51 protein-coding genes, 10 tRNA genes and 1 pseudogene (2 of these 62 only partly in view) are annotated in these 57,671 nt (G+C 45.4%); 18 read left to right on the top strand and 44 right to left on the bottom strand.

Annotated features, from left to right (window positions below; all coding sequences use genetic code 11):
* The 5 genes from gluQRS to panC form a co-directional block, all read left to right on the top strand.
* Positions 1-55, top strand: partial view of a tRNA glutamyl-Q(34) synthetase GluQRS gene (gluQRS, locus tag ATG66_RS08325; RefSeq protein ID WP_098414857.1) — the 3' portion only. Its footprint begins 809 nt before the window's first position; 55 of the gene's 864 nt are visible here — the last part of the coding sequence; its start codon lies off the left edge, out of view; its stop codon occupies positions 53-55.
* Between the two features lie 101 nt (positions 56-156).
* Complete coding sequence (pcnB, locus tag ATG66_RS08320) at positions 157-1,524, top strand: polynucleotide adenylyltransferase PcnB (protein ID WP_179885624.1); 1,368 nt, start codon at positions 157-159, stop codon at positions 1,522-1,524.
* Positions 1,521-2,006, top strand: coding sequence for a 2-amino-4-hydroxy-6-hydroxymethyldihydropteridine diphosphokinase (folK, locus tag ATG66_RS08315; protein WP_098414856.1), 486 nt, complete (start codon positions 1,521-1,523; stop codon positions 2,004-2,006). Before pcnB ends, folK begins: the two co-directional genes overlap by 4 nt.
* 24 nt (positions 2,007-2,030) lie before the next feature.
* Positions 2,031-2,825, top strand: a complete 795-nt coding sequence (gene panB, locus ATG66_RS08310; RefSeq protein ID WP_098414855.1) for a 3-methyl-2-oxobutanoate hydroxymethyltransferase — start codon at positions 2,031-2,033, stop codon at positions 2,823-2,825.
* Positions 2,826-2,836: 11 nt separating this feature from the next.
* Positions 2,837-3,751, top strand: a complete 915-nt coding sequence (gene panC / locus ATG66_RS08305) for a pantoate--beta-alanine ligase (RefSeq protein ID WP_098414854.1) — start codon at positions 2,837-2,839, stop codon at positions 3,749-3,751.
* Between the two features lie 78 nt (positions 3,752-3,829).
* On the opposite strand, the gene ATG66_RS08300 is transcribed toward panC, so the two are convergent.
* The 3 genes from ATG66_RS08300 to ATG66_RS08290 form a co-directional block, all read right to left on the bottom strand.
* Complete coding sequence (locus tag ATG66_RS08300; protein ID WP_098414853.1) at positions 3,830-4,600, bottom strand: ABC transporter permease; 771 nt, start codon at positions 4,598-4,600, stop codon at positions 3,830-3,832.
* Complete coding sequence (locus ATG66_RS08295; protein ID WP_098414852.1) at positions 4,601-5,518, bottom strand: ABC transporter ATP-binding protein; 918 nt, start codon at positions 5,516-5,518, stop codon at positions 4,601-4,603.
* A 249-nt stretch (positions 5,519-5,767) separates the two neighbouring features.
* Positions 5,768-7,438, bottom strand: a complete 1,671-nt coding sequence (locus tag ATG66_RS08290; RefSeq protein ID WP_098414851.1) for a SulP family inorganic anion transporter — start codon at positions 7,436-7,438, stop codon at positions 5,768-5,770.
* 276 nt (positions 7,439-7,714) lie between these two features.
* On the opposite strand from ATG66_RS08290, the gene can reads away from it, so the two are divergent.
* Positions 7,715-8,383, top strand: coding sequence for a carbonate dehydratase (gene can / locus ATG66_RS08285; RefSeq protein WP_098414850.1), 669 nt, complete (start codon positions 7,715-7,717; stop codon positions 8,381-8,383).
* A gap of 76 nt (positions 8,384-8,459) precedes the next feature.
* On the opposite strand, the gene hpt is transcribed toward can, so the two are convergent.
* Entirely contained in the window at positions 8,460-8,990 is a 531-nt protein-coding gene (gene hpt / locus ATG66_RS08280; RefSeq protein ID WP_098414849.1) for a hypoxanthine phosphoribosyltransferase, read from the bottom strand.
* A gap of 319 nt (positions 8,991-9,309) precedes the next feature.
* Between hpt and ATG66_RS08275 the strand changes: the two genes are divergently transcribed.
* On the top strand, positions 9,310-9,924 hold the full coding sequence (locus tag ATG66_RS08275; protein ID WP_098414848.1) for a LuxR/HapR/OpaR family quorum-sensing transcriptional regulator: 615 nt from the start codon (positions 9,310-9,312) through the stop codon (positions 9,922-9,924).
* A 142-nt stretch (positions 9,925-10,066) separates the two neighbouring features.
* Here ATG66_RS08275 and lpdA read toward each other — a convergent pair whose 3' ends face one another.
* From lpdA to ampD, 5 genes are all read right to left on the bottom strand, one after another.
* Positions 10,067-11,494 carry a dihydrolipoyl dehydrogenase gene (gene lpdA, locus ATG66_RS08270; protein WP_098414847.1) on the bottom strand — a complete coding sequence of 476 codons (1,428 nt, stop codon included), beginning with the start codon at positions 11,492-11,494 and terminating at the stop codon, positions 10,067-10,069.
* Positions 11,495-11,760: 266 nt separating this feature from the next.
* On the bottom strand, positions 11,761-13,650 hold the full coding sequence (gene aceF / locus ATG66_RS08265; RefSeq protein WP_098414846.1) for a pyruvate dehydrogenase complex dihydrolipoyllysine-residue acetyltransferase: 1,890 nt from the start codon (positions 13,648-13,650) through the stop codon (positions 11,761-11,763).
* Positions 13,651-13,669: 19 nt separating this feature from the next.
* Positions 13,670-16,333: a pyruvate dehydrogenase (acetyl-transferring), homodimeric type gene (gene aceE, locus ATG66_RS08260; protein WP_098414845.1), complete on the bottom strand. Its 2,664-nt coding sequence runs from the start codon at positions 16,331-16,333 to the stop codon at positions 13,670-13,672.
* A 47-nt stretch (positions 16,334-16,380) separates the two neighbouring features.
* The gene (pdhR, locus tag ATG66_RS08255) at positions 16,381-17,148 is read right to left on the bottom strand and encodes a pyruvate dehydrogenase complex transcriptional repressor PdhR (RefSeq protein ID WP_098414844.1); all 768 of its coding nucleotides are present in this window, start codon (positions 17,146-17,148) and stop codon (positions 16,381-16,383) included.
* Between the two features lie 405 nt (positions 17,149-17,553).
* Complete coding sequence (gene ampD, locus ATG66_RS08250; protein ID WP_098415873.1) at positions 17,554-18,105, bottom strand: 1,6-anhydro-N-acetylmuramyl-L-alanine amidase AmpD; 552 nt, start codon at positions 18,103-18,105, stop codon at positions 17,554-17,556.
* A 348-nt stretch (positions 18,106-18,453) separates the two neighbouring features.
* Here ampD and nadC point away from each other — a divergent pair, with 348 nt between their 5' ends.
* The 8 genes from nadC to yacG all read left to right on the top strand — a co-directional run bounded on the left by nadC (position 18,454) and on the right by yacG (position 25,578).
* On the top strand, positions 18,454-19,341 hold the full coding sequence (gene nadC / locus ATG66_RS08245; protein ID WP_098414843.1) for a carboxylating nicotinate-nucleotide diphosphorylase: 888 nt from the start codon (positions 18,454-18,456) through the stop codon (positions 19,339-19,341).
* Positions 19,342-19,605: 264 nt separating this feature from the next.
* Positions 19,606-20,043: a pilin gene (locus ATG66_RS08240; RefSeq protein WP_098414842.1), complete on the top strand. Its 438-nt coding sequence runs from the start codon at positions 19,606-19,608 to the stop codon at positions 20,041-20,043.
* Between the two features lie 2 nt (positions 20,044-20,045).
* On the top strand, positions 20,046-21,731 hold the full coding sequence (gene pilB / locus ATG66_RS08235) for a type IV-A pilus assembly ATPase PilB (protein ID WP_098414841.1): 1,686 nt from the start codon (positions 20,046-20,048) through the stop codon (positions 21,729-21,731).
* A gap of 29 nt (positions 21,732-21,760) precedes the next feature.
* Entirely contained in the window at positions 21,761-22,984 is a 1,224-nt protein-coding gene (locus ATG66_RS08230) for a type II secretion system F family protein (protein WP_098414840.1), read from the top strand.
* Between the two features lie 66 nt (positions 22,985-23,050).
* Positions 23,051-23,920: a prepilin peptidase gene (locus tag ATG66_RS08225; protein WP_098414839.1), complete on the top strand. Its 870-nt coding sequence runs from the start codon at positions 23,051-23,053 to the stop codon at positions 23,918-23,920.
* The gene (gene coaE, locus ATG66_RS08220; protein ID WP_098414838.1) at positions 23,921-24,535 is read left to right on the top strand and encodes a dephospho-CoA kinase; all 615 of its coding nucleotides are present in this window, start codon (positions 23,921-23,923) and stop codon (positions 24,533-24,535) included.
* 27 nt (positions 24,536-24,562) lie between these two features.
* Complete coding sequence (gene zapD, locus ATG66_RS08215) at positions 24,563-25,303, top strand: cell division protein ZapD (protein WP_098414837.1); 741 nt, start codon at positions 24,563-24,565, stop codon at positions 25,301-25,303.
* Positions 25,304-25,383: 80 nt separating this feature from the next.
* Positions 25,384-25,578 carry a DNA gyrase inhibitor YacG gene (yacG, locus tag ATG66_RS08210; protein WP_098414836.1) on the top strand — a complete coding sequence of 65 codons (195 nt, stop codon included), beginning with the start codon at positions 25,384-25,386 and terminating at the stop codon, positions 25,576-25,578.
* Between the two features lie 221 nt (positions 25,579-25,799).
* Here the strand turns inward: yacG and rplS are convergent, their stop codons facing one another.
* The 5 genes from rplS to ffh form a co-directional block, all read right to left on the bottom strand.
* Complete coding sequence (gene rplS / locus ATG66_RS08205; protein ID WP_098414835.1) at positions 25,800-26,153, bottom strand: 50S ribosomal protein L19; 354 nt, start codon at positions 26,151-26,153, stop codon at positions 25,800-25,802.
* A gap of 40 nt (positions 26,154-26,193) precedes the next feature.
* On the bottom strand, positions 26,194-26,937 hold the full coding sequence (gene trmD, locus ATG66_RS08200; RefSeq protein WP_098414834.1) for a tRNA (guanosine(37)-N1)-methyltransferase TrmD: 744 nt from the start codon (positions 26,935-26,937) through the stop codon (positions 26,194-26,196).
* A gap of 28 nt (positions 26,938-26,965) precedes the next feature.
* Entirely contained in the window at positions 26,966-27,514 is a 549-nt protein-coding gene (gene rimM / locus ATG66_RS08195) for a ribosome maturation factor RimM (RefSeq protein ID WP_098414833.1), read from the bottom strand.
* Positions 27,515-27,543: 29 nt separating this feature from the next.
* A complete protein-coding gene (gene rpsP, locus ATG66_RS08190) occupies positions 27,544-27,792 on the bottom strand; it encodes a 30S ribosomal protein S16 (protein WP_098414832.1) in 249 nt (82 codons plus the stop codon).
* A gap of 209 nt (positions 27,793-28,001) precedes the next feature.
* Positions 28,002-29,375, bottom strand: a complete 1,374-nt coding sequence (gene ffh, locus ATG66_RS08185) for a signal recognition particle protein (RefSeq protein WP_098414831.1) — start codon at positions 29,373-29,375, stop codon at positions 28,002-28,004.
* A gap of 213 nt (positions 29,376-29,588) precedes the next feature.
* Between ffh and ATG66_RS08180 the strand changes: the two genes are divergently transcribed.
* Together ATG66_RS08180 and ATG66_RS08175 are read left to right on the top strand one after the other, a co-directional pair.
* Entirely contained in the window at positions 29,589-30,383 is a 795-nt protein-coding gene (locus ATG66_RS08180; protein WP_098414830.1) for a cytochrome C assembly family protein, read from the top strand.
* A gap of 121 nt (positions 30,384-30,504) precedes the next feature.
* A complete protein-coding gene (locus tag ATG66_RS08175; protein WP_098414829.1) occupies positions 30,505-31,776 on the top strand; it encodes an HlyC/CorC family transporter in 1,272 nt (423 codons plus the stop codon).
* 64 nt (positions 31,777-31,840) lie between these two features.
* Here ATG66_RS08175 and luxS read toward each other — a convergent pair whose 3' ends face one another.
* From luxS to pncC, 25 genes are all read right to left on the bottom strand, one after another.
* Complete coding sequence (gene luxS / locus ATG66_RS08170; RefSeq protein ID WP_098414828.1) at positions 31,841-32,359, bottom strand: S-ribosylhomocysteine lyase; 519 nt, start codon at positions 32,357-32,359, stop codon at positions 31,841-31,843.
* Positions 32,360-32,444: 85 nt separating this feature from the next.
* Positions 32,445-33,071: a transglycosylase SLT domain-containing protein gene (locus ATG66_RS08165; RefSeq protein WP_257145727.1), complete on the bottom strand. Its 627-nt coding sequence runs from the start codon at positions 33,069-33,071 to the stop codon at positions 32,445-32,447.
* A 3-nt stretch (positions 33,072-33,074) separates the two neighbouring features.
* On the bottom strand, positions 33,075-34,643 hold the full coding sequence (gene gshA, locus ATG66_RS08160; protein WP_098414827.1) for a glutamate--cysteine ligase: 1,569 nt from the start codon (positions 34,641-34,643) through the stop codon (positions 33,075-33,077).
* A gap of 209 nt (positions 34,644-34,852) precedes the next feature.
* Complete coding sequence (locus tag ATG66_RS08155) at positions 34,853-37,696, bottom strand: M16 family metallopeptidase (protein ID WP_098414826.1); 2,844 nt, start codon at positions 37,694-37,696, stop codon at positions 34,853-34,855.
* A gap of 9 nt (positions 37,697-37,705) precedes the next feature.
* Positions 37,706-38,167 (bottom strand): YqaA family protein, encoded by a 462-nt coding sequence (locus ATG66_RS08150; RefSeq protein WP_098414825.1) that lies wholly within the window; start codon positions 38,165-38,167, stop codon positions 37,706-37,708.
* Positions 38,161-39,111, bottom strand: coding sequence for an NADP-dependent oxidoreductase (locus ATG66_RS08145; protein WP_098414824.1), 951 nt, complete (start codon positions 39,109-39,111; stop codon positions 38,161-38,163). The genes ATG66_RS08150 and ATG66_RS08145 overlap by 7 nt, the downstream gene beginning before the upstream one ends.
* 142 nt (positions 39,112-39,253) lie before the next feature.
* Complete coding sequence (locus tag ATG66_RS08140; protein WP_098414823.1) at positions 39,254-40,384, bottom strand: sodium ion-translocating decarboxylase subunit beta; 1,131 nt, start codon at positions 40,382-40,384, stop codon at positions 39,254-39,256.
* A gap of 9 nt (positions 40,385-40,393) precedes the next feature.
* Positions 40,394-42,181, bottom strand: a complete 1,788-nt coding sequence (oadA, locus tag ATG66_RS08135) for a sodium-extruding oxaloacetate decarboxylase subunit alpha (RefSeq protein WP_098414822.1) — start codon at positions 42,179-42,181, stop codon at positions 40,394-40,396.
* Positions 42,182-42,213: 32 nt separating this feature from the next.
* Positions 42,214-42,471, bottom strand: coding sequence for an oxaloacetate decarboxylase subunit gamma (locus ATG66_RS08130; protein ID WP_098414821.1), 258 nt, complete (start codon positions 42,469-42,471; stop codon positions 42,214-42,216).
* Between the two features lie 528 nt (positions 42,472-42,999).
* Positions 43,000-43,076 (bottom strand) — tRNA-Arg (locus ATG66_RS08125).
* 53 nt (positions 43,077-43,129) lie between these two features.
* A tRNA-Arg gene (locus ATG66_RS08120) sits at positions 43,130-43,206 on the bottom strand.
* A gap of 53 nt (positions 43,207-43,259) precedes the next feature.
* A tRNA-Arg gene (locus tag ATG66_RS08115) sits at positions 43,260-43,336 on the bottom strand.
* 53 nt (positions 43,337-43,389) lie between these two features.
* A tRNA-Arg gene (locus tag ATG66_RS08110) sits at positions 43,390-43,466 on the bottom strand.
* A gap of 53 nt (positions 43,467-43,519) precedes the next feature.
* Positions 43,520-43,596: transfer RNA gene (locus tag ATG66_RS08105), tRNA-Arg, on the bottom strand.
* 53 nt (positions 43,597-43,649) lie between these two features.
* Positions 43,650-43,726, bottom strand: a tRNA-Arg gene (locus tag ATG66_RS08100).
* Between the two features lie 53 nt (positions 43,727-43,779).
* Positions 43,780-43,856 (bottom strand) — tRNA-Arg (locus ATG66_RS08095).
* Between the two features lie 69 nt (positions 43,857-43,925).
* Positions 43,926-44,018 (bottom strand) — tRNA-Ser (locus ATG66_RS08090).
* Between the two features lie 24 nt (positions 44,019-44,042).
* Positions 44,043-44,119: transfer RNA gene (locus tag ATG66_RS08085), tRNA-Arg, on the bottom strand.
* A gap of 29 nt (positions 44,120-44,148) precedes the next feature.
* Positions 44,149-44,241 (bottom strand) — tRNA-Ser (locus ATG66_RS08080).
* 401 nt (positions 44,242-44,642) lie between these two features.
* The gene (csrA, locus tag ATG66_RS08075) at positions 44,643-44,846 is read right to left on the bottom strand and encodes a carbon storage regulator CsrA (protein WP_098414820.1); all 204 of its coding nucleotides are present in this window, start codon (positions 44,844-44,846) and stop codon (positions 44,643-44,645) included.
* Between the two features lie 92 nt (positions 44,847-44,938).
* Positions 44,939-46,126, bottom strand: coding sequence for an aspartate kinase (locus ATG66_RS08070; RefSeq protein ID WP_098414819.1), 1,188 nt, complete (start codon positions 46,124-46,126; stop codon positions 44,939-44,941).
* A 208-nt stretch (positions 46,127-46,334) separates the two neighbouring features.
* Positions 46,335-48,917, bottom strand: a complete 2,583-nt coding sequence (gene alaS, locus ATG66_RS08065) for an alanine--tRNA ligase (RefSeq protein ID WP_098414818.1) — start codon at positions 48,915-48,917, stop codon at positions 46,335-46,337.
* A 141-nt stretch (positions 48,918-49,058) separates the two neighbouring features.
* A complete protein-coding gene (gene recX / locus ATG66_RS08060; RefSeq protein WP_098414817.1) occupies positions 49,059-49,526 on the bottom strand; it encodes a recombination regulator RecX in 468 nt (155 codons plus the stop codon).
* A gap of 121 nt (positions 49,527-49,647) precedes the next feature.
* Positions 49,648-50,691: a recombinase RecA gene (recA, locus tag ATG66_RS08055; protein WP_098414816.1), complete on the bottom strand. Its 1,044-nt coding sequence runs from the start codon at positions 50,689-50,691 to the stop codon at positions 49,648-49,650.
* Positions 50,692-50,890: 199 nt separating this feature from the next.
* The gene (gene pncC, locus ATG66_RS08050) at positions 50,891-51,373 is read right to left on the bottom strand and encodes a nicotinamide-nucleotide amidase (RefSeq protein ID WP_098414815.1); all 483 of its coding nucleotides are present in this window, start codon (positions 51,371-51,373) and stop codon (positions 50,891-50,893) included.
* Positions 51,374-51,457: 84 nt separating this feature from the next.
* Between pncC and mutS the strand changes: the two genes are divergently transcribed.
* Positions 51,458-54,019, top strand: a complete 2,562-nt coding sequence (gene mutS / locus ATG66_RS08045; protein ID WP_098414814.1) for a DNA mismatch repair protein MutS — start codon at positions 51,458-51,460, stop codon at positions 54,017-54,019.
* 113 nt (positions 54,020-54,132) lie between these two features.
* Here the strand turns inward: mutS and rpoS are convergent.
* The 5 genes and pseudogenes from rpoS to truD form a co-directional block, all read right to left on the bottom strand.
* Positions 54,133-55,127, bottom strand: a pseudogene (gene rpoS, locus ATG66_RS08040) (RNA polymerase sigma factor RpoS).
* A gap of 80 nt (positions 55,128-55,207) precedes the next feature.
* Positions 55,208-56,131 carry a peptidoglycan DD-metalloendopeptidase family protein gene (locus tag ATG66_RS08035; protein ID WP_098414813.1) on the bottom strand — a complete coding sequence of 308 codons (924 nt, stop codon included), beginning with the start codon at positions 56,129-56,131 and terminating at the stop codon, positions 55,208-55,210.
* A 13-nt stretch (positions 56,132-56,144) separates the two neighbouring features.
* Positions 56,145-56,771: a protein-L-isoaspartate(D-aspartate) O-methyltransferase gene (locus ATG66_RS08030; protein ID WP_098414812.1), complete on the bottom strand. Its 627-nt coding sequence runs from the start codon at positions 56,769-56,771 to the stop codon at positions 56,145-56,147.
* Positions 56,771-57,547, bottom strand: a complete 777-nt coding sequence (gene surE, locus ATG66_RS08025; RefSeq protein ID WP_098414811.1) for a 5'/3'-nucleotidase SurE — start codon at positions 57,545-57,547, stop codon at positions 56,771-56,773. Before surE ends, ATG66_RS08030 begins: the two co-directional genes overlap by 1 nt.
* Positions 57,547-57,671 carry the final stretch of a tRNA pseudouridine(13) synthase TruD gene (gene truD / locus ATG66_RS08020; protein WP_098414810.1) on the bottom strand. The gene runs 919 nt beyond the window's last position, so 125 of the gene's 1,044 nt are visible here — the last part of the coding sequence; the start codon falls outside the window, past its right edge; its stop codon occupies positions 57,547-57,549. Before truD ends, surE begins: the two co-directional genes overlap by 1 nt.

Raw genomic sequence — 57,671 nt, 5'->3', positions numbered from 1 at the left:
CTGCAAAAACTGGCGCTTGGAACAGCTTCCAGCAGAGAACGAGATCACACTGTGATTCTCAAATGGCACTGTGTAGGCTATCATTAGCCGCAAAATCAGCCTTAGGGCACAGATACTCAACCAAAGCAAGATTGGATTAAACCCAGTTATTGCCAGATGCACATGAATACAAACGACTATACTCCAAGCGAACCTGCCACTATTCCAGAGCTCGCTCTCAATGTAATAACTCGTGAAGAGCACAACATTTCGCGTAAACAGATCAGTGATAATGCACTGAAGGTACTGTACCGCCTAAATGGTGCTGGTTTCGACGCTTTTCTTGTGGGTGGCGGGGTTCGAGACTTGTTGCTTGGACAGAAACCAAAAGACTTTGACATTGCGACTAACGCAACACCGGAACAAATCAAACAGCTATTTAGAAACTGCCGTTTGATTGGTCGCCGCTTTCGCTTGGCCCATATTATGTTTGGCCGGGACATCATTGAAGTTGCGACTTTCCGTGGTCACCACCAAGAACAAAAGAACAAGAGCACTTCTCAGCAATCGAAAGAAGGTATGCTGCTGCGCGACAACGTGTACGGCACGGTTGATGAAGATGCTGAGCGCCGTGACTTCACGATCAACTCGATGTACTACAACATCGCGGACTATTCTATTCACGACTACGCTCGTGGTATCGAAGATCTCGAAGACCGCCTCATTCGTTTGATTGGCGAGCCAGAGACCCGTTACCGTGAAGATCCCGTGCGCATGCTGCGTGCCATTCGTTTCGCTGTGAAACTCGACTTCGATATTGAAGAAGATACTGCCGCGCCCATTGAAGACATGGCTCCGTTGCTGCGTGAGATCCCCTCCGCTCGTCTCTTTGAAGAGTCGTTAAAACTGTTGCAATCAGGCCATGGTTTAGAAACCTACCACCTGCTGCGCGAATACAACCTATTCCAACAGCTTTTCCCGACGATTGCCGAACACTTCACCGAAGATTACTCATCACGCACTGAGCAAATGTTGGATCTGGTGCTGGACTCCACCGACATGCGCATCGAAGATGGCAAACGCATCAATCCTGCCTTCATGTTTGCAGCGATGTTGTGGTATCCACTGTGCGCCAAAGCCGACAAACTCATGGAAGAGCTGAATCTAGACCATTACGACGCCGTTATGGAAGCGAGCAACATTATTCTCGACGAGCAAGTCCGTACGATTGCCATTCCACGACGTCATACCGCGACCATTCGCGAGATTTGGCAACTACAATTACGTCTTCCTCGACGCAGTGGCAAGCGTGCATCTCGTCTTATGGAGCTGAATAAATTCAGAGCAGGCTATGATTTTCTTGAAATGCGCGGTGAAATTGAAGGCGATGAAACTCAGCAGCTTGCTAAGTGGTGGGAAACTTTCCAAAATGCCGGCCGAGAAATGCGTCAAGCGATGACAGCCGATTTAGACAGTCAAGCCCCTAAATCAGGGCAACGCCGTCGTAAAAACTACCGCAAGAAAAAAAGTAAGCCTAAATCGTGATCACAGCGTATATTGCGGTAGGCAGTAACTTGGCTGATCCTGTCAGCCAAGCGAAACATGCTATTGAATCACTAAAAGCACTGCCTAAATCAGAATTTATTCAAGCTTCTTCGCTTTACAGCAGCGCACCGATGGGACCACAGGATCAACCAGATTACATCAATGCGGTTGTGGCGATTAACACCAGTTTGACGCCGATTGAGTTACTCGATTGCACTCAAGCTATTGAGCAAGAACAGGGGCGTGTCCGTAAAGACGAACGTTGGGGACCCAGAACGTTGGACCTCGACATTGTGCTTTATGGTAATGAGGTGATTCATTCCGCAAGGCTTACTGTTCCTCATTATGGAATGAAAGAGCGTGAATTCGTACTCTACCCTCTTGCGGAAATTGCACCAAGTTTACAACTCCCTGATGGGACCGAGGTCTCTTCTCTACTCAAACAAGTAGATAGAAACGGCCTCAGTATTTGGCTGTCATAGCCAACTCCTAGTAAGGATAAAACCATGAAAAAAATCACCATCAACGACCTCATCAAGTGGAAACAAGAAGGTCGTAAATTTGCTACTTCGACCGCTTACGATGCGAGCTTTGCCCAACTTTTTGAAAGCCAAGAAATGCCAGTCCTTCTTGTCGGCGATTCATTAGGCATGGTTTTGCAAGGCCACAACGATACGCTTCCCGTCACGGTAGAAGATATCGCTTACCACACTCGCTGCGTACGCGCTGGTAGTCCAAATTGTTTACTGATGGCAGACATGCCATTCATGAGCTATGCCACGCCAGAACAAGCTTGCGAAAATGCGGCGACACTGATGCGTGCTGGTGCCAATATGGTAAAAATTGAAGGTGGAGACTGGTTAGTTGATACCGTGAAAATGTTGACTCAACGTGCCGTTCCTGTTTGTGCTCACCTTGGCTTAACCCCTCAGTCCGTTAACATTTTCGGTGGTTATAAAGTTCAAGGCCGCGATCAAGAAAATGCGGATCGCATGGTCAAAGACGCCCTCGCACTGCAAGAAGCCGGGGCTCAAATTGTACTATTAGAATGTGTCCCTGCAGAATTGGCACAACGCATTACCCAAGTGCTCGACGTGCCAGTTATCGGTATTGGAGCAGGCAATGTTACTGACGGTCAAATTCTTGTGATGCATGACATGTTTGGCATTTCGGCTAACTACATGCCTAAATTCTCCAAAAACTTTCTTGCGGAAACCGGTGATATGCGCAAAGCCGTTGCAAAATATAAAGAAGATGTTGCAAACGGTGTATTCCCAGACGACGCTCATACCATTGCCTAGAGGATAAATGCATGCAAACTTTTGCGGAAATCTCAGCAATTCGTGAACAAATCAAAACCTATAAACGTGAAGGGCGTAAAGTCGCGTTTGTCCCAACCATGGGCAACCTTCATGAAGGTCACTTAACATTAGTTCGTCAAGCACGCGAATACGCTGATATCGTTGTTGTAAGCATCTTTGTTAACCCGATGCAGTTTGACCGTGCAGACGATTTAACTAACTACCCACGTACACTTGAAGAAGATTTAAGCAAGCTCACGGCGGAAGGGGTGGATGTGGTATTCACGCCGACACCAGAAGTTATCTATCCCGACGGGCTTGATAAACAGACTTCGGTTGATGTTCCCGGCCTTTCGAGCATTTTAGAAGGCGCTTCTCGCCCAGGACACTTCCGTGGTGTGACTACCATCGTGAATAAGCTATTTAACATCGTACAACCGGATGTGGCCTGTTTCGGTGAAAAAGACTTTCAACAACTTGCTGTTATCCGCAAGATGGTCATTGATCTCGCAATGGATATTGAAATCATCGGCGTTCCAACCGTGCGTGAAATGGATGGACTGGCAATGAGTTCACGTAATAGTCTGCTAACGCTGGATGAACGTCAGCGTGCGCCCGTATTGGCTCGCACTATGCGTTGGATTAGCAGCACTATTCGTGGCGGCCGTGACGACTATGCCTCGATTATTGAAGATGCAAGCGACCAACTTCGCGCCGCTGGCTTACACCCTGATGAAATATTCATCCGAGATGCTCGTACGTTACAATCCATCACTGCCGACACAACACAAGCGGTGATCTTGATGTCTGCATTCTTGGGTAAAGCGCGTCTTATCGATAACCAAACGGTCGATATGGTTGTCGAAGCGAAAGAAGTAAAGGATGAAGTGGTATATAACGATGCCAACTCAGAAGATGCCGAGTAAGCATTGCTTTGAACTTCACGAACATAAAAAAGGTCGACTCACTGTCGACCTTTTTTGTATTTCATGACGATGTTTAACTTACGAGCGTAAGCCAATCCCCTTCGTAACTAAGTAATGCGCAACCGCGTATAACGCGATGACGAATATCGCCAAGACACTAAATGAAGTGACGATTCCAACATCAGACACCCCTAAGAAACCGTAGCGGAACGCATTCACCATATAAACGATCGGGTTAATTTTAGACACTCCTTGCCAAAACTCAGGCAACAGACTAATCGAATAAAATACCCCGCCTAAATAGGTCAGCGGCGTCAAAATAAACGTTGGAATAATAGAGATATCATCAAATGTTTTCGCGTATACCGCATTGATCAACCCGCCAAGCGCAAACACGACCGACGTCATGAATACCGTTGCGACAATAATGCCCCAGTGCTCCACTTGCAGGTCAACAAACAGTAAAGAAACACAAGTGACAATCGCGCCGACCAGTAAGCCTCTTGTCACTCCACCCATCACGTAGCCCCAAATGATCACGTAATTAGGCACCGGAGCGACCAATAACTCTTCGATGTTTTTCTGCAGTTTCGCGCTAAAAAACGATGAGGCGACATTGGAATAGGAGTTGGTGATCACTGACATCATGATCAAACCAGGGACGATATATTCCATATAACTAAAGCCGCTCATTTCACCGATACGTGAACCGATCAAGTTTCCGAAAATGATGAAGTACAACGTCATAGTAATCGCAGGTGGCACTAAGGTTTGTACCCAAATTCGCGTAAAACGTGTGATCTCTTTACTCAGCAAACTGCGAAATGCCGTCCAATATAATCCGTACATTTACTTGCTCCCCCCTCTGACAATGCTGACAAATAACTCTTCAAGTCGGTTGGCTTTGTTACGCATTGACAGTACTTTAATGCCATGCTCGGTTAACTGGCTGAACACGGCATTCAAACCTTGGCTTTTATCCAGTTCAATCTCTAATGAGCCGTTAACGATATGCTGTTGACTCACGCCGTCAAGCACTGGAACTTCGCTATCGGATTCAATATCCAAAATAAAAGTTTCCACACTTAACTTGCCTAACAGTGCCTTCATCGTGGTATTTTCGATCAGCTCACCACGATGAATAATGCCAATATTGCGACACAACATCTCCGCTTCTTCTAGATAGTGCGTGGTCAAAATAATGGTAATACCCAACTCTTGATTGATCTCTTTTAAGAAGTCCCACATAGAGCGGCGCAATTCAATATCGACCCCGGCGGTTGGTTCATCAAGGATCAACAGTTGCGGTTCATGCATCAATGCTCGAGCGATCATCAAGCGGCGCTTCATACCGCCAGACAAGTTACGGGCGCGTTCTTTACGCTTTTCCCACAACTCTAACTTCTTCAAATATTTCTCTGCGCGCGCTTTCGCTAACACTTTAGACACGCCATAGTAACCGGCTTGCTGTATCACGATTTGCTCAACGGTTTCGAATTGGTTGAAGTTGAACTCTTGTGGTACCAGACCTAAGTTCTGTTTTGCCAGTTCCAGATCAGTATCAATGTCGTAACCGAAAACTTTTGTCGTTCCGGACGTTTTATTCACCAAAGAAGAGATGATGCCGATAGTGGTTGATTTTCCTGCACCATTTGGACCCAGAAGCGCGTAGAAATCCCCTTTTTTAACTTGAAGAGTAATACCTTTTAACGCCTCAAAGCCGCCTGCATACGTCTTGCGTAGCTGTTCAATTTCTAATGCGTACATAGCGTAGTAGTTGCCATTGGTTTGTGATGACTAATACCGATGAAACATTTATCTGCGATTTAATACTAGAAACGTCATGGGTATTGTACTGAAGATACATCAGTTTATCGTTGAATAACGATGATTACAATTAAACCCTTCCATAATAATGGAAGTATCACCCCTACCCACTTCAGGGTTATGAAAATGACCTTCTCATATTCGCAGCAGGAAGCTCCCCCCCCGCTGCGTTGTCAATTAACCCAATAACTACGCCGTAATGCGCTGATATTGATCGGCCTCTACATGCGCGACCGCGGCATTTAAAGCTTCATAACGGAACTGATACAAATTGGCATCAGGCACAAGGTCAATAACGTGAAATTTCTCTAATTGCTCTCGCGTTTGCTGGTTTGGACATAATAGATATACGGCACAATGCGCATCCAAAGCATCTTTAATCGCATTTTCCAGTGCCAAACCCACGGTGACATCAATCATTGGCACATCGGTAAGATCGAGGATCATCACATCGTAGTCAGAAATACTGGAGTGCTGACGCGAAATCGCTTTGGATACGCTGAAGATCATGGGTCCAGACAGATAGAAGAACAGTACTTTACCGTTAGCGCGCTCCAATAACTCCCGCTCACTGTCTGTCAACGGCACATCGTCTTCATCCGCATCACTGATCGCTTTCACTTGACGAGCCTGTTCTCGGCTCAAGCGTTCAATGATAATAATATTAGAAATGAACACTCCTAACCCAACCGCCACGATCAGATCCACAAACACCGTTAACAGCATCACGCCGTACATCACCGCCATCCCCGAAAAGCTCACTTTATGGGCACGTTGAATAAAGCTCCAATCCAGAATATTAAAGCCAACATACACCGCAATCCCTGCCAGTACCGCCATTGGGATGGGCTCAGTTAACCCACCAGCAACAAGCACCACCAATGCCAGCATAAGCGCACGGATCACACCAGATAAGGGCGAACGCGCACCAACTTGAATATTGGTGACAGTGCCCATGGTTGCACCTGCGCCAGGCAGAGCACCAAACAAACCAGAGATCATGTTCGCTAACCCCTGACCTCGAAGTTCCTTATCTGAGTCATGTTCTTTACGCGTCAACGAATCCCCAATCACGGCAGTTAACAATGTGTCGATACAACCTAGCGTACCTAAGACTAACGCATCAATAACCATTTCGACGAACATCTCAGGGTTAATGTGTGGCGCGATAAGAGAAGGCAACCCTGCAGGAATTTCACCGATGCGGCGGATAGCTTCAGTATCAAAAAAAATCATCGACAACACAGTCACGGTAACTAAAGCCACCAGCTGCGCTGGGACATATTTCCGATATTGCTTCGGGAAGAAAAAAAGGATGCCTAAAGTCAGCAAGCCCAAAAACAATTCACTGAACTTGAGGTGAGAAATGGTCTCTGGTAAGGAAGAGAGCGTTCCGAGCACACCACCAGCAGGAGCGGCATGTCCCATCAATGGCGATAACTGCAGAATAATCAGGATAACGCCTATTCCCGACATAAAGCCAGAAATCACGCTATAAGGCATCAGTGTCACGTATTTACCAAGTTTTAAAGTCCCCAGTAAGATCTGAAACGCCCCCGCCATCATCACCACGGTAAACGTCATGGCCATCCCCGTTTCCGGATACTTGGTCATCATACTGGTCAAAACTGCGGTCATGATTACCGTCATCGGTCCGGTTGGCTCTGATATCAGCGTATTCGAGCCACCGAACAACGAGGCAAATAAGCCCACCATGATGGCGCCCCAAAGGCCGGCTTCTGCCCCTGCACCAGAGGCAACACCGAACGCTAACGCCAAAGGAAGAGAGATTATCGCCGTGGTTACCCCGCCAAATACATCTCCTTTGAAATTGATATCTTCAAAACGACTACCGAACACTGCTTAGTTCCCTGCTGTAAATAAAAAAAGAAAATAGTATTACTCTAACGAGACATATCAAAAATAAAACCATAAATACGTTACGGCTATATTTTGTCAAAAAATAACTCGGCTCAATTGTACGGATTTATTCGCTGGAACAAGTCAGATGAGTCCAGTCTGATAAAGAATTAACGAGATCGAAATTGTAACATTGTGTATAGTTACAACTCTGATCGCTTGCTATATTCACATGGCCGTCAGTGCTTTTATATTTTAAAGGAAGTAGTTTGCAAGATGCCGGAAATTAAACAGTTATTTGAAAACAATTCAAAATGGTCAGAAGAGATCAAATCTGGTCGACCTGAATATTTCGCTAAACTCGCAGAGGGTCAAAAACCCGATTTTCTTTGGATTGGCTGTTCTGATAGTCGCGTACCTGCAGAACGATTAACCGGGCTATACTCCGGTGAACTATTCGTTCACCGTAATGTTGCAAACCAAGTCATCCACACCGACCTAAATTGCCTCTCGGTAGTTCAATATGCGGTCGACGTTCTTAAAGTCAAACACATTATTGTGTGTGGCCACTATGGTTGTGGTGGTGTCAATGCGGCCATAGATAATCCTCAATTAGGCCTTATTAACAACTGGTTGCTCCATATTAGGGATATCTATTTCAAGCACCGCTCTTATCTAGAGCAGATGCCAGAACACGATCGTGCGGATAAATTAGGCGAACTTAATGTTGCAGAACAAGTGTATAACCTAGGCAACTCGACCATCATGCAAAACGCTTGGCAGCGCGGCCAAGATGTAGAAGTACATGGCGTGGTCTATGGTATTGAAGATGGACGTTTGGAATACTTGGGCATTCGTTCAAACTCGCAAGCAACCGTTGAAGCTTCTTACCAGAAAGCCCTTTCGATGATTTTAAATCCGGACAACGAACTGCTGTGTCGTTAAGCAACCAAACTCAATAAAAAAACGCCCAGGCTTTTGGGCGTTTTTTATATTTGATAATTTTTTTCACGACCCTTGATTACTCTTGAGGGATAACTTTACCGATGTACGGTAGGTGACGGTATTTCTGAGCGTAATCGATACCCACACCAACAACAAATTCATCTGGAATTTCGAAACCGATCCAGTCGACAGGAACATTCACTTCACGACGAGACGGTTTGTCCAACAGCGTACAGATTGCAATAGATTTCGGCTCTCGCAAAGATAAGATTTCACGGATTTTATTCAACGTGTTACCAGTATCAATAATGTCCTCAACGAGCAGAACGTCTTTGCCTTTGATATCATCATCTAAATCTTTCAAGATGCGCACATCACGCGAGCTTGTCATCGTGTTGCCATAGCTAGACGCCGTCATAAAATCAACTTGGTGAGTCAGTTCGATAGCACGTGCTAAATCGGCCATAAATACAAAGGAACCACGCAATAGACCTACCAAAACAAGATCTTCACTACCTTGATAACGCTCTGTAATTTGTTTGCCTAATTCACGAATTCGCTCCTGAACTTCTTGCTCAGAAATCATGACTTCTATTGTATGTTTCATACTGTGCTCAATCTAATTTGTGGGTTGAGGTAAGTCGCACGCAAACGATCACCTAATCTTACGGCGTGTAGTGTATCACCCCGCTGATTGGGTTGAAAGTCGCATCCCATCGCCAAAAACTCTTGGAAGAAAGGCTTAGTTTTATAAAATTAACAACTCAAGTTATCAATTATATTGATACCCCTGTATATAAATCCCCCTCTAGATATTGACCTTGCTCATATGCACCATTACACTCATCAATGCTTTAAGCAATTATTAAAATAATCAATTAGGGGATAACCCCCAACATCAACTCAAATGGCAAGGAAAAATGGATATGGACTCAATTGCAAAGAGACCGAGAACTAGGCTTTCCCCTATCAAGCGTAAGCAACAATTGATGGAAATCGCACTCGAAGTATTTGCTCGCCGTGGCATTGGCCGTGGTGGTCACGCTGATATCGCAGAAATCGCTCAAGTTTCTGTTGCTACCGTGTTTAACTACTTCCCGACTCGGGAAGATCTCGTTGATGAAGTACTCAACCATGTAGTACGTCAATTTTCGAACTTCCTTTCGGATAACATTGACTTAGACATACACGCTCGTGACAATATTGCGAATATCGCCAACGCTATGATCGAATTGATAAGCCAAGATTGCCACTGGTTGAAAGTGTGGTTCGAATGGAGTGCTTCAACTCGTGATGAGGTATGGCCGCTGTTTGTTTCAACCAATAGGACCAATCAACTGCTGGTACAAAACATGTTCATGAAAGCGATTGAGCGTGGTGAAGTCCGTGAACAGCATGACCCAGAACATTTGGCAAACCTGTTCCACGGCATTTGTTACTCGCTGTTTGTTCAAGCGAACCGATCTAAAGGTGAAGCAGAGCTTCAGCAACTGGTTAACTCATACTTAGATATGCTTTGTATTTACAACCATGAACACTAGAGCCTAACTTGAGATAAAGACAAGCCCACTTACATGGTGGGCTTGTCTTTATCTGTCACTTACTGCGCTTTTGTATGGCTATTGAGCAAGCATAAAAAAACCGCTGCAATGCAGCGGTTTATGTTATTCAATCAGAAAAAGCTTACTTCTTCTTCACTGCTTTTTTGTTTGGAAGATCAGTGATAGAACCTTCAAATACTTCAGCAGCTAGACCGACAGACTCGTGTAGCGTTGGGTGGGCATGGATAGTTAGCGCGATATCTTCTGCATCACAACCCATTTCGATCGCGAGACCGATTTCACCCAGCAGTTCGCCACCGTTCGTACCAACGACAGCACCACCAATTACGCGGTGTGTCTCTTTGTCGAAGATAAGCTTAGTCATACCATCTTCGCAGTCAGATGCGATTGCACGACCGGAAGCGGCCCATGGGAATGTTGCCACTTCGTATTTGATGCCTTCTTCTTTCGCTTCTTTCTCAGTCTTACCAACCCAAGCGACTTCTGGCTCAGTGTACGCGATTGAAGGAATAACTTTAGGGTCGAAGTAGTGTTTCTTACCTGCAATAACTTCAGCTGCCACGTGACCTTCATGCACACCTTTGTGCGCAAGCATTGGTTGACCAACGATGTCACCGATCGCGAAGATGTGAGGTACATTAGTGCGCATTTGCTTATCAACGTTGATGAAGCCGCGCTCGTCGATTTCTAGACCCGCTTGTTCACCATCGAGTTGTTTGCCGTTTGGTACACGGCCGATAGCGACAAGAACCGCATCGTAACGCTCTGCTTCAGCAGGGGCTTTTTTGCCTTCCATTGAAACGTAGATACCGTCTTCTTTGGCTTCAACTGCGGTTACTTTCGTTTCTAGCATGAGCTTGAACTTGTCTTTGATACGCTTAGTGAAGACTTTCACGATATCTTTGTCTGCCGCAGGGATTACCTGATCAAACATTTCAACAACTTCAACGTTAGAACCTAGAGAATGGTAAACCGTCCCCATTTCTAGGCCGATGATACCACCACCCATGATAAGCAGTTTTTCTGGCACTTCTTTCAGTTCAAGAGCGTCAGTTGAGTCCCAAATACGTGGGTCTTCATGCGGAATAAATGGCAGTTTGATTGGACGAGAACCCGCCGCAACGATTGCGTTGTCGAAGTTAACAACTGTCGACTCACCTTCGCCTTCTACAAGGATAGAGTTAGGGCCAGTGAACTTACCGTAACCGTTAACAACCGTAACATTACGCATCTTAGCCATGCCGCTTAGGCCGCCAGTCAGTTGGTTAACAACCTTATCTTTCCAGATACGGATCTTGCTGATGTCTGTTTGAGGCTCACCGAATACAACGCCGTGGTCAGCCATCGCTTTCGCTTCTTCTATTACTTTAGAAACGTGAAGCAGTGCTTTAGATGGGATACAACCCACGTTCAAACATACACCGCCAAGCGTGCTGTAACGTTCAACTAATACAGTTTCAAGACCTAAATCCGCACAACGGAATGCAGCGGAGTAACCAGCAGGACCAGAACCAAGTACAACAACTTGGGCTTTAATTTCTTTGCTCATTTTGACCTCTTGTAGTCATTATCCCTAACAGGCTGAGTGGGTATCGATTTTTATGTTTAAGAGAGACTGGTTTTAAACAGTTATTTTCAGACCACTAACAGTTTACAGAGATGTTAATGGTGTGAAAAGTAAATCAATTTAGCCTGTGAGCTAGACAACAATTCGATTGTAAAAACCCAGAGCTAAGCAAGGGTGAACATCAAATTATCGGTAATTATGATTAGCAGAGGCGGCTAAATTGCCGCCTCTCATTCATCTAGTTTCTATTAAAGAACTAGACGACGAATGTCAGATAGACATGAGTTTAGGTAAGTGATGAATCGCGCACCTTCAGCACCATCGATCACACGGTGGTCGTATGATAAAGACAGTGGAAGTTGTAGACGCGGTTCGAACTCTTTACCGTTCCATACCGGCTTCATCTCAGACTTAGACACACCTAGGATACCAACTTCTGGCGCGTTTACGATTGGTGTAAACGCCGTACCGCCGATACCGCCAAGGCTAGAGATGGTGAAACAGCCACCTTGCATGTCAGACGATGTTAGCTTGCCAGAACGTGCTTTCTTAGAAACCACCATTAGCTCTTCAGATAGCTCGTAAATGCCTTTTTTGTTCACATCTTTAAAGACAGGAACAACCAGACCGTTTGGTGTATCGACTGCGATGCCCACGTTGACGTACTTCTTAAGAATGATGCTTTCACCATCTTCAGATAGAGACGAGTTGAACGCTGGGAACGCTTCTAGTGCTTTAGCCACAGCTTTCATAATAAACACAAGTGGCGTGATCTTCATGCCTGTGTCTTTCTTCGCTTCGATCGCGTTCTGCTCTTTACGGAATGCTTCTAGCGCCGTGATGTCTGCGTTATCCCACTGTGTAACGTGTGGGATCATCACCCAGTTACGATGTAGGTTAGCACCAGAGATCTTCTTGATCTTAGACAGCTTCTGAACTTCTGTTTCACCGAACTTGCTGAAGTCCACTTTTGGCCATGGTAAAAGACCAAGAGCAGCGCCGTCACCTTTGCCAGATGCTGCTGCACCTGCGCCAGACTCAAGACGCTTAAGTGCATCTTTCACGTAAGATTGAACGTCTTCCTTCAGGATACGGCTCTTACGACCAGACCCTTTAACCTTAGACAGGTTAACGCCAAATTCACGCGCTAGACGACGAACAACTGGAGACGCATGCGCGTACTCGTCGTTCTCTTTGAAATCACCAGTTGTTGCTGGTGCAGCTGGCGCTTCTGCTTTAGGAGCCGGAGCTGCAGGTGCTGCCGCTTGAGCTGGAGCCGCTGTCGGAGCTGGAGCTGCGCCTGCAACCTCGAATACCATGATTAGTGAGCCAGTAGACACTTTGTCGCCAGCTGCAATCTTGATTTCTTTAACTGTGCCAGCGAATGGTGCAGGAACTTCCATAGAAGCTTTGTCACCTTCAACAGTGATCAGAGATTGCTCTTCTTCCACTGTGTCGCCAACGGCAACCATGATCTCAGTCACTTCGACTTCGTCGCCACCGATATCTGGAACGTTCACTTCTTTCGCTGCAGACGCTGCTGGAGCCGCTGCTGGTGCTTCTGCTGCTGCTGGAACACCTGAACCTGCAGTTTCGCCAGATTCTGTAGAGAAAATCATGATTAGAGAGCCAGTCGAGACTTTATCGCCTGCTGCAACTTTGATCTCTTTCAGCGTACCTGCGAATGGCGCTGGCACTTCCATAGAAGCTTTGTCGCCTTCAACCGTTAGAAGAGATTGCTCTTCTTCGATGCTGTCGCCAACGGCAACCATGATTTCAGTCACTTCGACTTCATCACCACCGATGTCTGGTACGTGAACTTCTTTTAGTTCTGCCGCTGCTGCTGGAGCTGGAGCCGCTGCTGGAGCTGCTTCTGCCGCAGGAGCAGGTGCAGCGTCAGCTGCACCCTCGGCTTCGAAAATCATGATTAGAGAACCAGTAGAAACCGTGTCGCCTTCTGCAACTTTGATTTCTTTAACGATACCCGCTTGAGAAGCAGGCACTTCCATAGAAGCTTTATCGCCTTCAACTGTGATCAGAGACTGCTCTTCTTCAACCTTGTCGCCAACGCTTACAAGAATCTCAGTAACTTCAACCTCATCCGCACCGATGTCTGGTACATTAATTTCGATTGCCATTTCTTATCTACCTTCTTAATTAAGCGTATAGCGGGTTTGTTTTCTCTGTGTCGATGTCGAATTTCTTAATTGCTTCTGCAACTACAGATTTCTCAACTTCGCCACGTTTCGCTAGTTCAGTTAGCGCTGCTACTACGACGTAACCTGCGTTCACTTCGAAGTGACGACGTAGGTTTTCACGGCTGTCTGAACGACCGAAGCCATCCGTACCAAGAACTTTGAAAGACTCAGCAGGAATGAATCCACGAACCTGCTCTGCGTAGTTCTTCATGTAGTCAGTTGCTGCGATAGCTGGCTCACTGCCCATTACTGTTTGGATGTAAGGTACTTTCGCTTCTGCTTCTGGGTGAAGCATGTTGAAACGCTCAGCATTCTGACCATCACGAGTCAATTCGTTGAATGACGTTACTGAGTAAACATCAGAAGCAACACCGTACTCTTCGCTTAGGATTTGAGCTGCTTTGCGTACTTCATTCATGATAGTACCAGAGCTCATTAGCTGAACTTTAGCCTTGTCACCAACGTAGGTTTCTAGCTTGTAGATACCTTTACGAATGCCTTCTTCAGCGCCTTCTGGCATTGCTGGCATTGCGTAGTTTTCGTTCATTAGTGTTAGATAGTAGAACACGTTTTCTTGTTCTGGACCGTACATGCGACGGATACCGTCTTGCATGATGACTGCAACTTCGTACGCGAATGTTGGGTCGTAAGAAATACAGTTAGGAACTGTACCCGCCAAAATGTGCGAGTGGCCGTCTTCGTGCTGTAGACCTTCACCGTTCAACGTTGTACGACCAGCGGTTGCACCTAGTAGGAAACCACGTGCTTGTTGGTCACCAGCCATCCACGCCATGTCGCCAACGCGTTGGAAGCCGAACATTGAGTAGTAGATGTAGAACGGAATCATTGGTAGATCGTTGGTCGAGTATGACGTTGCCGCCGCAACCCATGAAGACATAGCGCCTAGTTCGTTGATACCTTCTTGTAGAACCTGACCTGAAGTCGCTTCTTTGTAGTAAGAAACCACGCCACGGTCTTCCGGTGTGTAAGTCTGGCCATGTGGGTTGTAAATACCGATTTGGCGGAACAGGCCTTCCATACCGAATGTACGTGCTTCATCAGCAATGATAGGAACGATGTTCTTACCAATGTTCTTGTTCTTAAGTAGAACGTTTAGTGCACGTACGAATGCCATAGTAGAAGAGATATCACGCTTCTGTTCTTCTAGTAGCGGCTTGAATTCTTCTAGCTCAGGAACGATGAATTCTTGAGTGAATTTTGGTAGACGCTGCGGCGTGTAACCGTGTAGCGCTTTACGACGAGCGTGTAGGTATTCGTACTCTTTTGAACCTTCTTCAAGTTTCAGGTACGGCAGCTCTTGCACTGCTTCGTCAGTCAGAAGCTCTTGTAGGCCTAGGCGATCACGTAGGTGTAATACGTGAGTCATATCCATTTTCTTAACTTGGTGCGCGATGTTTTTACCTTCAGCCGCTTCACCCATGCCGTAACCTTTAACCGTCTTCGCTAAGATGACGGTTGGACGGCCTTTAGTTTCTGCTGCATTTTTGTATGCCGCGTAAAGCTTAGATGACTCGTGACCACCACGCTTAAGTGCGAAGATTTCATCGTCAGTCATGTCTGCAACAAGTGCCGCTGTCTCTGGGTATTTACCAAAGAAGTGCTCACGTACGTACGCGCCATCTTTTGATTTGAAGGTTTGGTAGTCGCCATCGATGGTTTCGTTCATCAGCTGCAGAAGCTTACCAGACGTATCTTTGGCAAGTAGTGCATCCCAGTTATTACCCCAGATTACCTTCACTACGTTCCAGCCAGCACCTTTGAATAGACCTTCAAGTTCTTGAATGATCTTACCGTTACCCATTACAGGGCCGTCTAGACGCTGAAGGTTACAGTTGATGAGGAAACATAGGTTGTCTAGCTTCTCACGCGCAGCGAAAGAGATTGCGCCACGTGATTCTGGCTCATCCATCTCGCCATCGCCTAGAAACGCGTATACACGCTGTTCAGACGTGTCTTTCATACCACGGCCGTCTAGGTATTTAAGGAAACGAGCTTGGTAGATAGAGGCGATAGGACCTAGGCCCATCGATACCGTTGGGAACTGCCAGAATTCAGGCATCAGTTTAGGGTGCGGGTATGAAGGAATACCTTTGCCGTCCACTTCTTGACGGAAGTTGTCTAGCTGCTCTTCAGTTAGACGACCTTCAACGAATGCACGCGAGTAAACACCCGGTGAAATGTGACCTTGGTAATAAACTAGGTCACCACCATCCTTCTCGTTTGGTGCACGGAAGAAGTGGTTGAAACATGTTTCGTAGAATGCAGCAGAAGACTGGAAAGACGCCATGTGGCCGCCCAACTCTAGGTCTTTCTTAGAAGCGCGTAGGACGATCATGATGGCGTTCCAACGGATAATGGAACGAATACGGCGCTCAAGTGTTGTGTCACCAGGGTAAGCTGGCTCTTGGTCTGCAGGAATCGTATTGATGTAGTTAGTTGTGATACCTGTTGGCATATCAACACCGTCTAGACGTGCTTTGTCTAGAACTTGCTCTAATAAGAATTGAGCACGCTCTAGACCTTCTTCACGTACAACTGACTCAAGCGCTTGTAGCCATTCTTGAGTTTCCAGTGCATCTACGTCATGCTTCATATCAGACATGGCGATCTATCCTTCTGTTGGTTGGATCTACTTATTTAAGTAACGCTCTACGAGTCGTTACCCTGCTGAATTCGACGTAGAGAACGCTCTCGTCGAGACTCTTCTCGAGTCAAATCCAACAATGTTTCTTCGATATAAGCCAAGTGCGAGTGGGACATTTCTCGCGCCTTTTCAGGCTGACCAGAAACAATCGCATCCACGATATTGGCTCGGTGTTTACTCACTTTCTCAACCGCTTCAGGGCGGCGACGTAGTAATTTGAAATTTTGTAGTATATTTTGCTCAAGCAAGGGGGCTAAGCTACGAATAATATGCAGCAGAACGACGTTGTGAGCGGCTTCTGTTAAAGCAATCAAAAACTGCATCACTTCTGCTGACTCTGCTTCAATATCGTTGTTTGCTTGCTGTTTACTGATCCGCTCAAGACAACCTTGAATACGTGCAAAATCTTCTTCGGTACCCCGTAAAGCTGCAAAGTAAGCTGAAATCCCTTCCATTGCATGACGAGACTCAAGCACATCAAGCTGGGTTTCAGAATGGCTAGACAATAAATTTAGCAAGGGATCTGAAAAGCTTTTCCAGATATTTTCACTTACGTATGTCCCGCCGCCTTGACGACGAGTTAACAGACGTTTCGCTTCCAAGCGTTGAATAGCTTCCCGGATTGAAGGACGAGACACATCGAACTGTCTTGCCAGTTCGCGCTCGGGGGGCAATTGTTGCCCCGGAGACAATGTTCCTTCCACAATCAGCCTTTCTAACTCTTGTTCTATAACATCAGAGAGCTTTGGCTGACGAATCCTTTGATAAGCCATAAATTATTGTTCTTCTACTCTTACAGGTAATTGGTAATACCAATTTTAAGTTGGTGCAGAAATTAACATAATAAAAACGTCACTGTCCAGCCAAAATTTGACCCAAATCATAGAACGAGCCTGACTCCAACACTCCATTAACAATCGACCATTAAAACAGCAATAGAATTGGTATGACCAATTACATAAAGCATACAAATGGGAAGTCGACGTGCTAGCGATTTTGGCAAAGAAATACAGAAAATGACAAAATTATCAGCCTATTTATTCATCAAAAGCCATGCGAACGCATGAAAAATGTCGTTAACTTTTAACAATCATTAATATTTCTGGTATCAAAAAAAGGCATACTAGATCGTATGCCTTATTTATTTCGCTTTTTTGAGTTTACACTTTCGCTACAAACTAACCTTGTATTAGCTGTCTATATTTCACCCAATCAAAGCTTAGACCAGGATCGCTCTTTCTCAAAGGTGCGATGTATTGATGCCCTGTGATTCTTGGTTGAGTCACTTGTGGGTAGTGCTGCATTATGGTGAGAGTCAATTCTGCAAGTGCTTGATATTGCAGTTCTGTATAGGCCGTAAATTCTGTTCCTTCGAGCTCGATACCAATGGAATAATCATTACAACACGCTCTCCCTGCAAAACTGGATTGGCCTGCATGCCACGCTCTATCAAGAAAAGAAACAAATTGAACGACTTCGCCATTTCTCTTAATCAGGCAGTGCGCTGAAACGCCCATTTTGTGAATTACGTCAAAAAATGGGTGGGCATTAGGATCTAGGTTGCCGGTAAAAAAGTCTTCTATATAACTCCCACCAAAATGGCCTGGTGGCAAACTGATGTTGTGTACAACCAGCAGAGAGATGTCGTTTATATCAGAGCGGGCATCAAAAAATGGTGACGGAACATGCTTTGCCTGTGTCAGCCAGCCATTCTCGATAATTGGGCGCATATCAACCTCTCTAGTTGTAGGGTCTGTTAACCTTTCACGGTTAAATTTTGTTCGAGATAAAAGCGATTTAATCGCGGCGAGAGGTTTGTAGCCTAGCATTCTAAGCAAAATCCTCTCAACAAAGAGTAAAACGCTGTTAGCCGAACCCTTCGGGCAGCGTTTGTGGCTGCTTTCTACGGCTTTATCAGGTAGAGCAACTACATTTCAAAGCCTCTGCCTTGTATAAAGCCCCCACAAACTGCTGCAAAAATCAGCTTGAAAGGTCAACAGACCCTAAATTAACTGCTGAAATTATTGACACCGGAGAGTATCATTCGTTGCCATCTCCCTTTCAAGACAAGATTTGCGATGAAGAACACACACAATAGTCAACAACGCCTAGAATACCTTAAACAACAACTCCCTTTAGAGATCACTCGCTCTGTCGCTGATACCTTAAAAGAAGATCTAGGTGGCAGTGTCGACGCCGATAAAGACATCACCGCATCTTTGATCCCAGCTAACGCAATCAATACTGCGGCGATCATCACGCGTGAATACGGGGTATTTTGTGGTCAAGCTTGGGCAGATGAAGTCTTTAAGCAACTCGGGGGGAACGTCAGCATCGAGTGGCACGTTAAAGACGGTGATAAAGTCGAGCCAAACCAAGCACTTTGCACTCTAACCGGCCCTGCTCGTGACTTGTTAACTGGTGAGCGTAACGCGATGAACTTCATCCAAACACTGTCGGGCTGTGCAACCACCACTGCAGAGTACGCGGCAAAAATCGCCCACACTGAGTGTCGCTTGCTCGATACACGTAAAACCATTCCGGGCCTGCGCAGCGCACTAAAATATGCCGTCGCTTGCGGTGGCGGTTTTAACCACCGTATCGGTGTGTTCGACGCCTACCTGATTAAAGAAAACCACATCATTGCTTGCGGTGGTATCACACCTGCCATCCAAAAAGCGAAAGAACTCAACCCAGGCAAACCAGTAGAAGTGGAAACGGAAAGTTTAGATGAGCTAAAACAAGCCATCGATGCAGGCGCAGACATCATCATGCTCGATAACTTTACCAAAGAGATGATGCGTGAAGCCGTCAAAATTAACGCCGGTCGTGCAGCACTGGAAAACTCAGGCAACATCACCTTAGAGACTATCGCCGAATACGCCGAAACAGGCGTAGATTACATCTCGGTCGGTGCATTGACCAAGCACCTAAAAGCGATGGATCTTTCGATGCGCTTCAAATAATCAACACAATATAATGTAAATTTAAAATATATAATTCAGTAACTTATCAGCAACCAATCATTAATAAAGGGCCACTTGGCCCTTTGTTTTTATCCTCGATATAAATACATCACTCGCAAAACCCTGCCCACTTGGTGCAACTTAACGCTAAAGAGTTGTATCTCACTCGAGTGCCCGCCTCGTCCCCATTTTCATCCCTGTTCACTCTTCATAATCTCTCCTTAATGCACTCGCATTATTCATGAAGAAGAAAGGGTTACAGATATGAAAAACGTGAAACAAAAAAAACAGCAGGGTTTTACCCTGATTGAATTGATGATCGTAGTGGCGATTATTGGGGTACTTTCGGCAGTAGCTATTCCTGCGTACCAAAATTACGTTCAAAAAACAGAAGTAGCAACTGCTGCTGCTACTGTTCGTGGTTTACTAACAAACATCGACATGTACCAGCAAGAAAATGGTGGCAATTTTCCTACTAACGCCAACCTAGTTGGTGGAACTCAAGATATGAACTCGCTTGGTGTACTTACTTTGGCAACAGCAACGAGCGGTGGCACTGCAACCTTTGCGTTCGACCAAGGTAGCTTAAAAAGCTCTACTGCATCAATAAAGTATACAAAAAACAATAGCACTGGCTGGACATGCGCAACTAAGAACATACCTACTGACTCAAGACCAAATAGTTGCCTAGATACTTATTAGTAATGCACACCAACCTCTCAACGGTTCTTCGTCAAAAAGGGTTACTAACCTTTACCCAAGAAGAATCGTTACTTGAGCAAGTGAACGCCTCCGGCATTTCGATGCCGGAGGCGTTGCTCGTTTCTGGTTTTTTCACCTCAAGCGAACTTGTTGAGCACTTGAGTGAGACCTTTGGCCTAACCCGAGCTGAGCTCGCTCAGCACCAATACTCATCGCTGTGTCAACAGCTCGGTCTACGTGAATTAATCACCAGCCACCATGCGCTGCCGCTGCAGCGCAGCGCTTCCACCCTATTACTAGCCATTGCCGATCCGACCAACCAGCAAGCCGAAGATGACTTCCGCTTTGCTACCGGTTTACAAATCGAACTGGTATTGGCCGATTGTCGTGAACTCAGCGCCGCGATTCGACGCTTGTATGGGCGCTCGCTCAGCCAAGACAAGTCGGGATTAAAGGAGATCAACCAAGAAGAGCTGGCCAACTTGGTCGATGTCGGCGCCGATGAAATTGAAAACATCGAGGACTTAAGCCAAGACGAATCGCCGGTGAGCCGCTACATCAACCAAATTTTGCTCGATGCGGTGCGTAAAGGCGCGTCTGACATTCACTTTGAGCCATATGAAAAAATGTTCCGCGTTCGTCTGCGCTGCGATGGTATTTTGATCGAAACGCAACAGCCTCCAAGCCATTTGAGCCGGCGTTTATCGGCTCGAGTTAAAATTTTATCCAAGCTGGATATTGCCGAGCGACGTTTACCGCAAGATGGACGCATCAAATTAAAGCTAAATCAAGACACCGCCATTGATATGCGTGTATCAACGTTGCCCACTCTGTTTGGTGAAAAGATCGTATTACGTCTGCTCGACAGCAGCTCGGCATCATTGGATATCGACAAACTGGGTTATAGCGAGCAGCAAAAGCAGTTGTATCTTGATGCACTGCGCCGTCCACAAGGCATGATCCTCATGACGGGACCAACCGGGAGCGGCAAAACCGTCTCCTTGTACACTGGGCTGAACATCCTCAACAAGCCTGAAATCAATATCTCTACAGCTGAAGATCCGGTAGAAATAAATCTGTCTGGTATCAATCAAGTTCAAGTTCAGTCTAAGATCGGCTTTGGTTTCGCGGAGGCTTTGCGATCTTTTCTACGCCAAGACCCTGATGTGGTCATGGTCGGTGAAATTCGTGACCTCGATACCGCTGAAATCGCAATAAAAGCCGCACAAACCGGTCACTTGGTCCTTTCTACCTTGCATACCAACTCGGCGGCTGAAACCGTTATCCGCTTATCCAATATGGGCATCGAAAGTTTTAACCTTTCTTCTTCTCTCAGCTTGATTATTGCCCAACGTCTAGCGCGTAAACTTTGTTCTCAGTGTAAACAACCTCAAGAGCTTACCGTTCAGCTGCAACACCTGGGTATTCAATCGACTGATAACCTTTTTAAAGCCAACCCTAGTGGCTGCAACGAATGCACCCATGGCTATTCTGGCCGTACAGGTATTTACGAAGTCATGCGCTTTGATGAATCACTATCCGGAGCGCTCATCAAAGGCGCCTCTGTTCATGAACTCGAAAAGCTCGCCATCGCCAACGGCATGCACACACTGCAAATGTCTGGCATAGAAAAACTGAAACAAGGAATCACGTGCTTTAACGAGCTACAGCGTGTGCTTTATTTTTAATTTAATCCTCTAATCAGCAGTCAATCCCTATGAAGACCACAACGCCACAACTCAAAAACTTCCGCTGGAAAGGCATTAATAGCGCAGGAAAAAAGACCTCTGGACAAACCTTAGCGATGACCGAAATAGAAGTTCGAGAACGCTTAGATGCACAGCATATCAAGATCAAAAAACTTAAAAAAAGCAGCATCTCTTTTTTGACCAAACTGAGTCACCGAGTCAAAGGTAAAGACATCACGATTTTTACTCGCCAAATCTCCACAATGCTGGTGACGGGCGTACCATTAGTTCAAGCCTTAAAACTGGTGTCTGACAACCACAAAAAAGCGGAGATGAAGTCAATATTAATGAATGTTACGCGTGCTGTAGAGGCAGGTACTCCGATCTCCAAAGCGATGCGTACCGCAAGCTCACATTTCGACCCACTTTATACTGATTTAATTGCCACAGGTGAACAATCCGGTAACTTAGCGGAAGTCTTCGAGCGTCTTGCTACTTATCGCGAAAAGGATGAACAACTGCGAGCAAAAGTGATCAAAGCATTGATTTATCCTGCGATGGTTATTTTGGTTGCACTTGGGGTTTCCTATCTAATGTTGACCAAAGTGATCCCAGAATTTGAAAAAATGTTTGTCGGTTTTGGTGCAGAGTTACCTTGGTTTACCAGACAAGTGTTAGACCTTTCAGCTTGGACACAAAACTGGAGCCCCTTTATTGGGTTTGGGGCGGTAAGTTTGTTTCTTTCGGCTCGAATACTGGCCAAGCGTTCCGACTCTTTCCGCTTGATGCTGAACCGCTCAGTGTTAAAATTTCCCGTGCTTGGTCCGGTACTCTCAAAAGCGGCTATTGCTAAATTTAGCCGAACACTCGCCACCAGCTTCACCGCTGGTATTCCGATTCTTACTAGCTTAAAAACCACGTCCAAAACGTCAGGTAATATGCATTACCAACTGGCGATTGAAGAAGTTTATCGTGATACCGCCGCAGGAATGCCAATGTATGTCGCTATGCGTAACTGTAATGTCTTCCCTGAACTGGTATTACAAATGGTCATGATCGGTGAAGAATCTGGTCGACTAGACGATATGCTCAATAAAGTTGCAACGATCTACGAGTTTGAAGTCGACAACACCGTCGATAACTTAAGTAAAATTCTAGAGCCACTTATTATCGTTTTTCTTGGTGTCGTCGTGGGCGGATTAGTGACAGCAATGTACTTGCCAATCTTTAACTTAATGAGTGTATTGGGCTAGAATGAACCGTTAATCCCTTAAAAACAGCATATTGCTGATTTGATTTTTTTCACTCAAGAGACAAATATGGAAGTATTCCAATACTACCCTTGGCTATTCGTTGTGCTTGCCACCATTTTCGGTTTGATCGTGGGTAGTTTTCTCAATGTCGTCATTTATCGACTACCTAAAATCATGGAATTAGAATGGCGACGCGAATGTGCCGAGTCATTTCCTGAATACAAAATAGCACCGCCTAAAGAAGTGCTAACCTTGAGCATCCCACGCTCCTCTTGTCAGAAGTGCGCCACGCCAATTCGTATTCGAGATAACATCCCAGTTCTCAGTTGGCTACTTTTGAAAGGAAAGTGTCATAATTGTCATGCTCCTATTAGCCCTAGATACTCACTTATAGAATTGCTGACCGCCGCTGGTGCCGGATTTGTTGCGTATCACTTTGGACTCAGCGACTTCACCATCGCATTGATCTTTTTTACCTTTGTATTGATCGCGGCAACTTTTATCGATCTTGATACCATGCTGCTACCGGACCAATTAACATTACCATTAACTTGGGCTGGCATTGTCTTAGCATTAGTCGAAATCAGTCCTGTTACTCTGCAAGACTCTATTATAGGAGCCATTGCCGGCTACTTATGTCTCTGGTCTGTTTATTGGGGATTTAAGCTGCTTACGGGTAAAGAAGGGATGGGATATGGTGACTTTAAACTGCTGGCGGCACTGGGAGCTTGGCTGGGTTGGCAGTCACTGCCGATGATCATTCTACTTTCTTCTGTGGTTGGCATCGTATTTGGCTTGGTTCAACTTCGCTTGCAAAAGCAAGGCATTGAAAAAGCATTTCCCTTCGGCCCTTACTTAGCCATCGCAGGGTGGATAAGCTTAATCTGGGGCGATCACATTTTACATTGGTACTTTACTTCAATTCTAGGAGTGTAAATGGCTTTGGTAATTGGTTTAACAGGTGGTATCGCTAGCGGTAAAACCACCGTGGCGAACCTGTTCAAGCAGCAATTTAAAATCGACATCGTCGATGCCGATATAGTCGCAAGAGAAGTGGTTGAGCCGGGCACACCAGGCTTAAACGCAATTATTGAGCACTTTGGTCACGATATCATTCGTGAAGACCAATCACTGGATCGCACCAAACTACGAGAAAAAATCTTCTCGAACCCAAATGAAAAAGCATGGCTTAACGCACTACTGCACCCCATCATTCGTGAAAAGATGATTGAAGATTTGCAACAAGTCACATCAGACTACGCGCTGTTAGTTGTACCGTTACTCGTCGAAAACAGGCTGGATAACTTATGTGACCGAGTTCTTGTGGTTGATGTAGAGCCAAGTACACAGATATCTCGCACCATAAAACGTGACAACGTGAGTGAAGATCAGGTTCGTGCCATCCTTGCGTCCCAGGCATCGCAAGAACAAAGGCTCGCTATTGCCGACGATGTGGTTAAGAATAACCCAAACGACCCAGATCTTTTGCTTCAAATCACAAATTTGCATGAAAAGTACCTAGCCATGTGTAAGAAAGATCTGCGAAAATAGGAATGAAACTCACCAAGGCTTATGTCGATGACCACGCACAAATTTGAACATCCGTTAAATGAGAAAACTCGCATCTATCTAAGAGTAGAGTCTCTGCTGCGTCAGGCTCACTTAGCCTCTGGTTTTGCTGAAACTCACCACTATCAGCTTTTTTTCCGTGCTCTTTTCGATATGGTAGAGATCTTTGAACAGATTCAGTTAAAAAGTGAATTAGCGAAAGATCTTGAGAAACAACGACTGTCATATCGACATTGGTTGAATGTTGATGGGGTGGATCAAGACGCTTTGAATGCACTACTTCAGGAAATTGACGTCGTTCATAGTCAGCTCATGAGCGCCGAGCGTTTTGGCCAAGCACTGAAAGAAGATCGTTTCTTAAGTTCTATCCGCCAACGTTTTAATTTGCCTGGCGGCTCATGCTGTTTTGATTTACCCGCCTTGCATTACTGGTTGCATTTACCGATTGAACGTAAAAAACACGATGCTCAGCAATGGCAAGCAAGTTTAAAACCACTCTCTGATGCACTCGCCTTATGGTTAAAGCTCACTCGAGAAACGGGGCATTTCAAGTCTCAAATCGCCCGTGCTGGTTTCTTCCAAAGTGACGCCGATGGTGCGAATATTCTAAGGCTTCATATTCCTATGAAGTACGGTGTTTATCCTATGATCTCAGGCCATAAAAACCGTTTTGCTATCAAATTTATTTCATTTGAGGCAGGCCAAGCTTGCACGAAAGATATCGAATTTGAGCTCGCTGTTTGTAGCTAAACTATCATTCTCAGTGACGATTTACCCACAGGTTTATAACTATATACCCTTTACACCAAATAATAATGGGACGACAAACTATGTCTAAAATTATCATTGTTCAATGCCCACAGTGTGGTGCTGACGTAGAATGGGGAGAACAAAGCCCTCATCGCCCTTTCTGCAGCAAGATGTGCCAAATGATTGATTTTGGTGAATGGGCAGACGAAGAGAATACAATTCCAGGCGCACCCGATATGTCGGACAGTGATGGCTGGTCGGAAGATCAATACTGATAAATTTAAAATAAAGCATGTCTAAAAGGGGTTGATGTTTTGCATCAACCCCTTTTTCCATTCTTGTTTCTTTTGATGCTTGAGTGACGCTATTTTTAACTCGGTCAAAACAAAAACGCGTAAAGCACCGATAACACTACACGAATGGAAAGAGCAAATTAAAAACATAAAAAAACGGAGCCCGAAGGACTCCGTTTAATATGAGAACGCTAATTATAGCATTACTTCTTAGCAAGTTTCTCTTTGATACGAGCAGACTTACCAGAACGCTCACGTAGGTAGTACAACTTGGCACGACGTACTGCACCACGGCGTTTAACTTCAATGCTATCAACAACTGGAGAGTGCGTTTGGAACGTACGCTCAACACCTTCACCGTTAGAGATCTTACGTACAGTGAAAGCTGAGTGAAGACCACGGTTACGGATGCCGATTACAACGCCTTCGAAAGCCTGTAGACGCTCACGTTCACCTTCTTTTACCTTAACTTGAACAACAACAGTGTCACCTGGTGCAAATTTAGGTAGGTCTTGTTTCATTTGCTCTTGCTCAAGAGCTTTGATGATGTTACTCATTTTTAAATTCCTAGAATAAACTGATACTAAATAAATTAGGTTACTTTGCGTTACGCTCTTTAATGAACTCAGCAAGTAATAGTTCCTGTTCGTCAGTCAGAGCTAGGTTTTCCAGGAGCTCTGGTCTTCTTAGCCAAGTACGGCCTAGCGACTGTTTTAGTCGCCATTGACGAATGTCCTTATGGTTGCCTGACATCAGTACCGCTGGTACTTCTTTGTCATCCAACACTTCAGGACGCGTATAGTGGGGGCAATCTAGCAGGCCATTTGCAAAAGAGTCTTCTTCTGCTGACGCGAAATCTCCTAACACTCCCGGAATAAACCGTGAGACAGAATCAATCAACGTCATGGCTGGTATCTCACCACCCGTCATCACAAAATCCCCAATCGACCATTCTTCATCGACTTCAGATTGAATAATGCGCTCATCTACCCCTTCGTACCGGCCACAAATCAGAAGTAAATTCTCATTCGTTGCCAATTCTTCAACTCCTTTTTGGTCGAGCTTGCGACCTTGAGGAGAAAGGTAAATGACTTTCGTCTTACCGGGTGAGGCTTGTTTAGCAGTCTCAATAGCATCGCGCAAAGGCTGAACCATCATTAACATGCCAGGGCCACCACCGTAAGGTCGGTCATCAACAGTGCGATGCTTATCGTGAGTAAAATCTCTAGGATTCCATGTCTCAATCGACAAAAGACCTTTTTTAACCGCTTGACCTGTTACTCCAAAATCAGTAACAGAACGGAACATTTCAGGAAAAAGGCTAATAACGCCAACCCACATGTTTATCTCGCTCTGTAGTTTTTGGAGATCAGAATCCAGGATCCCAGTCAACTTCGATCCGTTGAGCTTCGCGATCAATACTAATAATCACTTGCTCTTCAAGGAACGGAATTAATCGTTCCTTCTGCCCGAAAGCATCTTTAAGATTTGCTTTAACAACCAGAACATCATTTGAGCCAGTTTCTAGTATGTCAGTAACGACACCTAGATCGTAACCTTGTGTGGTTACGACTTGCATCCCAAATAATTCACGCCAGTAGAACTCATCTTCTGACAGTTCAGGGAGTACTGCAGGGTCAATCGCAATTTCAAAGTTTGTCAGTAAGTGCGCATCTTCGCGAACATCCAGACCTTCCAGCTTAGCTACCATCCCTTTGTTATGGCGCTTCCAACTTTCTACTTTGTGCTCTACCCACTTGCCCTTTTGGTTAATATACCAAGGGTTGTAATCGAAAATGCTTTCAGCATTGTCTGTGTAGGAAAAAACCTTAAGCCAACCACGAATGCCGTAAGTAGCACCTAACTTGCCTACAACAATCTTTTCGTTGCTCATTGTTTCTTTACCTTTCATCGACATAAACTAGCTTCTACTTATAACAGTAAAGATTAAGCCGCTTTTTGAGCGTCTTTAACTAGCTTAGCAACGCGGTCAGATAAAGACGCGCCTTCACCAACCCAGTGGTTAACACGGTCTAGGTCTAGACGCAGACCTTCTTCTTGACCTGTAGCAGTTGGGTTGAAGAAACCAACTTTTTCGATGAAACGGCCAGTTGCAGCGTTGCGGCTGTCCGCTACTACGATTTGATAAAATGGACGCTTTTTAGCGCCGTGACGTGCCAAACGAATGGTTACCATGTCGTCCTCTTTGCTTTCTCAAAAATAAAATTAACCCCAATAACCATTCAAGTAATTAAACAGTTTGGGGTCTCGTGCCAAATTAAAGCTCCGGAATTTTACTCTTCTCCCGGAGCAATGCAAGGGGTTTAGTTACTTTTTCACCAACAGAAATAAATTTTAAAGTTTGTGACGTGCCTAACACCCTGAAACTAAGCGTGTTCGATTAGTTATCGACCAAATGGGTTAAAGCCACCGCCGCCACCCATCATGCCTTGCATGTTGCGCATCATGCCTTTCATGCCACCTTTTTGCATCTTTTTCATCATTTTTTGCATTTGAGTGAACTGTTTTAACATGCGGTTTACGTCTTGTACCTGAACACCAGAGCCAGCAGCAATACGCTTTTTACGCGAACCTTTGATGATTTCTGGACGCTGTCGCTCTTTCATTGTCATGGAGCTAATAATGGCTTCCATTTGCTTGAACATCTTATCATCAACTTTGTCTTTCACATTATCTGGGAGCTGGGACATCCCTGGAAGCTTGTCCATCATACCCATCATGCCGCCCATATTTTGCATCTGGCCAAGTTGTTCACGGAAGTCCTCAAGATCGAAGCCTTTCTTCTCTTTAAACTTCTTCGCCAGTTTTTCTGCTTTATCGTGGTCAACGTTGCGTTGTAGGTCTTCAATTAGTGACAGTACGTCACCCATACCTAGAATACGCGAAGCCACGCGATCAGGATGGAAAGGTTCTAGCGCGTCAGTTTTTTCACCGACCCCCAGAAACTTGATTGGTTTACCCGTAATATGGCGAACAGAAAGCGCCGCACCACCGCGAGCATCACCATCTACCTTGGTGAGAACCACACCAGTTAGAGGCAGCGCATCACCAAAAGCTTTTGCCGTGTTAGCGGCATCTTGCCCTGTCATGGCATCAACAACGAACAACGTTTCTACTGGAGTGATTGCGGAGTGAAGTTCTTTAATTTCACCCATCATCTCTTCATCAATCGCCAAACGACCCGCGGTATCGACGATCAGTACGTCGTAGAATTTTTTCTTCGCATGGTCAACTGCCGCATTAGCAATATCAATTGGCTTTTGATCTGGTGAAGATGGGAAGAAGTCGACACCGATATCCGACGCTAGGGTTTCTAGCTGCTTGATTGCAGCAGGACGGTAAACGTCAGCCGATACAACTAAAACTTTCTTCTTGTCACGTTCTTTAAGGAGCTTCGATAGTTTACCCACCGATGTGGTTTTACCTGCACCTTGTAAGCCCGCCATCAAAATCACAGCTGGCGGTTGAGCGGCCAGATTGAGCGCTTCATTAGACTCGCCCATGACCGCTTCAAGTTCAGATTGAACGATCTTAATGAATTCCTGACCTGGGGTCAGAGATTTTGACACTTCTACGCCAACCGCCTTTTCTTTAACGCGGTTAATAAATTCACGAACGGCAGGCAATGCAACGTCAGCCTCAAGTAAGGCCATTCGCACTTCACGTAGGGTCTCTTTAATGTTGTCTTCTGTCAGACGACCTTTGCCACTGATATTTTTCAGCGTTTTGGATAATCGATCCGTTAAATTCTCAAACATCTTTGTCTCTTCGCTAAAATGGCGATTAATTAGTATGAGTATACCTTAGCCAACGTCACAGTCATACCCGTCCAGCTTCTCTATTCCTATATGGGAAGTTAACTTATTAATTTCAATATCTCATCTCTCACGATTGATATCGGATATAACGTAGCCCCAAAGAGTAATGCAAGGTATAATTTGTTCTATTGTGCACAATAACCTTTAGGATTCATGGATAGCTTAATTGCCATCGCGGCCGCCATGCTTTACATTCTGGCGATAGCGACCATCATACCCGGACTCTCACAGCAGTCAGGAATCAAAGCAAAAACGGTGTTTGCCAGTGCGGCCTGTGCGCTTGTTTTTCATGCGTGGACCTTGAGTGATCTCATATTTGGTGGTGCCGGTCAAAACCTCAGTATTCTCAATGTAGCTTCACTGATCAGTTTTATCATTTCTTTAGTGATGAGCATCGCCATGTTGAAAAATCGACTGTGGTTTCTATTGCCAGTGGTTTATAGCTTTGCTGCCATCAATTTATCTGCCGCCACGTTCTTATCCAGCACTTTTATTAAACACTTAGAAAACGATCCTAAGCTACTTATTCATATTTCTTTTGCGCTGTTCTCTTATGCCACATTGACTATCGGTGCCCTCTATGCGCTGCAGCTTGCTTGGTTAGATCACAAGCTCAAAGCAAAGAAATCGATGGCGATTAACCCAAATTTACCACCACTATTGATGGTCGAGCGCCAACTCTTCAAAATCATTTTGATTGGTAACGTACTACTGACGGCAACACTCATTACCGGGTTTGTGTTCGTACAAGACATGTTTGCCCAAGGTAAGGCGCATAAAGGTATTCTTTCTTTTATCGCGTGGGTGGTGTATTCAATACTGTTATGGGGGCATTACCAAAAAGGTTGGCGTGGCCGAAAAGTGACTTGGTTCGCTGTCGCTGGCGCGACATTGTTAACCTTGGCTTATTTTGGCAGCCGCTTCGTAAAAGAAATCATCTTAAATTAGGCGCCTTAGGGCCCTGTCCTTTATATTTGCGGCTAGATAAAATACAGTACGCGTTAACCCCTGACTTAACGGACTTACTCTACCGTTAAATAACCTAATACATACAAGGAACAGCAACGTTTTGGACGACATATCTACGGGTATCTTATTTGCGCTACTCGCGTGTCTTATCGTCATATCAGGTTACTTTTCCGGTTCAGAAACAGGGATGATGTCTCTGAATCGTTATCGCTTAAAACACTTGGCCAAAAATGGGCACAAAGGTGCTAAGCGCGTCGAAAAACTACTCAACCGCCCAGACCGCTTGATTGGTCTTATTCTTATCGGCAACAACCTCGTTAATATTCTCGCATCCGCTATCGCGACCATTATTGGTATGCGTTTATATGGCGATCTTGGCGTTGCCCTCGCTACAGGTGCGCTTACCATGATTGTGCTGGTTTTTGCCGAAGTGACACCAAAAACCATTGCTGCACTGTATCCTGAACGCGTTTCGTATGCGAGTAGCATTCTTTTGACGATTTTAATGAAGTTACTTTCACCCTTGGTGATGTTGATTAACTTTATTACCAACGGTTTTATCCGTTTACTTGGTGTGAAGGCCGATCATTCTGTAGAAGATCACCTCAGCTCTGATGAGCTTCGCACGGTTGTAAACGAGGCTGGCGGTCTCATCCCTCGCCGTCACCAAGATATGTTGGTTTCTATTTTGGATCTTGAGCACGTCACTGTGAACGACATTATGGTGCCGCGTAATGAGATCACAGGAATAGACATTAATGACGACTGGAAATCTATAGTTCGTCAATTAACTCACTCGCCACACGGACGCATCGTTTTTTACCGTGACCAAATTGATGAAGTGGTTGGCATGCTGCGTTTACGTGAAGCGTACCGCTTAATGCTAGAAAAAAACGAGTTCAATAAAGAAACGCTACTGCGCGCCGCAGATGAAGTGTATTACATCCCGGAAGGGACACCGCTGAACGTCCAAATGTTGAAGTTCCAACGCAACAAACAACGTATTGGCCTTATCGTCGATGAGTATGGTGATATTATTGGTTTGGTAACATTGGAAGACATTCTTGAAGAAATCATTGGCGAATTTACGACATCGATTTCGCCTAGCCTGTCAGATGAAATCAGCCCACAAGGCGATGGCAGTTTCCTTATTGAAGGCAGCACCAATATCCGCGATATCAACAAAGGCTTGAAGTGGGACTTACCCACCGATGGTCCGAGAACGTTGAATGGTCTTATTTTGGAACACCTTGAAGATATTCCGGAAAGCCACCTAAGTGTTCGAGTCGCAGAGCACCCCATGGAAATCGTTAAAATCAACGAGAACCGCATCAAGTTAGTTAGGGTCTACCCTAAGAAGAAAAACCAGTAAAATAAAAAAGAGCCTGACATCATCAGGCTCTTTTTTATTTAGCGCTTAATAAGACTCAATATTCTTAATTGATGCTCAGCTCTTTTAACATCGATTCTGGCAGTGCCAGAGCATCGTTTTTATTAACAGATACGCCAGCATCAAGAATGTTCTTCGCTATTTGCTGCGCTTCCTCTAGTGAATGCATCGCCGCGGTACCACATTGGTACTCGTTCAGTTCTGGGATCTTGCTCTGGCTCTCGACTTTAAGCACGTCTTTCATGGCTGCAATCCAAGCATCCGCTACTTGCTGCTCTGATGGCGTGCCAATCAGACTCATGTAAAAGCCCGTGCGGCAACCCATCGGCGAAATATCGATGATCTCCACAGAATCGCTGTTAAGATGATTGCGCATAAAGCCAGCATAAAGGTGCTCTAGGGTGTGAATACCTTTTTCAGAAAGAATGTCTTTGTTTGGCGCAGTAAAGCGTAAGTCGAAAACAGTAATCGTATCCCCTTTTGGGGTCTGCATGGTTTTCGCCACTCGTACTGCTGGTGCATTCATGCGAGTGTGGTCCACGGTAAAACTATCGAGTAAAGGCATTACATCTCTCCTGATTGTAATTCCAATCCCTGTCGGTATTGGATTTATGTCGTTCATCCCTAGAGCCAGTCTGACGGACCTAGGGTTAAAAGAACCAGCTGCTGTTGTCTTCCAATTCCTGACGACATTGTTTCAGCTGCCAGCCATAAGTTTTTGCAGTTTGTTCAACACGCCGAGCGACGTTAATTAAGCTTGGCTTTCGTTTATAAGTACCACGCTTATATCCTCCTCTACCTTCATGATAGGCAAGATACTGGTTATATGGGTCCCACAATGAAATGCCAAGCTGGCGGCGCGTTTCATGGGTATACCAACCGACAAACATCATAGAGTCATCAAAGTTAGTACGCGAACCGCCTTGCCCTGTTGCATCTTGGAAATCTCCCCAAGCTGGGTCTTGGGCTTGTGCATAACCATAAGCACTGCTTACACGCCCCCAAGGAATGAACCCAAGTAGGTAATCTTTGGGTGGTTTGGCATCATGTCGAAAGCTGCTCTCTTGTTTGATAATCGCCATGGCAACATGAATGGGAGTCCCCCACTTTTCTTCCATATCTTTGGCGTCATCATACCAATCCGATTTCTCTCGAAATATCTCACATAGGTTATCTTGTTGCTTTGGCGGCGCCGTCGCACACCCGGTAAGCAAAAGAGTTCCTAGCACCGATACAACCAACCTCTTAATGTTCAACCCCACCCCGTTTTTACCCATACATTATTGCTTCAGATAAGCGAAGTAATCTTCCAGGAAGTCGTCAAAAGACAACGTATCGTTTTGTTCAGCTTGCTTCTGTTTTTCTACTGATAAAGCGACTTCTGTTTCCATCATATCTTGTGAATAATACTGGTAAGCATGAGCCAGGTTTTCCTCACGGTATTTCATGCCAAGTGCACACCCTACCTTACCGAGGCCGCCCAGTTCTTTCGTTAGATCTAATAATTGACCCGAAATCGTCAGCTCAGGGTTATCAATCCATGTTTCTAGTTTATTGCAAACATCTTGGTAATCAGTGCCACCAGCAGCGGCATCCATTTCTACCGCGATTTGACGCAACTCGCCAAACACTCGATGCCCCCAACTTTGCAAAGATAAGCGCTCACCTTGGCAGCCAATTTGAAGCATCAAGCCTTTTTCTCGACCAGAAACAATCACTTTATTCCAGTTATCACGCCAACACTCTAACTCACAGTTATCCATCGGGTCAGAGTCTGACAAGGCTGCCCAAGTAAGGAAAAGGTCAAGGAAACGCACTTGCTCTTCATTTAAGCCAACGACGCTGAATGGGTTGACATCAAGTGAACGCACTTCGATGTATTCGACACCAGCACGTCTGAGAGCATCCGAGGGCTTTTCACCGCTTTTCGATACGCGTTTTGGACGAATGGGCGCGTATAACTCGTTCTCAATTTGTAAAATATTGGAATTAAGCTGACGGTACTCCCCGTCCACTTTTACGCCTATTTTCGCAAACTCTTCGGATGGATGACGAATAGCATCACTTAAACCTTCAAGATACTGGTCGATATTATTGAAGCCAATTTTCAGCATGCTTTGCGCACTACTCGTGTAGCCTAGATCGCTCAAACGCAAAGACGTCGATTTCGGCAAATACAAAGTGCCACCAATTTTCTCGAATGGCAGATCGGTTTCACGACCTTGAATAAAAGAGCCGCATAACGCTGGCGATGCGCCGAAGAAATATGGAATCATCCAGCCAAAACGGTAGTAGTTACGGATCAACGCAAAGTAGGCATCAGACTTCGTATCTTGGCGGGCTTGTTCATCCTGCTCGCCGTAAAGCGCATCCCAAAATGTTTCAGGGAACGAGAAGTTAAAATGCACACCTGAGATGATTTGCATCAGGCTGCCATAGCGGCGCTTTAGACCTTCTCGGTACAGGGTTTTCATTTTTGCTGCATTCGAAGAGCCATACTGAGCTAACTGAATGTCCTCTTCCGAGCCGACATAACATGGCATAGAAAGCGGCCACATCTTTTCTTCACCCATTTTTGTTTGCGTGAAGTGATGGATATCTTTCAGTTGTGCCATCAATTCTGGAATTTCATGTGACACTGGAGTAATGAATTCTAACAATGATTCAGAAAAATCCGTCGTAATCCATTGGTTGGTGAACGCTGAACCTAACCCCTTTGGATGAGGTGTTGTCGCTAGATGTCCATCCTGACAATAGCGCAAAGTTTCTCGCTCAACACCGCGTCCAAACTGCTTAAATACTTCGGGGTTTGATGCAACTTTTTTTAGTCGCGCAGCAAAATCAGTCAAAATGAGGTTCGCTTATATTGGGAGCAGGACACTTGCTATACGATGCAAGTGAAAGCTAAGTTATTGATAGTCTTTTCACCTAGATAAATGCCCCATTAAAAGTCGCTTATCTAGATGAATAGCGGAGAGCACTCTCTCCGCTATTATGTTCAAATAACCTCAAAATACCGGATTCAGCATCTCGAAGTGATTTGGTATACATGTGTACTCTATCGAATGATTTCAAGCTCTTCTACGTCTTTCCCCAACTTTTCTAATTGAGGACGTAGTGATTTAGCATCACCAACAACAATAATTTGATAGTCGTTTGGATCAAACCATTTCTGAGCGAGTGCATTCAGGCTCTGCTTATCGACTTTTTCTACGATAGCGTTTCTCTGCTGCAAATAATCCTGATCGAGGTTGAACTTCAGAATATCACTGATAAGTTGCGCTTTTTGTGTTGGCGTCTCATACTTCAGGGCATCTTTTTGACCGACGGCTTGGCGCATAAATTTCAGCTCCGCATCAGTCATGCCTGATAAAGCGTATTCGTTTAACTCATTTTTCATTTCGATGATAGAGGCAACGGTCGAGTCAGCACGTACTTGGGCTGTAAACACAACCGAACCAGTTTCTGGATTTCCTGAGAAATAACCGTATGCACCGTAAGTGTAGCCCTTGTCTTCACGTAGATTTTGGTTAATACGGCTGTTGAAGTTACCCGCTAAGTTGAAGTTAGCAAGCTGCCCCAGATAGAACTCCCCCGTAGCATCGTAAGGCACACCCTGACGCACCATCATAACCACACTTTGAGGAGCGCCAGGTTTATCAACAAGGTGGATTTTCTGCTCACCCAACGCAGCGATACTTTGCGGCGCATACAACGGGGCGGCTTCGTCTTGCCAATTTTTCCAGAACGTGAGCTTCTGTTCCATGTCTTGTTTGTTGGTATCACCAACCACGACGATCTGAGCACTTTGTGGGGTGTAATGCTGCGCGTAAAATTCACGGACATCGTCCAGTGTTAAAGCACTCACGCTCGCCTGTGTGCCGTCTTTGGGGCGAGCAAAGACAGAGTCACCATAAAGTACTTGGCGGCTTGCTTGTGACGCCATCCAGCTTGGATTTTGATGTTCGTAAACCAAACCTTCTAATGCCTGCATTTTTACGCGCTCAAAGTCTTGTTGTTTGAAAGCTGGTGATAACAACATCTCCTCAACGATCTTCAATGTCGGATCGAGATTCTTTTTGAGAGAAGACACACTGATGTTGGTCGTATAGCCAGTCGCATCTACAGAGATCACACTACCCAGTGTATCTAACTCAGCTTGAATATCTTCGACACTGCGTTTGGTGGTCCCTTCTTGTAACATCGCCGCTGTCAGCTGTGCCAAACCTTCTTTACCCTTTTCAACAAAACGCGTTCCCGCAGGCAAACTAAATTGCAGCATCACCGTTGGGGTTTCATCACTTATCGCGCCCAATAATTCGGACCCATTATCGAAATGAATCTCATATAAGTCGGGCATGGTTGCCTTGACTGGCTCACCAACTGGCGGCTGTACCGAACGATCGAAATTGTCCGTCGCACGGCGATAAGCTAGCTGGTCATCGGTGATCTTTTTGTATTCTGGCAGCGTTCGTTCTGGCGTCGCAAAGGTGGCTGGTTTGACCGCCAAGTCTGTTTTTCCTTTTGGTACTACGCTTAGCGTCACTTTGTTCTTACCTTGGATAAAATCCGTATACGCTTTTTCTACCGATGCAGGCGTAACCGCGCGGATCTGCTCAAGCTGTTGTTCAAGACGATCAGGATCGCCAAAGAATGTCTCATTGGACGCCAACTGCGTCACTTTGCCTTTCACGCTTTCTAGAGCAAAGATAGCATTCGCTTCCGCTTTGCCTTTCAGCTGTTCTAGGCGGTCATCCGTTACGCCTTGCTTAGCAAACTGGTTGAGTGACTGTAAAAGCTCGTCATACAATTTTGAAAGGTCGCCTTTGTCTCCAGAATCCCCCATTGCGTACACGTAAAAGTTACACGCAAGCTCAGCACAATCATGAAATGAACCAGCATCAACCGCTTTTTGAGTCTTGACTAAGTCTTGGTAGAGCACGCTGTTTGTACCGCCACCCAGCACTTCCGATAGCGTATCGAGAGACGCTTGGCTTGCTTCGCCATTGTAGGTTGTTGGCCAAGCGATCATGACCATCGGTTGTTGAATACGATCTTCGAGCGTGATGTATTTGTCTTCTTGCAGTTTTGCAGGCTGTTTCGGCGCATTTTCCACCTCTGGACCACGCGGGATCGAACCAAAGTATTTGTTCACCCACTCTAACGTTTGTTCAACGTCCAGCTCACCACCGATCGTTAAGGTTGCATTGTTTGGTCCATACCAACGCAAGAAAAACGCTTTGAGATCATTCACATCAACACGGTCAAGATCTTCAACATAACCAATGGTTTGCCACGAATACGGATGCCCCTCTGGATACAGTGCTTCTGACATGCGCTCCCAAATCAGTCCATACGGACGATTGTCGTAACGTTGGGCACGCTCGTTTTTGACTGTTGAGCGCTGAATTTCAAACTTACGTTGTGATACAGCATCAAGCAAAAAGCCCATACGATCTGACTCTAACCACAACATTTTTTCTAGTTGGTTAGCCGGTACGGTTTCAAAGTAGTTAGTGCGGTCACGGTTAGTGGTGCCGTTTAAAGTTCCCCCCGCTTCCGTGATGATTTTGAAATGCTCTTGATCAACAACGTTCTCTGACCCTTGGAACATCATATGTTCAAAGAAGTGCGCGAATCCTGATTTCCCGATCTCTTCACGAGCCGAACCAACATGGTATGTTATATCGACATGTACTAATGGATCAGAGTCTTCTGGCGCTAAAATAACGGTTAAGCCATTATCAAGCTTGTATTTCTGGTATGGGATTTTAACTTTGCCTTCTTCCGCTTTCGACGACTCGACGAATGTTACCCCTTCAGGCAATGATGATACAGGGGTATTGGATGCACAACCTGTGATCACCAACAGCGAACACGCGCCAGCCCAAAACATCTTCATGTACTTTCCTTAAAATAATCCGAGATAGATGGCCGCAAGTAGACTGTACCTAACGGCCTTTCCAAAAAATATTAAAATCACACACGGTAGAAACTTCATTCGTAACCACCCAGCCGCTAAACACAGCGGGTCTCCTATAATAGGAAGCCAGCTAAAGAACAATCCCCAGTAGCCATATTTAGATAACCACTTCAAGGCGGTATGTGCGTGTTTTTCATCTTGAGTTTTGTTGGGAATCCATAACCCAAGCCAATAATTCGTTAGACCGCCAAGTGTATTACCTACCGTGGCCACAATAATGATGGACGAAATAGCGTATTGATTCAAAGAGAGTGTGGCAATCAGGCCTGCTTCTGAGCCACCAGGCAGTAAGGTCGCACTGAGAAAACCAGTTATGAATAGCACCCATAATGCCGAATCAGAAAACCAAAGCGCTAAATCTTCAAACCCCGTATTAAATGCCTCTAGCATGTCATATCAAGTAGCACCTTACCTCTGGTCCTCCCCGATTCAACTTGTTCGTGAGCGGCGCTTACTTCATGCATTGGATAGACTCGCTGAACTTCAGTTTTTAACAAACCGACGCTGACCATGTATATCAAGGTATCCAGCAGGGCTGGATCTGGCTCCACTAACATGCCGCTCGCCTCAAAGCCCAGTAGTTTGGCTTTTTCACAGATCTCCTCAGCGGTGATGGTTGGCACAGTAATGACTCTCGCATTGTCTTTTAGGCACTTAAGTGCATCTAGCGCTGCGTCTCCCCCCACTAAATCAATCAGAACATCTACGCCTTCAACACGTTCTGACACTGGGGCAAATTGATAGTTCACTGCGTGTGCGCCAAGCGTGGCGAGATAGTCTAAATTTCGCTCACTACAGGTCGTGAAGACTTCGGCTTTAGCCGCTACCGCAATTTGTATCGCTAAGTGTCCTACGCCTCCAGCGCCAGCAAGAATAAGAACACGGTCATTTTCTGTCACATTAGCGATACTTAATGCTTGAGCGGCAGTTTGTCCAGCCAGAGGTAGTACTGCAGCTGCCTCTAAAGTAACTGTGCTAGGGACATGACTTAACTCAGATTCTGGAACACAGATATACTGACCGTAACCGCCACCACGTAGTGGAAAACCGATAAAGCCCGCCACTTCATCACCGACAGAAAAACGTGAGGCGTCGTAACCACACGCAACCACTTGCCCTGAGATATCATAGCCAGGAACCCAAGGTAAATGACCTTTGTTCTGCTCTGCCGCCCAGCCTAGCCCTGCCCGAGTTTTAACATCAATAGGATTAACACCTGAGAAAGCAACTTTCACTAAAACTTCACCTGATTTGGGTGATGGTGTTGGGGTATGTTGAATCGCAAGTACATTTGCGTCACCAAATTCGGTGATAACGATCTGTTTGTGTTCCATAAACCATTCCCTGAGAGAAAACAAAAAGGGATGCGAAAGCATCCCTTTGACTATAAACCATTTCGTTAAGCGACGTTAATTGTGGGCTTGTAAATTGGTTGATGATTCCATTTTCATTGATGACTCACTATCGCTCTACTGGCTAACCTACGAGAGCAAGTAAAATACCAGCAGCGACCGCTGAACCAAGTACACCCGCAACATTTGGCCCCATGGCGTGCATCAACAAGAAGTTTTGCGGATTGGCTTGCAAACCTACTTTATTCACCACACGTGCAGCCATCGGAACCGCAGATACGCCTGCCGCACCAATCAGTGGGTTGATGTCTTCTTTAGACACCTTGTTAAGCAGCTTAGCCATCAATACGCCCGTCCCAGTACCAATACTGAATGCCACCGCGCCCAGCCCTAGGATACCTAAGGTTTCGAGGTTCAGGAATTGATCCGCTTGCAGCTTCGAGCCAACCCCTAAGCCCAAGAAGATCGTCACGATGTTGATCAGCTCATTTTGTGCGGTTTTCGATAGACGATCGACCACCCCCGCTTCACGCATTAAGTTGCCCAAACAGAACATACCGACAAGAGGCGTTGCTGAAGGTAGGAAAAGAATCGTCATGAGTAATACTGCCATCGGGAACAATACTTTTTCCCATTTACCCACGTGACGCAGCTGCGCCATTTGAATCTCACGTTCTTCCTTAGTGGTTAAAGCCTTCATGATTGGCGGCTGAATGATTGGCACTAACGCCATGTAGCTGTACGCGGCTACAGCAATCGCACCCAGCAGATCTGGTGAGAGCTTACTGGCCAAGAAAATTGCCGTAGGACCATCTGCACCACCAATGATTGCAATCGATGAAGCATCCGCCATCGAGAACTCCATACCCGGTACATAATTGAGCAAAATCGCACCAAATAGTGTGGCGAAGATACCAAATTGAGCGGCAGCCCCTAACCACAAGGTTTTCGGGTTCGCGATCAAAGCACCAAAATCTGTCATCGCTCCCACGCCCATGAAAATCAATAACGGGAACACACCCGACTCGATCCCAATATAGTAGACGTAGTACAACAATCCCCCCGGCTCGGTAAAACCTGCGTTTGGAATGTTGGCCAAGATGGCACCAAAACCGATAGGCAGCAGAAGTAATGGCTCGAAGCCCTTTCGGATCGCCAAAAACAACAGCGTACAGCCAACCAGCATCATGCAGATTTGGCCAAACTCAAAGTTAGCGATCCCTGTTTCTGACCATAAGGTCATCAATCCGTCCATGGTACTCCCTTATCCTAGACTCAGAAGAGGCGCACCTACTGTCACAGCATCACCTTCTTTGACATTCAATTCCTGCACAACACCACCACGTGCCGCGCGAACTTCTGTTTCCATCTTCATCGCTTCAAGGATCAGCAGCACATCACCTTCAGCCACTTCAGCGCCAGGCTGAACATTCACTTTGAAGATGTTACCCGCAAGAGGAGCAGGCACCGCTTCTGCTAAAGCATTGGAAGATGCGCTAGGTGCAACCGATTTTTCCGGCGTAGCAGAAGGAGCGACAGAGGTTAGTTCACCTTGAGGACCAACTTCAACTTCATAAACTTGACCATCAACACGTACGCTGTAAGTTTCTACGCCTCCTGCGGTTACTTGAGCCACAGGTGTTGATGCAGGTTTCGCCTCTTCAACACCAGGAGCAGGCTCAAAGGCGTCTGGGTTGTCACGATTCTTAAGGAACTTGAGGCCAACTTGAGGGAAAAGCGCATAGGTTAATACATCATCTACGCGCTCACTCGCCAATTTAATCCCTTCCGATTTCGCTTTTTCCATCAGATCGACCGTCAGCGCTTCCATTTCAGGCTCTAGCAAATCGGCTGGACGACACGTGATAGGATCTTTACCGTCGAGAATTTTAGCTTGCAGATCAGTATTCAATGGCGCTGGTGCCGCGCCGTATTCCCCTCTCAGCACACCTGCCGTTTCTTTCGTAATGCTCTTGTAGCGCTCCCCTGTCAGGACATTGATTACTGCTTGAGTGCCCACAATCTGTGAAGTTGGAGTTACCAGAGGAATAAAGCCTAGGTCTTCACGCACGCGTGGGATTTCTTGCAAAACTTCATCAATGCGATCCGCCGCACCTTGCTCTTTAAGCTGACCTTCCATGTTGGTTAACATGCCCCCCGGCACTTGTGCAATCAGAATGCGAGAGTCAACGCCTTTAAGTTGCCCTTCCCATTTCGCATACTTTTTACGTACCTCACGGAAATAAGTCGCTATTGGCTCTAGTTGATCAAGTTTCAGGTTGGTATCTCGCGCCGTGCCTTGCAGCATTGCTACCACTGTTTCAGTTGGTGTGTGTCCATAAGTACAACTCATTGAAGAAATGGCCGTATCCAGCACGTCGATACCCGCTTCAACCGCCTTCACAGCGGTTGCGGTTGAAAGACCTGTCGTTGCATGACAGTGCAGCGCTAATGGGACATCACAAGAAGCTTTAATACGCGTAATGAGCTCTTCTGCTTCATATGGTTTAAGTAGGCCTGACATATCTTTGATGCATAACGAGTGACAGCCTAGGTCTTCAAGGCGTTTTGCCAAGTCGACCCAAGTATCGGTATTGTGCACTGGACTCGTTGTATAAGACAGCGTGCCCTGCGCATGAGCGCCAACATCAACGGCAGCTTTAACGGCGGTTTGGAAGTTTCGGACATCATTCATCGCATCAAAGATACGGAATACGTCCATACCGTTAGCATGCGCGCGTTCAACAAACTTCTCTACTACGTCGTCGGCATAATGGCGGTATCCTAAAAGATTTTGACCACGTAGTAACATTTGCATCGGGGTATTTGGCATCGCTTTTTTGAGTTCTCGCAGGCGTTCCCATGGGTCTTCCCCTAGGAATCGAATACAAGAATCGAACGTTGCTCCCCCCCAAGTCTCTAAAGACCAGTAACCAATCTTATCCAACTCAGCTGCGATAGGCAGCATATCCTCAATACGCATACGCGTAGCAAATAATGATTGATGGGCGTCACGAAGGACCACATCCGTAATAGCTAGTGGTTTAGACATGCTCTTAAACTCCTTTTTAATCCTTTTTTCGGCTACTTCGCGACTAAGGTGCGATGCTTATGAATCGCAGCCGAGATCGCCGCCACTACTTGTGGACTAACAGCTGAAGAGGTTGATTGAATATTGGTATTTGTTTTTTGTGCTGCGACTGGATCTGGTACTTCTTCTGGTACCAGTTTCGACATTAGCCGAACGAGATAAACAAGAATGGTGAGGAAAATAAATACGACCACCATCCCTGTTAGCATCAGGGTGGCCGCATCTACTAGCAGGCTTCCTATATTAGTCATGTTGCTTCCTTTCTTTGTCATCCTGACAACGTGCAGGACTTTAATAGCGTCAAATCCCGACCCATGGATTATCTCGATTGGTTAAACTTTGTCAATTTTGTTTAAGAAAGGTTTGTAATAATCCTGATAAATGATTATTTATTCACTACTCAGATCACAGTTCATGAGAAAACAATCACGTTAATTCCGCCGTTCTGCTGATGAATAAAGTAAAAGAGAGCATAAATAAAAACGGCGATAGAGATTTAAAAACCAGCGCATAAAAACCTGTTAAAAAACAAAAACAGACAGATATAACAACGCACATTTTTAAAACAAAATAAGGTGTTTATATGATGTTATTTAAAGTGAAGTAGAAGGAAGCTAGCCGAATTGGGGATCGTCCAGTGTTTGATAGAAAGAGTCCATTGCGTAGATACGCACATAGACATTTTTTGAAAAAGAGGAAATACAATATCTAGTCGGTCAGAGCTATATCGTGGTTTCAGATACTAAAAAGCCTCGCATTAGCGAGGCTTTTATAATACGTGGCGCGTCCTGGAGGATTCGAACCTCCGACCGCCTGGTTCGTAGCCAGGTACTCTATCCAGCTGAGCTAAGGACGCACAATTTTCGATATCGATTTAACATCAACATCAGGGCATTACCCTTTAATAAGTGGCGCGTCCTGGAGGATTCGAACCTCCGACCGCCTGGTTCGTAGCCAGGTACTCTATCCAGCTGAGCTAAGGACGCGCAATTTTCGATATCAATCTAATATTAACATCAGGGAATTACCCTTTAATAAGTGGCGCGTCCTGGAGGATTCGAACCTCCGACCGCCTGGTTCGTAGCCAGGTACTCTATCCAGCTGAGCTAAGGACGCGCAGTTTTCGATATCAATCTAACATTAACATCAGGGCATTACCCTTTAATAAGTGGCGCGTCCTGGAGGATTCGAACCTCCGACCGCCTGGTTCGTAGCCAGGTACTCTATCCAGCTGAGCTAAGGACGCGCAGTTTTCGATATCAATCTAACATTAACATCAGGGCATTACCCTTTAATAAGTGGCGCGTCCTGGAGGATTCGAACCTCCGACCGCCTGGTTCGTAGCCAGGTACTCTATCCAGCTGAGCTAAGGACGCACAATTTTCGATATCGATTTAACATCAACATCAGGGCATTACCCTTTAATAAGTGGCGCGTCCTGGAGGATTCGAACCTCCGACCGCCTGGTTCGTAGCCAGGTACTCTATCCAGCTGAGCTAAGGACGCGCAATTTTCGATATCAATCTAATATTAACATCAGGGAATTACCCTTTAATAAGTGGCGCGTCCTGGAGGATTCGAACCTCCGACCGCCTGGTTCGTAGCCAGGTACTCTATCCAGCTGAGCTAAGGACGCGCAGTTTTTGTGAAGTATCTCACACTGTCTTTCTTTAAGAACAAAAAAATTGACGGCTACGTCAATAAATGGCGGTGAGGGAGGGATTCGAACCCTCGATACGGCTACAAACCGTATACTCCCTTAGCAGGGGAGCGCCTTCAGCCTCTCGGCCACCTCACCGTTTTATTTGTTCTATCTAAAGAATGGCGCGTCCTGGAGGATTCGAACCTCCGACCGCCTGGTTCGTAGCCAGGTACTCTATCCAGCTGAGCTAAGGACGCACTGTACACTTTAGAAGTCTCGCAAGAAATGGCGGTGAGGGAGGGATTCGAACCCTCGATACGGCTACAAACCGTATACTCCCTTAGCAGGGGAGCGCCTTCAGCCTCTCGGCCACCTCACCGTCTTGCGGAGGCACATATTACGTTTTACCGAAAATATGTCAAACACTTTCTTTGAAAAAAAACCACCCAAACAACTTAACCGTTGCGGATTTAATCAAAGTGACGATTTAACGAACTTTACCACTCTATTATGATGAAAAAAAGAGAGTCTTCTCCGAATAAAAACAATTATTATCAAGGCGCTTAAAGTATTTACTTTAACGAGCATTATTTGGCTTATAAGCGCAGCTATAATCAGAGCATCAAGTGATGGTAAGTCAAAAACTGTAAGACTGAACGAACAAAGGCAACGTTCAAAACCCCACTCCTATCTAACTCTTGCGGAGAGTTCAGAAACTAAAAAGGCCAGCCCATCGGCTAGCCTTTTTCATTCAAACTAAGCTCTGTAAACAGGAGCGACTTAGTAGTTATCTGAATCTGAAGCAGTGTTACCATTGCCTTTTTCAGCTTGAATGCGCATATAAATTTCTTCACGGTGAACTGAAACTTCTTTCGGAGCGTTAACGCCAATACGTACTTGGTTACCTTTCACACCTAGTACAGTTACAGTTACTTCATCACCAATCATCAGTGTTTCGCCTACGCGGCGAGTCAAAATTAGCATTCTTTGCTCCTTGAGTAATCTCTAAATTTTCTTGCTACAAAGCTATTATCCAACAAAAGTTATATTTTCGTAAACTCCCTTGTCATAGAAAATTAGCCTAAAAAGACATGTTTTTGTTGAATGTTTAATGCTTCACTAGACGTAATGTAAGCATCATGTAGAATATTTGCTGCTGTATTCACACATTCAGGTGGTAAAACTAGCATCATAGTGAGTGCGTCCGTTGCGCTGAAATTGATCTCAATATCTCGCTTTGCCAACAAATCGCGTGCGTGCTCTACCATTCCATTGGCCTCAAGCCCTACCGCGGTTAGAAGACTTACTGCTTCACTATTACGGATTTTATCGCTGAACACCAGATCGAACTTGTCGCATGCATCTTGTTTTATCATGATACCTGCTCGTTCTGTTTCCTCGATCACATACCAAATATTAATACCCAGCATCTGACATTGTTTTGTAGCACTAGATAAATGTTCTTTATCGACTTCAATAATAGCAAGGTCACGTTGAATAGCTATACCAGAGACAGCTTGACTGCCCGACTCTCCCTTTACCAAACTGCCTTCATTCACATCAAATGTCGAAAGCACGCGTAGTGGTACGTTATTCCTCCATGCAAACTGCACAGAAGGTAAATGCAATACCTTAGCTCCTCGTCTTGCCATTGCTTCCATTGAAAGAAAGTCAATAATTGCCAGTTTTTGAGCATTTTTTACTACACGCGGGTCACAAGTATAAATACCATCAACGTCGGTAAAGATTTGGCATTCATCAGCACGTAATGCGCCTGCAAGTGCAACGGCACTAGTATCTGATCCCCCCCGACCTAATGTGGTGATATCCCCATTCTCAGTCACACCTTGAAAACCCGCAACAATAACGATTTGTTCTTGCTCAAGCAATGCTATTATTTTTGAGGTATCAATGTGTTTAATCGTGGCGTCATTGTGTTGATTGTCCGTCACAATTCTCGCTTGTGCTCCGTTAAGTGAGCGTGCTGCATGACCCATTTTGTTTAGAGTCATTGCTAATAGTGCCATCGACACTTGCTCACCAGCAGAGAGCAAAACATCAAGTTCTCGAGCTGTAGGTACGCTATCGATCTGTTTAGCGAGCTCCATTAATTTGTTTGTTTCGCCTGACATTGCAGACACAACAACAACAACTTGATTGCCATCATTTCTCGCCTTAATGATGTGTTCAGCAACTTGGTGGATTCTTTCAATAGAACCCACGGAGGTTCCGCCAAACTTTTGCACGATAAGGGGCTTTTTCACCAGCCTTCACCTTCCCAAGACCAAAGTCTCTTTTTAACCGCTTAAAATTCAAACACTTACTTTCAGGAATTATATCAGCAGCCATTACAATAGAACCAAATAGCTCAACTAACTCGGTTAACTCTTAGTCAATTAAACCATTTGATTACCAAAAAAATTTACGCTCAATCAAAAAATTTGATTGAGCGTAAATTTATTAGTTAAGTGCTTATAAGCGTTCTTCTAGCCAAGGCTGAACAGTTTTGATAGCCTTCGGTAATGCGGCTACATCAGTACCACCAGCTTGCGCCATATCAGGACGACCACCGCCTTTACCACCAACTTGCTCAGCAATCATTTTAACCAACTCACCCGCTTTTACTTTGCCTGTGAGATCTTTTGTTACGCCAGCAATCAGACCGATTTTATCGCCCGTTACATTTGCTAGAAGCACAATACCAGAACCCATTTGGTTTTTAATATCATCAACCATCGTCCGTAGGTTTTTACTGTCTGCGCCCTCGAGAGCCGCTACCAGCACTTTTGTACCGTTAACTTCTACAGCTTTGCTCATGATGTTAGCACTTTCAGCCGCTGCCATCTTGTCCTTTAGCTTTTGAATTTCTTTCTCTAACGCCTTTATTTTTTGAGCAGATTCAGTCAGTTTTTCTTCGTACTGCGCATTTTTTGCTTCAATTACGTCTAACGCTGCCTCGCCTGTAACCGCTTCAATACGACGAATTCCTGCCGCGATACCGCTTTCCGAAGTGATTTTGAATAAACCAATGTCACCTGTGTTTGATGCGTGAATACCGCCACACAGTTCAGTCGAGAAGTCCCCCATTGACAGCACGCGAACTTCGTCATCGTACTTCTCACCGAACAGTGCCATCGCACCTTTCTTCTTCGCGGACTCAACGTCCATTAAATTCGTTTCGATAACATGGTTACGACGAATTTGTGCGTTAACTAAACGCTCAACTTCTTTCAACTCTGTTGCCGTTACTGCTTCTAGGTGTGAAAAGTCGAAACGTAGGCTTTCAGGCTTAACGAGAGAGCCTTTTTGCGTTACATGTTCACCTAGCACTTGGCGAAGTGCTGCGTGTAACAAGTGCGTGGCTGAGTGATTTAGAGCGGTGGCAGCACGACGTTCTTCGTCAACCATCGTCGCCACTTCGTCACCTTTCATCAGAACACCTTCAGTCATAACACCATAGTGAGTAATTGCGTTACCTAACTTTTGTGTATCTTCAACAAGGAATACACCGGACTCTGTACGGATTTCCCCCGTATCACCACACTGACCACCAGCTTCAGCGTAGAATGGTGTTTCGCCTAAAACGATGATCGCCTTATCACCCGCCGATAGAGAGTCAACTTCGTTGCCTTCCACGAATATGGCTTCTATTGAACTTGAGCCTTTTGTGCTTAAGTAACCACAAAATTCTGTTTCTGCGTCCACTTTAATGGTTGCGTTGTAGTCTGTACCGAACTGACCAGCTTCACGTGCTCGCTGCCGCTGTGCTTCCATCGCTTTCTCAAATCCCTCTTCATCGATAACGAATTCTCGCTCGCGTGCAACGTCGTTGGTCAGATCGGCAGGGAAACCGTAAGTGTCATAAAGTTTAAATACGGTTTCACCGTCTAACACTTTGCCATCTAGGTTATCTAGTGCTTCGTTTAGAATCGCCATGCCACGCTCCAGAGTACGGCCGAAGTTTTCTTCTTCGATACGTAGTACTTTTTCAACGACGGCTTGCTGGCGTTTCAGTTCTTCGCCAGCGGTGCCCATGACCTCTGCCAGTGCGCCTACCAATTTGTAGAAAAACGCACCTTGTGCACCTAACTTGTTACCGTGACGAACAGCACGACGGATGATGCGACGTAGTACGTAACCACGACCTTCGTTTGAAGGCATCACGCCATCAATAATCAGAAATGAACACGAACGGATGTGGTCAGCAATGACGCGCAGCGATTGATTAGACAAATCTTCGTAACCAATCACTTCAGCAGCCGCTTTAATCAGCGTTTGGAATACGTCGATTTCGTAGTTTGAGTGGACACCTTGCATGATTGCAGAGATACGTTCGATACCCATGCCAGTATCTACTGATGGCTTTGGTAGCGGCTCCATTGTGCCGTCTGCATGACGGTTGAATTGCATGAATACGTTGTTCCAGATCTCGATGAAACGGTCACCATCTTCTTCTGGTGTACCAGGACGCCCACCCCAAATATGCTCACCGTGATCGTAGAAAATTTCTGTACATGGTCCACAAGGACCGGTGTCGCCCATTTGCCAAAAGTTATCTGACTCATAAGGCTTACCACCTTGCTTATCGCCGATACGAACAATACGATCTGCAGGAATGCCTACTTTCTTATTCCAAATATCGAACGCTTCGTCGTCTGTTTCGTACACCGTGACCAATAGACGCTCTCCAGGCAGTTTGAGCACTTCTGTTAGGAATTCCCAAGCAAATGAAATGGCATCTTCTTTAAAGTAATCGCCAAAACTGAAGTTGCCTAGCATTTCAAAAAATGTGTGATGACGAGCCGTGAAACCCACGTTTTCCAGGTCGTTATGTTTACCGCCAGCACGTACACAACGTTGAGCCGTAGTTGCTCGAGTATAGGCGCGTTTTTCTAAGCCTAAGAAGCAATCTTTAAATTGGTTCATACCTGCATTTGTGAATAGCAGGGTTGGGTCGTTATGTGGAACTAACGATGAACTTTCTACGATTTGGTGTCCTTTGCTTTCAAAGAACTTGAGGAACGCGTTACGAACCTCATCAGTGCTCATGTACATGCAGCTCTTCCTGAAAATAGTCGAGTTAGAATTTTGCCGTATTGTAGATCATGCAATCAGCTGAGACTAGTTTTCTTGAGGAAAAGAGGGAGTAGGAGAAAAATTTGAAGCAAAATAAAAATCAGTGCTCACTATTCACAACTAATCTTGGTTGTCAGAGCTCAACGCGTAACTAATTTGGTCGAAACTGTAACCTCGATACTGTAGAAAGCGTACCTGTTTGGCATGCTCTTTCTGGTCTTTAGCTTTGATACCTTTGAATTTCTTCTCCGCTGCCTGCTTGGCAAGTTCAAACCAGTCTTGGGGCTCTTCGGCCATCGCTTGTTCAATCACGAAGTCTGCTACTCGCTTCTGATTGAGTTCCTGTCGAATTCGACGCTCACCGTGCCCTTTGTAGACATGTTGGCGAATTTGGCTTTTGGCATAACGCAAATCATCGAGGTAGTTGTGATCTACGCAAAAATTAATTGCGATCTCGATATCTGATTCTTCGTAACCTTTCATCGCTAACTTTTGACAAAGTTCATACTGACCATGATCTCGACGACTCAGTAATTGAATCGCAGCTTCTTTACTCGATAACGTTGGCGCCTGACGCTTTTGGTACATGGTGATCCTAAAAGTGTTTTTGCTTTAAATATTAATCCTTGCTAGGACTTCGCTTCTGGTAGGGGCAGATACAACAAAGCCCCGCATGGCAGGGCTTTTTATTATTTCTGATATTAGCAGATTAAAATTCTTCTGCTTGCTCCGGTTTTTCACTTACATCTGGATCTTCATCAAGTGCTGGAGCTAACAACATTTCACGTAGTTTGGTATCGAGAGTCTTAGCTACTTCAGAGTGCTCGCGCAGGTAGTTACACGCATTTGCCTTACCCTGACCAATCTTATCACCGTTATGGCTGTACCATGCACCCGCTTTTTCAACCAGCTTATGCTTCACGCCTAAATCAACCAACTCACCTTCACGGTTAAAGCCTTGACCGTACATAATTTGTGTATGTGCTTCTTTAAACGGTGCTGCAATTTTGTTCTTAACCACTTTAATACGTGTTTCGTTACCCACAACCTCATCGCCATCTTTAATTGCACCAGTACGACGAATATCTAAACGAACCGAGGCGTAAAACTTCAGTGCATTACCACCCGTGGTCGTTTCTGGGTTACCAAACATCACACCAATCTTCATACGGATTTGGTTGATGAAGATACACATACAATTAGACTGCTTTAGGTTACCGGTGAGTTTACGCATTGCTTGAGAAAGCATACGAGCTTGAAGACCCATGTGGCTATCGCCCATTTCGCCTTCAATTTCTGCTTTAGGTGTTAGTGCAGCAACGGAGTCGATAACCATCACGTCAATCGCACCAGAACGTGCAAGTGCATCACAGATTTCTAACGCTTGTTCACCCGTATCTGGCTGAGAAACCAAAAGCGCATCAATGTTTACACCAAGTTTCTTCGCGTATACAGGATCCAGCGCGTGCTCTGCATCGATGAAGGCACAAGTCTTACCTTCACGCTGCGCTGCTGCAATCAGCTCAAGAGTCAGTGTTGTTTTACCTGAAGATTCTGGACCGTAAACTTCTACGATTCGACCCATTGGTAGACCACCAGCACCCAAAGCGATATCGAGAGAAAGAGAACCCGTTGAAATAGTTTCTACGTCCATTGCACGGTTATCACCAAGGCGCATGATCGAACCTTTACCGAATTGCTTTTCAATTTGACCTAGCGCAGCGGCGAGCGCTTTCTGTTTGTTCTCGTCCATTACTTTCTCCGATTTATTCATCTTCTTTGGGCGACGAATAGTAATTCATTTTTCTTAAGCAGATCATCTGCTCAGCAATGAAACTTATTATACTGTTGATTCATACAGTGTCTATACCTGTGTGAAAAAAATTTAGCCTGCTCGCATAAACAACATTCGCTAGCCCTTATTTTGTGTGGGCGGGCAGAGTTCCAAAGTTCTAAATTAAATGTCGATATAATTGGCTCAGTGCATGCGTTACCGCCTTTCCGCGTACTTCGGCACGATCACCGGTAAAGTGCATGGTTTCGACCAGCAGCCAATTTTTATGATCGGCAAAAGCAAAACATACGGTTCCAACGGGCTTTTCTTCACTGCCACCACCTGGTCCTGCAACCCCACTGATCGATACTCCTAGCGTTGCATTGGAGTTTTCTAATGCACCTCGCACCATTTCGACCACGAGCGGTTCGCTCACCGCTCCATGCGTTGCCAGTGTACTCGCTTGCACACCAAGCATTTCTATTTTAGCTTCATTACTATAGGTCACAAATGCACGGTCTAGCCACGCTGAGCTCCCAGCAATGTCAGTTATGGCCGCCGCTACGCCGCCACCAGTACAAGATTCCGCAGTGGTCACGACATGGCCTCTCTGCGCAAGCAAAGCTCCTAAATCTGCACTCAATTTTGTTGTTTTTTCCATACTCAAAATACCCTTTGTCTCTTTTTAGTTGATAGGGATTCACGTATCCTAAGTCGCTACGGAACTAAACAAAAGAACTTACCTGTGAAATCTGAACAAAAACATACTCCGATGATGCAGCAATATCTCAAGCTGAAAGCTGAGAATCCTGATATTTTGCTGTTTTACCGCATGGGCGACTTCTATGAACTCTTCTATGATGATGCCAAACGTGCATCTCAACTGCTTGAGATCTCATTAACAAAGCGAGGTTCATCAGCCGGAGAGCCTATCCCGATGGCAGGGGTGCCATTTCATGCTGTCGAAGGTTATTTAGCTAAACTTGTTCAGCTTGGTGAGTCTGTCGCAATCTGCGAACAAATTGGCGATCCGGCAACCAGTAAAGGCCCAGTAGAACGCAAGGTTGTGCGTATCGTAACACCTGGTACGGTGACCGATGAAGCGCTACTTTCTGAACGCGTTGATAACTTGATCGCAGCCATTTATCACCATAACGGCAAGTTTGGATACGCAACATTAGATATTACGTCAGGTCGTTTCCAATTGGTTGAACCAGAAACAGAAGAGTCGATGACCGCAGAGCTACAACGTACTGCTCCTCGTGAGTTATTGTTTCCTGAAGACTTTGAACCAGTACACTTAATGTCAAGCCGTAATGGTAACCGTCGCCGCCCAGTATGGGAGTTTGAGCTTGATACTGCGAAGCAGCAGCTGAATCAACAATTCGGTACGCGTGATCTTGTTGGCTTTGGCGTAGAACACGCGTCTCTTGGGTTATGTGCCGCAGGTTGCTTGATCCAATACGTAAAAGACACGCAACGTACGGCGTTGCCTCATATTCGATCTTTAACCTTTGATCACCAAGATCAGTCCGTAATTCTCGATGCGGCTACCCGTCGTAATCTCGAAATTACCCAAAACCTGTCTGGCGGCACAGATAATACGCTTGCCGCCGTACTGGACCATTGTGCCACGCCGATGGGCAGCCGTATGCTCAAACGCTGGTTGCATCAGCCGATGCGCTGCATCGATACATTAAACAATCGTCTCGATGCCATTGGCGAAATTAAAGACCAAGGTTTATTTGCCGATCTTCAACCACCATTAAAACAAATTGGTGACATCGAACGTATTTTGGCACGCCTCGCATTACGTTCTGCTCGGCCTCGTGATATGGCACGACTCCGCAATGCGATACAACAGTTGCCAGAACTTGAAACAGTGACATCTTCTTTGGCACATCCATACCTAGCCAAGTTGGCGCAATACGCAGCACCAACCGATGAAGTGTGTGATTTGCTCGAACGCGCAATTAAAGACAATCCACCAGTCGTTATACGCGACGGCGGGGTAATTGCCGAAGGTTACAACTCGGAATTGGACGAATGGCGAAAACTGGCGGATGGTGCGACTGAGTATCTTGAACAGCTAGAACGCGATGAACGCGAACGTCACGGCATCGATACGTTAAAAGTCGGTTACAACAACGTACATGGTTTCTTCATCCAAGTGAGTCGAGGTCAAAGCCATTTAGTGCCCCCACACTATGTACGTCGTCAAACCCTGAAAAACGCTGAACGTTACATCATTCCAGAACTCAAAGAGCATGAAGATAAAGTGCTTAACTCAAAGTCCAAAGCACTTGCTTTAGAAAAACAACTGTGGGAAGAGCTCTTTGATCTATTAATGCCACACCTTGAAAAGCTACAAAATTTAGCATCAGCCCTATCTCAGTTAGATGTTCTACAAAACTTAGCCGAACGTGCCGACTCACTGGATTACTGTCGCCCTACATTGGTAAAAGAGGCTGGCATCCATATTCAATCAGGTCGTCACCCTGTGGTAGAACAAGTCACAACCGACCCATTCATAGCGAACCCCATCGAGTTAACTCCAAGCCGAAAAATGTTGATCATCACTGGGCCAAACATGGGGGGTAAATCAACTTACATGCGTCAAACTGCCTTGATTGCGCTGATGGCAAATATCGGCTCTTATGTGCCTGCCGAATCGGCACTAATCGGCTCTCTGGACCGCATATTTACTCGTATTGGCGCGTCCGATGATCTTGCTTCTGGCCGCTCAACCTTTATGGTCGAGATGACGGAAACGGCTAATATTCTTCACAATGCCACCAAGAATAGTTTAGTACTGATGGATGAAATCGGACGCGGTACTAGTACATACGATGGCCTTTCTTTGGCATGGGCAAGTGCGGAATGGCTCGCAACGCAAATTGGAGCGATGACGCTATTTGCTACCCACTACTTTGAGTTGACAGAATTACCAAACCAATTACCAAACTTAGCGAACGTTCACTTAGACGCGGTAGAACATGGTGATAGCATCGCCTTCATGCACGCGGTTCAAGAAGGTGCGGCAAGCAAATCATACGGCTTGGCGGTTGCTGGTCTGGCTGGTGTTCCTAAAACTGTTATTAAAAATGCGCGCAACAAGCTATCCCAGCTTGAACAGTTAGGCCAAAGCGGTGACGCTCCTCAATCGAGTGCTGTGGATGTGGCCAATCAGTTATGCCTAATTCCTGAGCCGAGTGATATTGAACAAGCGTTGTCAGACATCGAACCAGATAACCTCACACCGCGCGAAGCTCTTGAAGCACTATATGACTTGAAAAAGATGCTGTAATACTAACGTATCACTCGTTCTCGATTCATTTCTGTTTAAAAAATCGAACCGCTAATAAAACGCAAAAAGGCTATGGGTAACCATAGCCTTTTGTATCATAGATAAACTCAGTTTTAGTCATCTTCCACGCTAAACAAGTTCTCCATATTCAAACCTTGCTTGATCAAAACTTCGCGCAGACGACGCAGCCCCTCGACTCGACTTGGATCTGACGGACACGTTCTCGTGTTAGACCAATTTCACGACCTACCTCTTCTAGCGTAGAAGGTTCATAGCCAAGAAGACCAAAACGTCGTGCTAATACTTCTTTTTGTTTTGGGTTCAATTCTTCGAGCCAGTGAATCAGTGATGATTTGATGTCGGCATCTTGAGTTGATACCTCAGGGTCAGAATTATTCGCATCCGGAATGATATCGAGTAAAGCTTTTTCACCATCGCCACCTATCGGTGTATCGACAGAACTAATACGTTCGTTTAAACGCAGCATTTTACTCACGTCTTCAACTGGAATATCCAATTGAGCAGCAATCTCTTCCGCTGTTGGTTCATGATCGAGCTTTTGTGAAAGCTCACGTGCAGTTCGCAAATAAATATTCAGCTCTTTCACCACATGGATAGGTAACCGAATAGTGCGAGTTTGGTTCATCAATGCGCGTTCAATGGTTTGGCGGATCCACCAAGTAGCATATGTGGAGAAACGGAATCCACGTTCAGGATCGAATTTCTCGACGGCACGAATCAAGCCAAGATTACCTTCTTCAATAAGATCGAGTAATGCCAAACCGCGGTTGCTGTATCGACGAGATATCTTCACGACCAAACGCAAATTACTTTCTATCATGCGTTTACGGGCTGCTTCATCGCCACGAAGTGCTCGGCGAGCGTAAAGTACTTCCTCTTCAGCAGTAAGTAGAGGTGAGAAGCCAATTTCGCCTAGATACAATTGAGTTGCGTCTAAGCTTTTACTACTGGCGTCAAGTTCATCACGAGCAGCAGCTTTTTTGCCTTCGGTGGATGGTGATTTGGTGAGTTTTTTGCCAACTGTCTTCACTGACGCATTGCCAAATTCAAACTCTTTAACTTTGGTTACTGTGTTGCTGATACTCATAACGCCTCCCCCTGGCGAGTTAGCAAGACATGACAACTCAATATGTCGCTAAATGGTTTCGCAAGTTGTTTTTCAAAGTCTTAAGGCAAATAGCGTTTTGGATTCACTGATTTACCTTGGTAGCGAATTTCAAAGTGTAGCTTGACTGCTTTTGCGCCGGAACTGCCCATGGTCGCAATTTTCTGTCCGCTTTTTACTCTTTGTCCTTCTGATACCAGCAGCTTGTTGTTGTGTGCGTATGCGCTTAAATAATTGTCGTTATGCTTGACTATAATTAAGTTACCATAACCTCGTAGCGCATTACCTGAATAAACAACTGTGCCGGCCGCGGTTGAAACGATAGGCTGACCACGCTGTCCTGCGATGTCGATGCCTTTATTTCCTTGTTCTCCCGCTGAGAAATTCTTTATTACTCTCCCTTTGGTAGGCCATAACCACTTCGATACTTTATTACTTTTTGTCGTGGTAATTGGCGATTTTTGTTTCACTTTTTGGTTGTCTTTTGACCCAACATACTCCTTTACTTTCGATTGTTCAACCTTCTTTGGGGGCTGTTTTTGTACGACTTTAGGCTTAGGTTTTGTCGGTTTTTGACTAGAGTTTTTACTTGAAATTTGTGGCTTTGAAGCTGTTGATATTTTAGCAACTGGGGGGGGCGGTGTTGTAACGATAGGAACTACAACAGGTTTCACTTTATGTCCATATTTTGGGGCCACATATTTCGGAGCCCAAAGTTTTAACCTCTGACCTGGATAGATAGTATAAGGCTGAGTCAATCCATTGTAACGAGCAAGATCGTTTACATCTTTATCTGTGACATAGGCTATAAAGTAAAGCGTATCGCCTCTTTTTACTTGGTAGTAACTCCCTCTATAACTCCCTCTATCTAGGTTAGTATAGTCTTTTTTCAAACTTGAGACAGGTGCAGGTGTATGCGCTGCGCAACCAATCAGTCCCGCTGCGAGCACAAAGCTAATACCAATACGACGTAGTAACTGAATCACCTATCCATAATCCTTAAGCTAAATTCCCCGCAACTAGAGGGACAAACCGAACCATTTCCACCACTGTGGATTGATACTCGTCGCCTTTGCGTTCAATTTTTAGTAACTGTTGTTCAGCATTACCAACAGGAATCACCATTTTACCGCCATCTTTTAACTGTGCTAACAGCGCTTGAGGAATGACTTCAGCCGCCGCTGTGACAATGATTGCGTCAAACGGTCCCTTAGCCTCCCAGCCAAGCCAACCATCGCCATGTTTAGTTGAAACATTATAGATATCCAGCAGCTTTAAGCGACGCTTCGCTTCCCATTGCAATAACTTGATTCGTTCCACGGAGTAAACGTGTTCAACAATTTGTGCTAGAACTGCCGTTTGATAACCAGAGCCCGTCCCGATTTCCAATACATTACTTGCCGGTTCTAACGCTAATAACTCCGTCATGCGAGCTACGATATAAGGTTGAGAAATAGTTTGTCCCTGACCTATCGGCAACGCATTGTTATCGTAAGCTTGGTGCACCATCGCTTGGGAGACAAAACTTTCTCTTGGTAAACAGTGAATAGCATCCAGAACTCTTTGATTTTTGATGCCACTGGAGACAAGAAACGCTATCAACCTGTCAGCATGTGGATTACTCATTACTTCTCTTCCTTCAACCAACTATCTATTGAACGCAGCGATTCATGAGCAGTAAGATCGACTTGCAGGGGAGTAATGGAAACTCGACCATGTTCAATCGCATAAAAGTCGGTACCTTCCCCCGCATCCTGCTCTTTTCCGGGAGGCCCTAACCAATAAATATTATGCCCTCGCGGATCTTTCTGTTTGATCATATTTTCAGCGTGATGGCGCGCACCTAGACGAGTAACTTCAATCTCACCTAACTTTTCTATTGGTAAATCTGGTACGTTCACATTCAACAACCGATTCGTTGGGATCGGCATCGCTAAATGTTGTTGAACGAGCCTGCGCGCGATATTGGCGGCCGATTCAAAATGGCGCTTTCCAACCAGCGAAAAGGCAACAGACTGAACCCCAAGAAAGTGGCCTTCCATTGCTGCAGCGACAGTGCCGGAATACAGCACGTCATCACCTAGGTTTGCACCGTGGTTAATGCCCGATAAAACAAGATCTGGTAGATCGTCTTTCATCAGCTCGTTCAGCGCAAAGTGCACACAATCTGTGGGTGTACCTTGCACTGAGTAAGTATTTGGGGCAATTTCTGTCACGCGTAATGGTTGCTCTAGTGTCAACGAGTTTGAAGCACCTGAACGATTTCGGTCTGGTGCTACAATAGTCACTTCTGCAATGTCTCTGAGCTCATCAGCCAGAGCATGAATCCCTTGAGCATGGACGCCATCATCGTTGCTAATCAGAACTCTTAAGGGTCTTCTGTTTCGTGAATCCTTGTCCATTAGTATTCTCTTTCTACTTTAACCTCATTAACTAACTCACGAACAATCGATGTCGCAAAAGACCCTGCATCCAGTGAGAAAGTCAGCGTGATGTTGTTGTCCTCAACCGTCCAAGCTAAGTCTT

This window comes from Vibrio sp. ES.051 (assembly GCF_002563795.1).
Classification (GTDB): domain Bacteria; phylum Pseudomonadota; class Gammaproteobacteria; order Enterobacterales; family Vibrionaceae; genus Vibrio.
The sequence above is the reverse complement of the archived record's forward strand: the minus strand, read 5'-3'. Positions and strand labels throughout refer to the sequence as shown.

Bases quoted from the DNA above. Each gene is read 5' to 3' on its own strand.
- ATG66_RS08030 (WP_098414812.1), bottom strand. From the start codon at position 56,771: ATGAGTAATCCACATGCTGACAGGTTGATAGCGTTTCTTGTCTCCAGT.
- ATG66_RS08145 (WP_098414824.1), bottom strand. From the start codon at position 39,111: ATGGAACACAAACAGATCGTTATCACCGAATTTGGTGACGCAAATGTA.
- ATG66_RS08230 (WP_098414840.1), top strand. From the start codon at position 21,761: ATGAAGACCACAACGCCACAACTCAAAAACTTCCGCTGGAAAGGCATT.
- lpdA (WP_098414847.1), bottom strand. From the start codon at position 11,494: ATGAGCAAAGAAATTAAAGCCCAAGTTGTTGTACTTGGTTCTGGTCCT.
- surE (WP_098414811.1), bottom strand. From the start codon at position 57,547: ATGGACAAGGATTCACGAAACAGAAGACCCTTAAGAGTTCTGATTAGC.
- pcnB (WP_179885624.1), top strand. From the start codon at position 157: ATGCACATGAATACAAACGACTATACTCCAAGCGAACCTGCCACTATT.
- csrA (WP_098414820.1), bottom strand. From the start codon at position 44,846: ATGCTAATTTTGACTCGCCGCGTAGGCGAAACACTGATGATTGGTGAT.
- aceE (WP_098414845.1), bottom strand. From the start codon at position 16,333: ATGTCTGATATGAAGCATGACGTAGATGCACTGGAAACTCAAGAATGG.
- yacG (WP_098414836.1), top strand. From the start codon at position 25,384: ATGTCTAAAATTATCATTGTTCAATGCCCACAGTGTGGTGCTGACGTA.
- ATG66_RS08155 (WP_098414826.1), bottom strand. From the start codon at position 37,696: ATGAAGATGTTTTGGGCTGGCGCGTGTTCGCTGTTGGTGATCACAGGT.
- rplS (WP_098414835.1), bottom strand. From the start codon at position 26,153: ATGAGTAACATCATCAAAGCTCTTGAGCAAGAGCAAATGAAACAAGAC.
- ATG66_RS08180 (WP_098414830.1), top strand. From the start codon at position 29,589: ATGGATAGCTTAATTGCCATCGCGGCCGCCATGCTTTACATTCTGGCG.
- ffh (WP_098414831.1), bottom strand. From the start codon at position 29,375: ATGTTTGAGAATTTAACGGATCGATTATCCAAAACGCTGAAAAATATC.
- pilB (WP_098414841.1), top strand. From the start codon at position 20,046: ATGCACACCAACCTCTCAACGGTTCTTCGTCAAAAAGGGTTACTAACC.
- oadA (WP_098414822.1), bottom strand. From the start codon at position 42,181: ATGTCTAAACCACTAGCTATTACGGATGTGGTCCTTCGTGACGCCCAT.
- ATG66_RS08140 (WP_098414823.1), bottom strand. From the start codon at position 40,384: ATGGACGGATTGATGACCTTATGGTCAGAAACAGGGATCGCTAACTTT.
- pncC (WP_098414815.1), bottom strand. From the start codon at position 51,373: ATGGAAAAAACAACAAAATTGAGTGCAGATTTAGGAGCTTTGCTTGCG.
- coaE (WP_098414838.1), top strand. From the start codon at position 23,921: ATGGCTTTGGTAATTGGTTTAACAGGTGGTATCGCTAGCGGTAAAACC.
- ATG66_RS08275 (WP_098414848.1), top strand. From the start codon at position 9,310: ATGGACTCAATTGCAAAGAGACCGAGAACTAGGCTTTCCCCTATCAAG.
- alaS (WP_098414818.1), bottom strand. From the start codon at position 48,917: ATGTACATGAGCACTGATGAGGTTCGTAACGCGTTCCTCAAGTTCTTT.
- recX (WP_098414817.1), bottom strand. From the start codon at position 49,526: ATGTACCAAAAGCGTCAGGCGCCAACGTTATCGAGTAAAGAAGCTGCG.
- pdhR (WP_098414844.1), bottom strand. From the start codon at position 17,148: ATGGCTTATCAAAGGATTCGTCAGCCAAAGCTCTCTGATGTTATAGAA.
- ATG66_RS08150 (WP_098414825.1), bottom strand. From the start codon at position 38,167: ATGCTAGAGGCATTTAATACGGGGTTTGAAGATTTAGCGCTTTGGTTT.
- ATG66_RS08300 (WP_098414853.1), bottom strand. From the start codon at position 4,600: ATGTACGGATTATATTGGACGGCATTTCGCAGTTTGCTGAGTAAAGAG.
- trmD (WP_098414834.1), bottom strand. From the start codon at position 26,937: ATGTGGGTTGGCGTTATTAGCCTTTTTCCTGAAATGTTCCGTTCTGTT.
- panB (WP_098414855.1), top strand. From the start codon at position 2,031: ATGAAAAAAATCACCATCAACGACCTCATCAAGTGGAAACAAGAAGGT.
- rimM (WP_098414833.1), bottom strand. From the start codon at position 27,514: ATGTCGATGAAAGGTAAAGAAACAATGAGCAACGAAAAGATTGTTGTA.
- luxS (WP_098414828.1), bottom strand. From the start codon at position 32,359: ATGCCTTTACTCGATAGTTTTACCGTGGACCACACTCGCATGAATGCA.
- rpsP (WP_098414832.1), bottom strand. From the start codon at position 27,792: ATGGTAACCATTCGTTTGGCACGTCACGGCGCTAAAAAGCGTCCATTT.
- ATG66_RS08295 (WP_098414852.1), bottom strand. From the start codon at position 5,518: ATGTACGCATTAGAAATTGAACAGCTACGCAAGACGTATGCAGGCGGC.
- ATG66_RS08165 (WP_257145727.1), bottom strand. From the start codon at position 33,071: ATGGGTAAAAACGGGGTGGGGTTGAACATTAAGAGGTTGGTTGTATCG.
- panC (WP_098414854.1), top strand. From the start codon at position 2,837: ATGCAAACTTTTGCGGAAATCTCAGCAATTCGTGAACAAATCAAAACC.
- ATG66_RS08225 (WP_098414839.1), top strand. From the start codon at position 23,051: ATGGAAGTATTCCAATACTACCCTTGGCTATTCGTTGTGCTTGCCACC.
- recA (WP_098414816.1), bottom strand. From the start codon at position 50,691: ATGGACGAGAACAAACAGAAAGCGCTCGCCGCTGCGCTAGGTCAAATT.
- ATG66_RS08130 (WP_098414821.1), bottom strand. From the start codon at position 42,471: ATGACTAATATAGGAAGCCTGCTAGTAGATGCGGCCACCCTGATGCTA.
- ATG66_RS08240 (WP_098414842.1), top strand. From the start codon at position 19,606: ATGAAAAACGTGAAACAAAAAAAACAGCAGGGTTTTACCCTGATTGAA.
- can (WP_098414850.1), top strand. From the start codon at position 7,715: ATGCCGGAAATTAAACAGTTATTTGAAAACAATTCAAAATGGTCAGAA.
- hpt (WP_098414849.1), bottom strand. From the start codon at position 8,990: ATGAAACATACAATAGAAGTCATGATTTCTGAGCAAGAAGTTCAGGAG.
- ampD (WP_098415873.1), bottom strand. From the start codon at position 18,105: ATGCGCCCAATTATCGAGAATGGCTGGCTGACACAGGCAAAGCATGTT.
- aceF (WP_098414846.1), bottom strand. From the start codon at position 13,650: ATGGCAATCGAAATTAATGTACCAGACATCGGTGCGGATGAGGTTGAA.
- nadC (WP_098414843.1), top strand. From the start codon at position 18,454: ATGAAGAACACACACAATAGTCAACAACGCCTAGAATACCTTAAACAA.
- zapD (WP_098414837.1), top strand. From the start codon at position 24,563: ATGACCACGCACAAATTTGAACATCCGTTAAATGAGAAAACTCGCATC.